The sequence below is a fragment of the Rothia sp. P13129 genome (assembly GCF_048512865.1).
Lineage (GTDB): Bacteria > Actinomycetota > Actinomycetes > Actinomycetales > Micrococcaceae > Rothia.
Genome location: NZ_JBLXYA010000004.1, coordinates 57,672 through 115,342, shown reverse-complemented (window position 1 = coordinate 115,342; position 57,671 = coordinate 57,672). Strand labels below are relative to the sequence as shown.

55 protein-coding genes (2 of these 55 cut by a window edge) are annotated in these 57,671 nt (G+C 48.0%); 45 read left to right on the top strand and 10 right to left on the bottom strand.

Annotated features, from left to right (window positions below; translation table 11 throughout):
- The 28 genes from ACN081_RS04335 to glmM all read left to right on the top strand — a co-directional run.
- Positions 1–731: the final stretch of a (2,3-dihydroxybenzoyl)adenylate synthase gene (locus ACN081_RS04335; protein ID WP_419107059.1), read on the top strand. 970 nt of this gene lie to the left of the window's left edge; only the last 731 of its 1,701 coding nucleotides appear in the window; the start codon falls outside the window, past its left edge; it ends in the stop codon at positions 729–731.
- Between the two features lie 23 nt (positions 732–754).
- A complete protein-coding gene (locus ACN081_RS04330; protein ID WP_419100865.1) occupies positions 755–976 on the top strand; it encodes a phosphopantetheine-binding protein in 222 nt (73 codons plus the stop codon).
- Between the two features lie 84 nt (positions 977–1,060).
- A complete protein-coding gene (locus ACN081_RS04325) occupies positions 1,061–5,155 on the top strand; it encodes an amino acid adenylation domain-containing protein (protein WP_419107058.1) in 4,095 nt (1,364 codons plus the stop codon).
- 351 nt (positions 5,156–5,506) lie between these two features.
- On the top strand, positions 5,507–7,834 hold the full coding sequence (locus ACN081_RS04320; RefSeq protein WP_419107057.1) for an S-layer homology domain-containing protein: 2,328 nt from the start codon (positions 5,507–5,509) through the stop codon (positions 7,832–7,834).
- 439 nt (positions 7,835–8,273) lie between these two features.
- A complete protein-coding gene (gene rplN, locus ACN081_RS04315) occupies positions 8,274–8,645 on the top strand; it encodes a 50S ribosomal protein L14 (protein ID WP_419100862.1) in 372 nt (123 codons plus the stop codon).
- A 3-nt stretch (positions 8,646–8,648) separates the two neighbouring features.
- A complete protein-coding gene (gene rplX, locus ACN081_RS04310; RefSeq protein ID WP_419100861.1) occupies positions 8,649–8,984 on the top strand; it encodes a 50S ribosomal protein L24 in 336 nt (111 codons plus the stop codon).
- Entirely contained in the window at positions 8,984–9,544 is a 561-nt protein-coding gene (gene rplE / locus ACN081_RS04305) for a 50S ribosomal protein L5 (RefSeq protein WP_419102925.1), read from the top strand. Before rplX ends, rplE begins: the two co-directional genes overlap by 1 nt.
- Before the next feature lie 80 nt (positions 9,545–9,624).
- The gene (gene rpsH, locus ACN081_RS04300) at positions 9,625–10,023 is read left to right on the top strand and encodes a 30S ribosomal protein S8 (protein ID WP_419102924.1); all 399 of its coding nucleotides are present in this window, start codon (positions 9,625–9,627) and stop codon (positions 10,021–10,023) included.
- Positions 10,024–10,048: 25 nt separating this feature from the next.
- Positions 10,049–10,585: a 50S ribosomal protein L6 gene (gene rplF / locus ACN081_RS04295; protein WP_419102923.1), complete on the top strand. Its 537-nt coding sequence runs from the start codon at positions 10,049–10,051 to the stop codon at positions 10,583–10,585.
- 2 nt (positions 10,586–10,587) lie between these two features.
- Positions 10,588–10,947 (top strand): 50S ribosomal protein L18, encoded by a 360-nt coding sequence (rplR, locus tag ACN081_RS04290; RefSeq protein ID WP_419100857.1) that lies wholly within the window; start codon positions 10,588–10,590, stop codon positions 10,945–10,947.
- The gene (gene rpsE, locus ACN081_RS04285; RefSeq protein ID WP_419102922.1) at positions 10,947–11,636 is read left to right on the top strand and encodes a 30S ribosomal protein S5; all 690 of its coding nucleotides are present in this window, start codon (positions 10,947–10,949) and stop codon (positions 11,634–11,636) included. Before rplR ends, rpsE begins: the two co-directional genes overlap by 1 nt.
- Positions 11,636–11,845, top strand: coding sequence for a 50S ribosomal protein L30 (gene rpmD, locus ACN081_RS04280; RefSeq protein ID WP_419100855.1), 210 nt, complete (start codon positions 11,636–11,638; stop codon positions 11,843–11,845). Before rpsE ends, rpmD begins: the two co-directional genes overlap by 1 nt.
- Before the next feature lie 2 nt (positions 11,846–11,847).
- Positions 11,848–12,297, top strand: a complete 450-nt coding sequence (gene rplO, locus ACN081_RS04275) for a 50S ribosomal protein L15 (protein WP_419100854.1) — start codon at positions 11,848–11,850, stop codon at positions 12,295–12,297.
- A 260-nt stretch (positions 12,298–12,557) separates the two neighbouring features.
- Entirely contained in the window at positions 12,558–13,868 is a 1,311-nt protein-coding gene (gene secY, locus ACN081_RS04270; RefSeq protein WP_419102921.1) for a preprotein translocase subunit SecY, read from the top strand.
- The gene (locus tag ACN081_RS04265; RefSeq protein WP_419102920.1) at positions 13,865–14,431 is read left to right on the top strand and encodes an adenylate kinase; all 567 of its coding nucleotides are present in this window, start codon (positions 13,865–13,867) and stop codon (positions 14,429–14,431) included. Before secY ends, ACN081_RS04265 begins: the two co-directional genes overlap by 4 nt.
- A gap of 110 nt (positions 14,432–14,541) precedes the next feature.
- Positions 14,542–15,375 carry a type I methionyl aminopeptidase gene (gene map, locus ACN081_RS04260; RefSeq protein WP_419102919.1) on the top strand — a complete coding sequence of 278 codons (834 nt, stop codon included), beginning with the start codon at positions 14,542–14,544 and terminating at the stop codon, positions 15,373–15,375.
- 73 nt (positions 15,376–15,448) lie between these two features.
- Positions 15,449–16,630, top strand: coding sequence for a 23S rRNA (adenine(2503)-C(2))-methyltransferase RlmN (rlmN, locus tag ACN081_RS04255; protein ID WP_419102918.1), 1,182 nt, complete (start codon positions 15,449–15,451; stop codon positions 16,628–16,630).
- Positions 16,631–16,824: 194 nt separating this feature from the next.
- Positions 16,825–17,046 (top strand): translation initiation factor IF-1, encoded by a 222-nt coding sequence (gene infA / locus ACN081_RS04250; RefSeq protein WP_419100849.1) that lies wholly within the window; start codon positions 16,825–16,827, stop codon positions 17,044–17,046.
- A gap of 136 nt (positions 17,047–17,182) precedes the next feature.
- A complete protein-coding gene (rpmJ, locus tag ACN081_RS04245; RefSeq protein WP_419100848.1) occupies positions 17,183–17,296 on the top strand; it encodes a 50S ribosomal protein L36 in 114 nt (37 codons plus the stop codon).
- Positions 17,297–17,477: 181 nt separating this feature from the next.
- Positions 17,478–17,846 (top strand): 30S ribosomal protein S13, encoded by a 369-nt coding sequence (gene rpsM / locus ACN081_RS04240; RefSeq protein ID WP_419100847.1) that lies wholly within the window; start codon positions 17,478–17,480, stop codon positions 17,844–17,846.
- 72 nt (positions 17,847–17,918) lie between these two features.
- Positions 17,919–18,323, top strand: coding sequence for a 30S ribosomal protein S11 (gene rpsK / locus ACN081_RS04235; RefSeq protein ID WP_419100846.1), 405 nt, complete (start codon positions 17,919–17,921; stop codon positions 18,321–18,323).
- A gap of 171 nt (positions 18,324–18,494) precedes the next feature.
- On the top strand, positions 18,495–19,487 hold the full coding sequence (locus ACN081_RS04230; RefSeq protein ID WP_419100845.1) for a DNA-directed RNA polymerase subunit alpha: 993 nt from the start codon (positions 18,495–18,497) through the stop codon (positions 19,485–19,487).
- 108 nt (positions 19,488–19,595) lie between these two features.
- A complete protein-coding gene (rplQ, locus tag ACN081_RS04225; protein ID WP_419102917.1) occupies positions 19,596–20,288 on the top strand; it encodes a 50S ribosomal protein L17 in 693 nt (230 codons plus the stop codon).
- Positions 20,289–20,380: 92 nt separating this feature from the next.
- Positions 20,381–21,298: a tRNA pseudouridine(38-40) synthase TruA gene (gene truA, locus ACN081_RS04220; protein ID WP_419107056.1), complete on the top strand. Its 918-nt coding sequence runs from the start codon at positions 20,381–20,383 to the stop codon at positions 21,296–21,298.
- A gap of 264 nt (positions 21,299–21,562) precedes the next feature.
- Positions 21,563–22,006: a 50S ribosomal protein L13 gene (gene rplM / locus ACN081_RS04215; protein WP_419102915.1), complete on the top strand. Its 444-nt coding sequence runs from the start codon at positions 21,563–21,565 to the stop codon at positions 22,004–22,006.
- 32 nt (positions 22,007–22,038) lie between these two features.
- Complete coding sequence (gene rpsI / locus ACN081_RS04210; protein WP_419102914.1) at positions 22,039–22,536, top strand: 30S ribosomal protein S9; 498 nt, start codon at positions 22,039–22,041, stop codon at positions 22,534–22,536.
- 306 nt (positions 22,537–22,842) lie between these two features.
- Complete coding sequence (ppk2, locus tag ACN081_RS04205) at positions 22,843–23,880, top strand: polyphosphate kinase 2 (protein ID WP_419107055.1); 1,038 nt, start codon at positions 22,843–22,845, stop codon at positions 23,878–23,880.
- Positions 23,881–23,905: 25 nt separating this feature from the next.
- Positions 23,906–25,264, top strand: a complete 1,359-nt coding sequence (glmM, locus tag ACN081_RS04200) for a phosphoglucosamine mutase (RefSeq protein ID WP_419102912.1) — start codon at positions 23,906–23,908, stop codon at positions 25,262–25,264.
- A 173-nt stretch (positions 25,265–25,437) separates the two neighbouring features.
- Here glmM and mscL read toward each other — a convergent pair whose 3' ends face one another.
- From mscL to coaA, 3 genes are all read right to left on the bottom strand, one after another.
- The gene (gene mscL / locus ACN081_RS04195; protein ID WP_419102911.1) at positions 25,438–25,815 is read right to left on the bottom strand and encodes a large conductance mechanosensitive channel protein MscL; all 378 of its coding nucleotides are present in this window, start codon (positions 25,813–25,815) and stop codon (positions 25,438–25,440) included.
- A 142-nt stretch (positions 25,816–25,957) separates the two neighbouring features.
- Positions 25,958–26,731 carry a M15 family metallopeptidase gene (locus ACN081_RS04190; protein ID WP_419107080.1) on the bottom strand — a complete coding sequence of 258 codons (774 nt, stop codon included), beginning with the start codon at positions 26,729–26,731 and terminating at the stop codon, positions 25,958–25,960.
- A gap of 5 nt (positions 26,732–26,736) precedes the next feature.
- The gene (coaA, locus tag ACN081_RS04185) at positions 26,737–27,693 is read right to left on the bottom strand and encodes a type I pantothenate kinase (protein WP_419102909.1); all 957 of its coding nucleotides are present in this window, start codon (positions 27,691–27,693) and stop codon (positions 26,737–26,739) included.
- Between the two features lie 148 nt (positions 27,694–27,841).
- Here coaA and glmS point away from each other — a divergent pair, with 148 nt between their 5' ends.
- The 3 genes from glmS (at position 27,842) to ACN081_RS04170 (ending at position 31,248) form a co-directional block, all read left to right on the top strand.
- On the top strand, positions 27,842–29,725 hold the full coding sequence (gene glmS, locus ACN081_RS04180; RefSeq protein WP_419102908.1) for a glutamine--fructose-6-phosphate transaminase (isomerizing): 1,884 nt from the start codon (positions 27,842–27,844) through the stop codon (positions 29,723–29,725).
- Between the two features lie 125 nt (positions 29,726–29,850).
- Entirely contained in the window at positions 29,851–30,258 is a 408-nt protein-coding gene (locus ACN081_RS04175) for a holo-ACP synthase (RefSeq protein WP_419107054.1), read from the top strand.
- 42 nt (positions 30,259–30,300) lie between these two features.
- Positions 30,301–31,248 (top strand): ADP-dependent NAD(P)H-hydrate dehydratase, encoded by a 948-nt coding sequence (locus ACN081_RS04170; protein ID WP_419107053.1) that lies wholly within the window; start codon positions 30,301–30,303, stop codon positions 31,246–31,248.
- Positions 31,249–31,323: 75 nt separating this feature from the next.
- Here the strand turns inward: ACN081_RS04170 and ACN081_RS04165 are convergent, their stop codons facing one another.
- From ACN081_RS04165 to ACN081_RS04155, 3 genes are all read right to left on the bottom strand, one after another.
- Complete coding sequence (locus ACN081_RS04165) at positions 31,324–32,799, bottom strand: sugar transferase (protein WP_419102905.1); 1,476 nt, start codon at positions 32,797–32,799, stop codon at positions 31,324–31,326.
- Positions 32,800–33,046: 247 nt separating this feature from the next.
- Positions 33,047–33,844, bottom strand: coding sequence for a phosphatase (locus ACN081_RS04160; RefSeq protein WP_419102904.1), 798 nt, complete (start codon positions 33,842–33,844; stop codon positions 33,047–33,049).
- Positions 33,845–33,875: 31 nt separating this feature from the next.
- Positions 33,876–35,072 (bottom strand): glycosyltransferase, encoded by a 1,197-nt coding sequence (locus tag ACN081_RS04155; RefSeq protein WP_419107052.1) that lies wholly within the window; start codon positions 35,070–35,072, stop codon positions 33,876–33,878.
- Positions 35,073–35,279: 207 nt separating this feature from the next.
- Between ACN081_RS04155 and alr the strand changes: the two genes are divergently transcribed.
- The 5 genes from alr to tsaD are packed head-to-tail and all read left to right on the top strand — an operon-like array spanning position 35,280 to position 39,390.
- Positions 35,280–36,476 (top strand): alanine racemase, encoded by a 1,197-nt coding sequence (gene alr / locus ACN081_RS04150; protein ID WP_419102902.1) that lies wholly within the window; start codon positions 35,280–35,282, stop codon positions 36,474–36,476.
- A 25-nt stretch (positions 36,477–36,501) separates the two neighbouring features.
- Positions 36,502–37,083 (top strand): tRNA (adenosine(37)-N6)-threonylcarbamoyltransferase complex ATPase subunit type 1 TsaE, encoded by a 582-nt coding sequence (gene tsaE / locus ACN081_RS04145; RefSeq protein WP_419102901.1) that lies wholly within the window; start codon positions 36,502–36,504, stop codon positions 37,081–37,083.
- Between the two features lie 33 nt (positions 37,084–37,116).
- On the top strand, positions 37,117–37,797 hold the full coding sequence (gene tsaB / locus ACN081_RS04140) for a tRNA (adenosine(37)-N6)-threonylcarbamoyltransferase complex dimerization subunit type 1 TsaB (RefSeq protein ID WP_419107051.1): 681 nt from the start codon (positions 37,117–37,119) through the stop codon (positions 37,795–37,797).
- Positions 37,797–38,309: a ribosomal protein S18-alanine N-acetyltransferase gene (gene rimI / locus ACN081_RS04135; protein ID WP_419107050.1), complete on the top strand. Its 513-nt coding sequence runs from the start codon at positions 37,797–37,799 to the stop codon at positions 38,307–38,309. The genes tsaB and rimI overlap by 1 nt, the downstream gene beginning before the upstream one ends.
- A complete protein-coding gene (tsaD, locus tag ACN081_RS04130) occupies positions 38,299–39,390 on the top strand; it encodes a tRNA (adenosine(37)-N6)-threonylcarbamoyltransferase complex transferase subunit TsaD (RefSeq protein WP_419107049.1) in 1,092 nt (363 codons plus the stop codon). Before rimI ends, tsaD begins: the two co-directional genes overlap by 11 nt.
- 34 nt (positions 39,391–39,424) lie before the next feature.
- On the opposite strand, the gene ACN081_RS04125 is transcribed toward tsaD, so the two are convergent.
- Both ACN081_RS04125 and ACN081_RS04120 read right to left on the bottom strand, forming a co-directional pair.
- Entirely contained in the window at positions 39,425–40,558 is a 1,134-nt protein-coding gene (locus ACN081_RS04125) for a glutamate--cysteine ligase (protein ID WP_419107048.1), read from the bottom strand.
- 67 nt (positions 40,559–40,625) lie between these two features.
- Positions 40,626–41,918: a THUMP-like domain-containing protein gene (locus ACN081_RS04120; RefSeq protein WP_419107047.1), complete on the bottom strand. Its 1,293-nt coding sequence runs from the start codon at positions 41,916–41,918 to the stop codon at positions 40,626–40,628.
- Positions 41,919–42,150: 232 nt separating this feature from the next.
- Between ACN081_RS04120 and groES the strand changes: the two genes are divergently transcribed.
- From groES to guaA, 9 genes are all read left to right on the top strand, one after another.
- Positions 42,151–42,444 carry a co-chaperone GroES gene (gene groES / locus ACN081_RS04115; protein ID WP_419100822.1) on the top strand — a complete coding sequence of 98 codons (294 nt, stop codon included), beginning with the start codon at positions 42,151–42,153 and terminating at the stop codon, positions 42,442–42,444.
- 36 nt (positions 42,445–42,480) lie between these two features.
- A complete protein-coding gene (groL, locus tag ACN081_RS04110) occupies positions 42,481–44,073 on the top strand; it encodes a chaperonin GroEL (protein ID WP_419102895.1) in 1,593 nt (530 codons plus the stop codon).
- A gap of 221 nt (positions 44,074–44,294) precedes the next feature.
- Entirely contained in the window at positions 44,295–46,406 is a 2,112-nt protein-coding gene (locus tag ACN081_RS04105; protein WP_419107046.1) for an acyltransferase family protein, read from the top strand.
- 92 nt (positions 46,407–46,498) lie between these two features.
- Positions 46,499–48,562 (top strand): acyltransferase family protein, encoded by a 2,064-nt coding sequence (locus ACN081_RS04100; protein WP_419107045.1) that lies wholly within the window; start codon positions 46,499–46,501, stop codon positions 48,560–48,562.
- A gap of 170 nt (positions 48,563–48,732) precedes the next feature.
- A complete protein-coding gene (guaB, locus tag ACN081_RS04095) occupies positions 48,733–50,250 on the top strand; it encodes an IMP dehydrogenase (protein ID WP_419107044.1) in 1,518 nt (505 codons plus the stop codon).
- 73 nt (positions 50,251–50,323) lie between these two features.
- Positions 50,324–51,442: a GuaB3 family IMP dehydrogenase-related protein gene (locus tag ACN081_RS04090; RefSeq protein WP_419100817.1), complete on the top strand. Its 1,119-nt coding sequence runs from the start codon at positions 50,324–50,326 to the stop codon at positions 51,440–51,442.
- Between the two features lie 82 nt (positions 51,443–51,524).
- Positions 51,525–52,541, top strand: a complete 1,017-nt coding sequence (locus ACN081_RS04085; protein ID WP_419102891.1) for an SURF1 family protein — start codon at positions 51,525–51,527, stop codon at positions 52,539–52,541.
- Complete coding sequence (locus ACN081_RS04080) at positions 52,528–53,082, top strand: DUF3817 domain-containing protein (RefSeq protein WP_419102890.1); 555 nt, start codon at positions 52,528–52,530, stop codon at positions 53,080–53,082. The genes ACN081_RS04085 and ACN081_RS04080 overlap by 14 nt, the downstream gene beginning before the upstream one ends.
- 155 nt (positions 53,083–53,237) lie before the next feature.
- On the top strand, positions 53,238–54,827 hold the full coding sequence (gene guaA / locus ACN081_RS04075) for a glutamine-hydrolyzing GMP synthase (protein ID WP_419107043.1): 1,590 nt from the start codon (positions 53,238–53,240) through the stop codon (positions 54,825–54,827).
- 231 nt (positions 54,828–55,058) lie between these two features.
- On the opposite strand, the gene ACN081_RS04070 is transcribed toward guaA, so the two are convergent.
- Both ACN081_RS04070 and ACN081_RS04065 read right to left on the bottom strand, forming a co-directional pair.
- Positions 55,059–56,777, bottom strand: coding sequence for an alpha-glucosidase (locus tag ACN081_RS04070; RefSeq protein WP_419107042.1), 1,719 nt, complete (start codon positions 56,775–56,777; stop codon positions 55,059–55,061).
- A 58-nt stretch (positions 56,778–56,835) separates the two neighbouring features.
- A protein-coding gene (locus ACN081_RS04065) for an endonuclease/exonuclease/phosphatase family protein (RefSeq protein WP_419107041.1) crosses the window boundary here: on the bottom strand, positions 56,836–57,671 show its 3' portion. 1 nt of this gene lie beyond the right edge of the window; only the last 836 of its 837 coding nucleotides appear in the window; the start codon is cut by the window's right edge — 2 of its three bases fall inside, at positions 57,670–57,671; its stop codon occupies positions 56,836–56,838.

Below are 57,671 nucleotides of genomic sequence, written 5' to 3'. Positions count from 1 at the left end.
GTTCTTTAGAGCTTCTTCAAGTGGGTGGAGCCAAGCTATCACGGTCTGTTGCTCAAAATATTAAACCTGTGCTGGGGGCAACCTTACAACAAGTTTTCGGTATGGCTGAAGGCCTTGTTAACTACACACGTGCAGAGGATAGCGATGAACTACGATATAACACTCAAGGTAAGCCCATCAGCGCCTTTGATGAAATACTAATCGTGGACGACCACGACAACCCTGTTCCGGTGGGGGTCTCTGGGCATTTACTGACTCGAGGACCTTATACGATTCGTGGTTATTATGATGAGCCTGCCATTAACGAGAAAAGTTTCACTGAAGATGGGTTTTACCGTTCTGGGGATATTGTGAAATTACATCCCGATGGAAGCCTAGAAGTGACAGGACGTGCCAAAGATCAAATTAACCGTAATGGCGAAAAAATTGCGGTTGATGAGATCGAAGATTTGGCGTTATCTCACCCTAAAATCTATGACGCTATTGCGTTAGGAATCCCGGATAAGACTGTTGGCGAACGCGTCTGTTTGGTAGTTGTTCCTTATCCCGGAGAACATTTTGAGGCGAATGCACGTGAAGAGCTTCAACACTTTTTCACAGAGCAGGGACTTGCCTCATATAAGATTCCTGAACGTGTAGAGGTGATGCGCTCTTTACCGACAACAAAAGTTGGAAAAATTTCTCGAAAAGATGTGCGAGTTCAGCTACTCGAAACATTGTCATACTCATAAAAAATCTTTGAAAGGAATGTCTCATGACTTCTGAGAACACGTTACGTTCTATTCTTCAGAAATACCTTCACGATGCTGACTCTCTAGCACGTGCTTTTGATGAACCCCAAACAGATTTATTTACTTTAGGGTTGGACTCGATGGGGGCTTTTGCTCTCTTAGATGATCTTGCTCAAGCTGGTATTCATGTGGAATTTACCGAATTGGTTGCAGACCCCACAACAGCGTTTTTAAGTTCCCGTTAATTTCCATATTTTTCTATAGCTTTCTCAGCAGTCAGCTGAACGCTCACCATAAAAATTAGGATTTAGAGAAAAGACACCTCAACGATGGATTGTGTATCTTCCTCCCCACAAGAACAGTGGTTACCTCTGCTTTCTTCTGCTCGTGGTATTTTCTTCGCCCAAGAATTAGATCCCGAAAACCCCTGCTATAACACTGCCGAGGTTTTGGAGTGCCCAGAAGAGATGGATATACAGTTGCTACGTCAAGGACTGCAACAGGTGTACCAAGAAAATGAAAGTTTTCGTGTGCAGTTAAGAGCCTTTGACGGAAAACCTCAACAACGTTTAATCTCTCTTGAAGACTTCGTTGATATCAACCCATTGTTCCCCATCGTTGAGCTTTCTCAAGAACACGACCAAAACCTCAGCGAAGAGTATATTCAAGGACATTCGTCTTTACCATCTCCTGTTGCTCGGTGGGCGCTTGAGCTGATGCGTCGCCCCCTAGACCTTGGCTCTGGGCAGACGGTTCGTAGCCAAGGAATTCTATGGCAGGGACGTTTATGGCTAGTACATATTTTTCATCATAGCGTTGCCGATGGTTTTGCTGTTTTTAATGCTTTAGGTCGTGTCTTGAGTATCTATCGGGCGTTGAAACAGGGGCAACCGATACCCGAGGTGAAGCGAGGCTCATTGCGTTCTCTCCTCGAGGCTGACGCACAGTCTCACGCTATCGAGCAGGAGCAACAAAATTTCTGGGAATCAAATCCGATGTGGAACTCCCAAGAGTTGCAGGTCGACAGCGCCGAACCGCTATTGGGTGTTCTTAGCCAGCCTGACACAACGATTGCAGGTTACCGTGAACCGGCTTCATCGTATCCGTGGAGGGCATGTACTGAGCTTGACCAAAACACTGAAAAGCTTTTATTAGAGCTCAGCCAAAAATATAAAGTTGCGTGGCCAACTGTTGTTATCGCTGGCATTGGTGCGTATTTGACGCGGGCTAGTTATAACCAGCATGTGTCAGTAGGCATCCCGCAAATGAACCGGATGCTTCCTGCACAACAGCAACCTTTTGCTACTGCCTGTGCACAAATTGGTTGTACTGCAGTCAACGTCTTACCGGTACTTGTGTCAGCTAGGCTCTCTGGGGAAGAACAGATACATCAGGTCCATCAGCAACAACAGCGTAATCAACGATATGCGCTGGTTCGTCAAGAAGAGCTTGAGCGTCTGGCTCACCGTCATCAGGGGCGCCTTTTTGGTGCACAGATTAATGTTGTTCCTTTTGACTCTTCTTATCGGGTTCCAGAAGGACGTGTTATCGTACATAACCTTAATGCTGGTCCTGTTGATGATATGACGTTCTGTCTTCGTGGTGTGCCTGGGCGGGGGCAAGGTATCAGCTGTGAAATTGACGCAAACTCAGCTCTTTATACTTTTGATGAGACACAACGACATCTTACCCGTCTGGTGTCGTGGCTTAACGGTTGGGCTCAGGATCTTCTTACTGAAGATGGTGCAGAAACGCTGAGCATTTGCACCGCAGAAGAGCTACAGGAGCTAGAAAAGTTTAATAGTACGGCTCATCCCGTAACCTATCGCAGCCTTTTAGAGCGTTTTCAACATCAAGTGAAGAAAACACCCGATGCTATTGCTGTGAGAGCAAGCGCGGCAATACATTGTGATGCACCAAATGCTTTGATATGCGATAGAGAACTCACCTACGCGGAATTAGATGCTCAAGCGCGAGTTTTTGCTGGTGCACTCAAACATCATGGAGTATCAGCTCATGATGCGGTGGGCCTTCGCTTCCATCGCGGTATTGAACAATATATTGCGGTGTATGGTTTGCTCTATGCTGGTGCCGTATATGTTCCTCTTCTACCTGAGCTACCTGCAGAACGAGTCAGTTCTATGGTGCAAGATGCTAATATCAGGCTCATTATTCATGGTCCTGAAACACCTCCACAAGATGGTTCTTCTGCACCGACCACCCCCGAAATTCATTGGGACCAGTTGGAGCTAAAATCAGAGCACAACATAGCATCAGAGAAGTATCTAGGCGAACAGATATCTTTAGATGACGCCGCCTATATTCTCTTTACCTCTGGGTCTACCGGACGGCCTAAGGGTGCTGCTATTTCCCACCGTGCTATTGATAATCGACTTCGTTGGCAACAACATCAGATTCCGATATCAGACGGCGATGTCGTTTTACATAAGACCCCTATTTCTTTTGACGTTCATGTGTGGGAGCTGTACTGGCCGTTACAAGAAGGCGCAACAGTGCTAATTGCTGCACCAGAAGGGCATAAAGATCCCGCATACCTTGCACGAGTTATCTGTGAACAGAACGTAACCTGTGTGCATTTTGTGCCAGCAATGCTGACTCTTTTCCTCAGCTCACCTACCGCTTCGCGTATTCTTCAAGAGCGTCCTCCCAAAAACTTACGGTATGTTGTATGCAGCGGTGAAGCCTTATTAACAGAACACGTGACAAGAACCCACCAATTATTAGGGGTTTATCCGCTTAACCTTTATGGTCCAACTGAAGCTGCTGTTGACGTGACCTATTTTGATACGGCAGAAGAACCTCAACGTCACCCTATTCCTATTGGCAAACCTGTATGGAACACTCACTGCTATATTGTTGACCCCACCGGAGCTGTGGTACCTGCTGGTGTGACCGGAGAATTGGTGCTTGCAGGCGTTCAACTTTCTCAAGGATATTGTGGGAACCCTGACGCTAACGAACGTAGCTTCTTTACTATGGCAGTTACCGGTGAACGCTGTTACCGCACGGGAGATATCGCCCAATGGAATGATGACGGAACCATCACCTATCGTGGACGTAACGATGCTCAAGTCAAAATTGCTGGGCAACGTCTTGAACTAGGCGAAGTAGAAAGCGTATTAAACGCTTCTCCTCTGATTCGTTCTGCTATTGCTCGCATCGAATATCGTGGTTCTGAACCCGTTTTAGCTGCAATCTACGAGATGGCAGAACCCTACTCTGAGCACCTAGTCGAGGACTCTATCTCCCAGGTACGTCAGTATTGTGCTGAACATCTTGCCCCCTACATGGTCCCGACCCTGTGGGCGGTACTTCCTGAACTACCCGTTGGTACAAGCGGAAAGATTGATCGAAAGTCTTTGACGAATATCGATTACGGAGCATCTCAGACAACTGTAGATACTCCCGAGACTCTTCAAGAAGAGCAACTCTGCGCTTTATATGCAGAAGTTCTTGGCGTGGAACATTATGGTGCTCAAGAAAACTTCCTTCTATCTGGTGGAAACTCTCTTAAGGCTTTAGAACTAGTTGCTTTATTAGAACGTCGTCTAGGTACTCGCTGTACCTTAGGAACGATATTTGCTGCACCTACGCCACGAGAGCTTTCAGCTGCTATGGGCCATGATGAACGTCGAGAATTCTCTCACGTGTTGATACTCAGGGAAGGTTCTCGCGAGCAAATACCGTGGGTCTTTTTAGCGCCTGCTGGCGGGTTAGGGTGGAGCTATTCTTCGTACATGGCGCATTTACCAGAAGACGCCTCAGTTATTCTTTTGCAGACTCCACATTATGAGGACCCCGAATATCCTGAACCTCAGAGCATCGAAGAATTAGCCCTATACTATGTTGGGTTGCTTGAGAGCTTGCAGCTAGCGACCTTTTATCTGGTGGGCTGGTCTGTTGGCGGAACAGTCTCTGTTGATGTGGCATCTTTGGCGAGCGCTCGCGGGATGAAGGTTAAACAGTGTGTCATTCTTGATGGTTATCCTGCTCAGCAGTGGGCTTCTGTAGCTGAGCCGAGTGAAGAAGACACGTACCGTGCGTTACTGCGTATGGGAGGTATTGACACGGAAGAGTCTCCGTTGTCTTTGGGACGGGCTGTTGAGCTTTTAAAAGGTTCAGGATCTGCACTAGGGCATTTGGGGGAGCGAGACCTTCAGACGTGTATTCGTACGATGGGGTATCACACTCGGTTGATGCGTTCTTCTACTCAGCGTGTTTTTAACGGCGATACCGTTGTGATTGCTGTTGCTCATGATGATCAGCCTTTCTTGGATGCTTCTGCATGGGCGAAGCAGGCTCCTCATGTGCGAGTTCATCATATTAAGGGTGTTCATCCGTCATTGGTTCAGCCGTCTCGGGTTCAAGAAATTCTGACATTATGCAAGAGTGATGTTTCTTAACTATTTAATAGGTTCTTGTTCATAAAACGTCATGTATTTATTGCTGAATATTGAGGATATTCTCAGATTATGTAGTGAGAGCGCTTTTTTGAAAAGTTATCAGTTGTGGTGTTGAGAATGAGAGGTGAAGTCCATGAAGATTGTTGAGTTTACGGACTTTTGAAGTGATGGTCAATTAGGAATAAAAAATATCACCTATTTATTAAATTAGCTTGCACTCAACGGTTAAATAGGACATCCTTAATTACGGTTCTTTCTGACCTTCCTCGAGGGGAAGTTGTATGGGGAAAGAACATGCTAAACATACACTTTCAGGTTGTATTTCAGACCTGTTCCTCCGATGGGAATATTATGACTCTCAATAAGCGCAATCGTTTCACTACTTCTGCCCTGGTGGGCATGAGCGCGCTCTCTTTGCTCGGATCTTCTTTTGTAGTTCCAGCTCAGGCGGATGAGCCGGCACGCTCCATCAGCGTTGATGCACAGCAGACTCAGGGGCTGCCAGGTCAGTTCCAGACCGCATACTCCAAGACCAACAACAAAATGTGGGTTGCTGGCGCATTCTTGCGCGCAAACACTGTTTCAACCATTGCTCGCGTTAATCCTGAGACAATGAAGATTGAAGCAGCTGCTGAACTACCTGTTGGTCGTTTCGGCACTGGTGTTCAAGCTGGCCTCACCTATATGGGCGCATACGGTATTGCTGTTGACGATGTGAACAACACCGTCTGGGTTACCAATACCCGTAGCAACGCTGTTTCTGTCTTTGACCAAGACACGATGGAGCTCATCTGGACAAACTACAATGTTATGGAGAGCATCCCCGTCATTGAGCACCCTCGCTCTGTCATCATCGACAATACCCATAACAAGGCTTACGTCACCGGACGCTACAACGTTTGGTCGGTAGATCTTACCAGCCATGAGATTAAGAACCTTGCTATCAAGCCTGAGAGCGATGCACGTGTTCTTACCATGAACCCCACTATTGATGAGAACGCTGGTCTACTGTATGTACCAGAACGTTCTAGCGACACTGTTCAGATTATCGATTTGAACACCTTTACTGTTGCTAAGGAATTCCCTGTACACGCAGATACTGCAGGTACTCCCATTCTTCCTTCTGCGGTAGCTATCGATCATTCCCTCCGTGAAATCTACATTTCTTCGCAGGGTACCGAGGGTGTTAATTCTGGCGTGACCGTTTACGACTTGGATACTCATGCATATAAGAAGAGCATCCCATTCGGTACTCGTTCACTTTCTATCGTCAACGATGAAGAGCGTGACCTCGTCTACGTAGCTGACTTCGGTAGCGGTTCTGTTGGTGTTATCGACGCTGCTGCTGGCAAACTAGTTGCAGACGTAGACACTGGTGAACGTGGTGCTAACGACTTGGCGTTGGCAAACGACGGTTCTGTCTTTGCTGTCGATAAAGCAACCTATGCAGAAGACGTTTACGTTCCCTTTGCCTTGGACTACGTCACCGGTCAGCGCGTACCTGGTACTAGCACCAACATTTTGGGTAAAGAAACCAGCATTGAAGCTAACTCCTTTATCCGCTTTGCTGTAGAGACAGCACCTGCACAGGCTGCTGATAATTCTTCAGCTGAACAAGACACCGTCACTAATACAGACGGTGCTACCGTTACCGGTGTTAAGGTTGCTGAGAACGGTAAAGATCTCGTCTTCAGCGGTACCGGATGGACCACTAAAGATGGTGAAGGTTCTGTGCTTGCTGCAAAGTTTGACATGGGCGGCGTGAGTGTTCTTGAACCCGTAACCAACCCTGTCAACGGAAAAGCTATTCCAAATAAGACCGTCTACGGTGTTGTTCAGGCTGGTGCTGATGGTTCTTGGACTGCAACCTTGCCATTCCCCACCCCCGAAAACTCCACTGCTACTGCCGAGGACTGGGCTGCTGGAACTGAACACTCTGTAACCTTCTTGAGTGGTTCTCTGACTCAGAATGATAACGGCCGTGCAGTAACTTTTGATTTCAAAGTTGGCGCACCTGCAGTAGCTGCAGATCCCGAAGTTAAGGTTGTTACTCCTGCAAAGGTCGATTTCCAGGGATACCCTGAGCTCACAAAGACTACCGATAAAGATTTCACTGTTGTTTCCTTCAAGGACAACAATGACAGCGTTATCTTCCACAATGAAATTCAGTGGCTCGGTGAACATAGCGTGGCTAAGGGCTGGGGTGACGGAACTTACCGTCCTTTCGAAAACATTGATCGTGGTGCAATGGCTGCGTACATGTATCGTCTAGCTGGTTCACCTCGCTACCGCGCTCCTGAAGAATCTCCTTTCAAGGACGTTCCTACCGATCACGTGTTCTATAAGGAAATTGCATGGTTGCAGCAGGCTGGTATCACTACCGGTTGGGCAGATGGCACTTACCGCCCATCTGAACCTATCAAGCGTGACGCTATGGCGGCCTTCTTCTACCGTGCAGCTGGCTCTCCTGAGTTCACTGAGCCTGCTCACTCCTTCAAAGATGTTTCTAACGCAGACATCTTCCACAAGGAAATCGCATGGATGAAGGAAAACGGCATCAGCAAGGGCTGGGAAGATAATACTTACCGTCCTTATGAAAACAACAAGCGTGACGCTATGGCGGCATTCGTTTACCGTTTTGCACAGAACGTTACTTTTGAAGCTAGCGCAAAGAAGTAAATAGTGTTTCGTTGAGAAACGAGGAGTCTGGCGGTTGCTAAGACTCTAATCCTGAAGGGGTAGGGCACTCAAAATATTTTGAGTGCCCTACTTCTTTTTAACGTTCATCCTAAGTGTCGTTAATTACAGGAATATCTTCTGGTTGGGGGCTGTCTTAGCAGTGAAAAACTATGCTAGAGTATTCGTTTGTATGGGTTTTTGTGCCCAAACGTTTAACCACGGATTTTTTCGTGCCAAAGCATAATGCCGCTCTACTGGCGGGGTTCGCCCGCTTTACTAGCGGGTCCAAATGTTCCTGGCATGGATTAGTCCCAGGCGTATCCGCTAACCCGCATCAAAATGATGAGGGACCGGTGCGTCAAACATCCCGTAAAAATGTTCCGCAAGGCTAGTCCACAACATACCGTGCGGCTGGAACCGGCGAGACGACAGGAGAAATATGATTCAGCAGGAGTCACGACTGAAGGTCGCTGACAACACTGGTGCGAAGGAAATCCTGACCATCCGTGTTCTCGGTGGTTCTTCCCGTCGTTACGCAGGCATTGGCGACATCATCGTCGCAACCGTCAAGGATGCAATTCCTGGCGGTACCGTCAAGAAGGGCGACGTTGTTAAAGCAGTTGTCGTCCGTACCAAGAAGGAAACCCGTCGCCCAGACGGCTCCTACATTAAATTCGATGAGAACTCCGCAGTCATCATCAAAAACACTGATGGCGACCCCCGCGGTACCCGTATCTTCGGGCCAGTTGGGCGTGAGTTGCGCGATAAGAAGTTCATGAAAATTATCTCGCTTGCTCCGGAGGTGCTCTAACTCATGGCTAAGATCAAGTCCGGTGACCTCGTACAGGTCATCTCAGGTGCAGATCGCGGTAAGCAGGGTAAAGTTCTGCGCGTCTTCCCGAAGACCAACCGTGTGCTCGTTGAGGGCGTAAAAATCGTCACCAAGCACAACAAGGCAAACCCGATGACCGGTGCAGCCGGTGGAATCGAAAAGGTTGAGGCACCGATTCACGTATCTAACGTAGCAATCGTTGATCCCGAGACCAAAAAGCCGACTCGCGTTGGTTTCCGCCTCGAGACTGAAGAGCGTAATGGCAAAACTCGTACCGTTCGCGTACGTTACGCCAAGAGCTCAGGTAAGGACATCTAATGACCGAAACCAAGATTACCCCTCGCTTCAAGACTAAGTTCAACGAAGAGGTTACCCCAGCTTTGCAGGAGCAGTTCAACTACTCCAACGTGATGCAGGCTCCCAAGGTTCTTAAGGTTGTTGTAAACATGGGTGTTGGCGAAGCTGCTCGCGACGCAAAACTCATGGATGGCGCTATCCGCGACCTCACCGCAATTACCGGTCAGAAACCTCTCGTAACCCGCGCGAAGAAGTCCATCGCACAGTTCAAACTGCGTGAAGGTCAGCCTATCGGTGCTCACGTCACTCTACGTGGCGACCGCATGTGGGAATTCCTCGATCGTTTGATCACCCTCGCACTGCCTCGTATCCGCGACTTCCGCGGTCTATCCGATCAGCAGTTCGATGGTAACGGTAACTACACGTTCGGTTTGACCGAACAGTCAATGTTCCACGAAATCGATCAGGACAGCATCGATCGCGTTCGCGGTATGGATATCACCATTGTGACCTCCGCAAAGACTGACGACGAAGGCCGCGCATTGCTTAAAGCGCTTGGCTTCCCTTTTAAGACCAAGTAACGACTACGTTGTAGGTCCCTCCTAAAACTACAAACATGTAGGGGAGAGGAAACCATAACGAGGAAGGGCAAGAGCCCACCATGACTATGACAGATCCTGTCGCAGATATGCTGACCCGTTTGCGCAACGCAAACTCGGCATACCACGACACCGTATCTATGCCTTACTCCAAGCTCAAGGGCCGCATTGCGGAAATCCTTAAAGCTGAAGGCTACATCGCTGAATTCCAGGTAGAGGACGCAAAGGTCGGTAAGACCCTCACACTCAGCCTCAAATTCGGCCCCTCGCGTGAACGTTCCATCGTAGGCGTTCGCCGTATTTCCAAGCCGGGCTTGCGTGTATACGCAAAATCCACCAACCTCCCTCAGGTTCACGGTGGACTCGGTATCGCAATCCTGTCCACCTCTTCAGGTCTGCTTACTGACAAGCAGGCAGCGAAGAAGGGTGTTGGCGGCGAAGTCGTCGCTTACATCTGGTAGTCGGTAAGAAGAGAAAGGAAGAAGAATGTCACGTATTGGACGTCTCCCCATCTCGGTTCCTGCCGGCGTTGAGGTAAAGATTGATGGCAACTTGGTTACCGTAAAGGGCTCTAAGGGCGAATTGTCCCGCGAGATCTCTGCACCTATCACTGTTGCTTTGGAAGACGGTGTTATCACTGTTTCCCGTCCGAATGACGAGCGCACTTCTCGCGCTCTCCATGGTCTTTCCCGCACCCTAATCAACAACATGATTATTGGTGTAACTGAAGGCTATGCAAAGAAGCTCGAAATCGTTGGTACCGGTTACCGCGTAATGGCAAAGGGCTCCGACTTAGAGTTCGCTTTGGGATACTCCCACCCAATTTCTGTGAAAGCTCCTGAAGGAATTACTTTCACCGTTGAGGGCGCGAACAAGCTGACCGTTTCTGGTATTAACAAGCAGCAGGTTGGTCAGGTTGCCGCTAACATCCGCGGTCTCCGTAAGCCTGATCCTTACAAAGGCAAAGGTGTTCGCTACGAAGGCGAGCAGATCCGCCGCAAGGTCGGAAAGGCTGGTAAGTAATAATGGCTATCAAGTCAAAGGCAGCTGCGCGCAAGCGTCGTCACGTACGCGTTCGCAAGTACGTATCTGGCACCGCTGTACGTCCTCGTCTGAGCGTAACCCGTTCCACCCGTCACATGTTCGTTCAGATCATTGACGATGTTAAGGGTCACACTCTTGCATCAGCTTCCACCATGGAAACTGAATTGCGTAACGCTGAAATGGATAAAACTGCAAAAGCTAAGCGCGTCGGTGAACTCGTTGCCGAACGTGCAAAAGCAGCTGGCATCGAAGCCGTTGTCTTCGACCGCGGTGGTAACAAATACCACGGTCGTGTAGCAGCAGTGGCTGAAGGCGCACGCGAAGGAGGTCTGGCACTCTAATGAGCGAACAGACAGTAAATGAAAAGGAAACTCAGGTGACTGAAACAACCGCTGAAGCAGTTGAAACCACCGAGAACTCCTCTGCACGTGAAGAGCGCCGCGGAAACCGTGGCGAGCGTCGTGGTAACCGTGGCGAGCGCCGCGGAAACCGTGGTCGTGAAGAGGAGCGCGAGAGATACATCGAGCGCCTCGTAACCCTTAACCGTGTTTCTAAGGTCGTCAAGGGTGGTCGTCGCTTTAGCTTCACCGCTTTGATGGTCGTCGGTGACGGTAACGGCATGGTCGGTATCGGCTACGGTAAGGCTAAAGAAGTTCCTGCAGCGATTATTAAAGCAGTTGAGGAAGCAAAGAAGAATTTCTTCCGCGTTCCTCGTGTTGATGGTCGCACCATCCCTCACCGCGTTCAGGGTGAGGCAGCAGCTGGCGTTGTTATGCTCCGCCCTGCAACCGCAGGTACCGGTCTTATCGCTGGTGGTCCTGTACGCCACGTTCTTGAAGCAGCTGGCGTTCACGACGTACTTTCCAAGTCCTTGGGCTCCTCAAACCAGATCAACATTGTTCACGCAACTGTTGCAGCGCTCAAGCAGCTTGAAGAGCCTGTAGCTGTTGCTGCACGCCGTGGTCTTGCTCAGGATGAAGTTATTCCTAACTTCTTGCTCAAGTCCAAGTCTGATAAGGCAGGTGCGTAATGGCCGGTAAGCGAATTCAGCCCAGCGACGCTAAACTTGAGATTACTCAGATCAAGTCTTACGTCGGACAGAAGCAGAACATGCGCGACACCCTTCGTTCCCTAGGTCTTAAGCGCCCAGGCAACAAAGTTGTTCGCACTGCAGACCCCGTCACCTGCGGCATGGTTAACACCGTTGCTCACTTGGTGAAGGTTCAGGAGGTCAAGTAAAGATGGCACAAGACGCTATCAAAATTCACGATCTGCGCCCCGCACCGGGTGCCCACAAAGCTAAAACCCGCGTAGGTCGCGGTGAAGGCTCAAAGGGTAAAACTGCAGGTCGAGGTACCAAAGGTACCAAGGCACGTTACCAGGTTCGTCCTGGCTTTGAAGGTGGACAGCTTCCATTGCATATGCGCCTTCCAAAGCTTCGTGGCTTCAAGAACCCTTTCCGCACCGAATACCAGGTTGTTAACTTGGATCGCCTTGCGGAGCTCTTCCCTGAGGGCGGCGACGTTACCGTTGACGCACTCGTAGCAAAGGGCGCAGTTCGTAAAAACGAATTGGTTAAGGTTCTCGGCGACGGCGAACTTAACGTTAAAATCAACATCACCGTTGATAAAGCTTCCAAGTCTGCTATCGAAAAGATTGAAGCAGCTGGCGGCACCGTTACCGTTAAGTAATATCGCTTAGCTCAAAACGCGAAGGCCTCGTATGGTATAGCTTGTGCTATCCATACGAGGCCTTTCGCTCTCTAAAGTTATTCTTTGCCACATTTTCGCTTGTTTTCGCTGATATTAGGGGAAGTTAAGTCTTGAGATTATGTCGTTCACCCTCTAAACAAGCTAGACTAAATGAGACTGTGTACAGCATCGTGCCATGATGAGTTAAAACTCAATCTGAAGACGATGCATTGACCCAACTTATATTTACAGGAGGACATGTGCTTAGCGCGTTCGGTCGGGCTTTTAAAACCCGCGATTTGCGGCGTAAGCTGCTGTTCACCCTGGGCATTATCGTAGTGTACCGATTTGGTGTTTTTATTCCAGCACCGGGTATCTCTTACGGCAACGTTCAGCAATGTCTAGCGCTCGGTAACACTACCGGAGGCGTCTACGATGTGGTGAACCTCTTTAGCGGTGGCGCATTGCTACAGCTGTCAATTTTTGCTCTTGGTGTGATGCCTTATATTACTGCTTCTATTATTGTGCAGTTGTTGAGAGTCGTCATCCCACGCTTTGAACAGCTTCATCAAGAAGGCCCGCAGGGACAAACCAAACTCACGCAGTACACCCGCTATCTGACAATTGGTCTTGCCCTCTTGAATGCAACAACAATTGTTACGCTAGCTCGTACCGGAACTTTGCTAGGGGAGTGCCCACTTCCTATTATTCCCGATGAGAGCTTGGCCCATATCCTTCTGATTATTGTTGTTCTTACTGCAGGAACAGGCGTCATCATGTGGTTGGGTGAGCAAATCACCGAAAAAGGCGTCGGTAACGGCATGTCCTTGCTGATTTTCACCTCTATTGCAGCGCAATTTCCGACTTCCTTGGGTAGTATCGCTAGATCTCAAGGGTGGGGGGTCTTTGCCGCCATCTGTGCTATAGGATTTGTCGTCATTATCGCCGTTGTCTTCGTTGAGCAATCACAGCGTCGTATCCCTGTTCAATACGCAAAGCGTATGGTGGGGCGTCGTACCGTACAGACTCGTTCAACGTATATCCCCTTGAAAGTGAATATGGCCGGTGTTATTCCGTTGATTTTCGCTTCATCCATGCTTCTTGTTCCAGGTTTGATTGCAAACTTCAATACTCCTCGTGATGGTACTGCTCCTCCAGAATGGGTCAACTGGATTAACACCTATCTTGTTCGTGGAGACCACCCTCTGTATATGTTGCTTTACTTCTTCATGATTCTAGGATTTGCATATTTCTATGTTTCTATCACCTTTAATACCGAAGAGGTTGCCGGAAACATGAAGAAATACGGTGGCTTCATTCCCGGAGTTCGTGCAGGACGAGACACCCAAGAATATCTCTCGTATGTTCTGAACCGTATTACTTTGCCAGGTTCCTTGTACTTGGCAATTATCGCGATGATTCCGCTTATTGCGTTGGTACTGTTTAACGCAAACCAGAACTTCCCATTTGGCGGTACCTCATTGCTCATTGTTATTGGCGTTGGTTTGGATACTGTGAAACAGATTGACGCTCAGCTACAACAACACAATTACAAAGGATTGCTACGATGAATCGTTTGCTCATCATTGGACCTCCCGGTGCAGGTAAAGGAACCCAAGCTGCTCGTATTGCAGAAAAGCTCAATATTCCTGCTATTTCAACAGGTGACATCTTCCGTAAAAATATTAAGGAAGAAACTCCCCTTGGAAAAGAAGCAAAAAGCTATATCGACGCTGGAAACCTCGTACCAGACTCGGTCACCAACAACATGGTGCGTGCTCGTTTAGCTGAAGAAGATGCTCGAGATGGTTTCCTTCTTGATGGATACCCTCGCAATACTGCTCAGGTGGCTGAACTTGATGAGATTCTCAAAGAACTTGGGCAAGAAATTGACCAGGTACTTTTGCTCATTGCTGATAACGATGAACTCGTAGAACGTCTTCTTGGGCGCGCTGCTGAACAAGGACGCACCGACGATACGGAAGAAGTGATTCGTCACCGTCTGAAGGTCTACGAAGAACAGACTGCACCTTTGCTTTCTGTATACCGTGAACGTGCCTTGATTCAAGAAGTAGATGGTCTTGGAGAAATTGACGATGTAACGACTCGTATCCTTGAGGCCTTGAAGAAATAATATTCTGATAGGTTGTTGTGCCCCCGACAAGTTGCGGGGGCACAACAGCTTAAAAGAATAAAAATCACCTGCATTGTGTTTTCAACATAGTGCTGAGAAAGGACGTTCTGATGGGACGCATCGAATATAAAACAGATCAACAATTACGTTGGATGGCTCAAGCAGGAGTCATTACTTCTCGTGCGCTGGATGCTGCCGTGCACGCTGCAGAAGCTGGGATAAGCACTAACGAACTCGACGTCGTTTTCCGGAATGTGCTGAAAGAACATAACGCTACGTCAAACTTCTTGGGGTATTACGATTATCCTGCAACTATTTGCACTTCGGTCAATGATGAGGTCGTTCACGGTATTCCCGGGGATAGAGTTCTAGCCGTTGGCGATATGATTTCTATTGATGGAGGAGCCATTGTCGTTGATCCGCAAGGTAAAAAATGGAATGGCGATTCTGCACGAACTAAGCTCATCGGAGAGGTGAGCCAAGAACGTCGAGAACTTTCTGAAATAACTCGTGCTGCAATGTGGCATGGTATTGCTGCTATGGCGACAGCACGCAAAGTTGGAGAAATTGGTTTAGCGATTGAGAACTTCGTCCGTTCCGAGACTGGCGATAAATATGGGATTATCGAAGATTTTGTAGGTCACGGTATCGGTACGCAAATGCATATGGCTCCAGAGGTACTGAACTATGCGGCACGAGATCTAGGCCCTCGTTTGAAGAAGGGGATGGCCTTGGCTATTGAACCGATGTTGGTTACCGGCGGCATTGATACCCGAACTCTTGCTGATGAATGGACCATCGTTACTGCTGATGGTGGTGACGCGTGCCAATGGGAGCATAGTGTAGCTCTTCACTCTGAGGGCATTTGGGTATTGACCGCAGAAGATGGTGGCGCGGAGGAACTCTCTAAGCTTGGTGTTACCGTCAAACCTATTCCTGCTTAGTCTGGTTGAAAGAAGAACGCAGCACACACTGAGTCTCATCTCCCACATTTGGTGAGACATGAAGAAAGATATTATGAGCACAACTCACACAAAAACTTCGGTGGAGATTTCTAATGTCCGCCCTGCCCCTGGAACTATTGCGCTACGTGCTCCACGTCGTGAACAGCCTCCTCGTCATATTGCTGATTTTGATATGAAAGGTCGCCGTGCTTTTTTGGAGGAACTTGGTTATCAACCATTCCGTGCAGCACAGTTATCAAAACATTATTTTGAACGTTTGGTGAGCGATCCTGCCCTTATGACGGATTTACCTGCTGCTGACCGCGAAAAAATGGTATCCGAGGCTATGCCACAACTCCTGACTCCGGTACGTACTCTTGAAGCAGATCAAGGTAATACGTTGAAGGTTGTTCACCGTCTTTTCGACGGCGCGATGGTTGAATCCGTCATCATGCGATATGAGAATCGTGTGACGATGTGTATTTCTTCGCAAGCTGGTTGCGGTATGAACTGTCCGTTTTGCGCTACGGGGCAGCAGGGGCTAACACGTAATCTGTCAACTGCCGAAATTGTTGAACAGGTTGTTGCGGGAGCTCGTTATCTCAAAGAGATGAAAGGCCTTGAACAAGCTGGCGATGGCGCTGAGGATACTCGCCCCTTACGAGTGTCGAATATCGTGTTTATGGGTATGGGCGAAGCTCTTGCAAACTATAAACGTACGATGGGTGCGGTGCACCGTTTGATTGACCCATCTCCGGAAGGCCTTGGTATATCTGCTCGCGGTATTACGATGTCTACCGTGGGGCTTGTGCCAGGTATGCGTAAATTCGAGATGGAAAAACTTCCGATTACCCTTGCCCTATCTTTGCACGCCCCTGACGATGAACTACGCGATGAGTTAATTCCTATTAACACTCATTGGAAAGTTGATGAGGCGCTGGACGCCGCGTATAGCTATTATCGGACTACTGGGCGCCGTATTTCCATTGAGTATGCGTTGATTCGAGATATTAATGATCAAGGATGGCGTGCCGATCTTTTAGGGAAGAAGTTGGCACAGCGAGGACGCGGGTGGGTTCATGTGAATCCCATTCCGTTAAACCCGACTCCCGGTTCAAAGTGGACGGCTTCTCGTAAAGGTGTGGAGCAGAACTTTGTGGAGCGTTTACGCGCTCATGGTATTCCAACCACTATTCGTGATACTCGTGGGTCGGATATTGACGGAGCCTGTGGACAGCTAGCTGCTCAGGAATAATTCGTGCCACGCAACATGCTCAATGAGTGCAATATCACGTGATGATTACTCAAATGGGTTAACTTTTGAGCAGATATCCCGTACACTAGATTGTTGGTTGTCTCTACCGTTCCTCGTGTTCTGTGTAGGGATAGCTCACAAGATAAGTTCAATGTCTGATGTGGATTCATTAGGCACCGACGTTAGCGGAGGATATGGCCAAGAAAGACGGCGTCATTGAGATTGAAGGTTCTGTGGTCGAAGCTCTACCCAACGCGATGTTTCGTGTTGAGTTGGACAACGGACACAAAGTACTAGCTCACATCTCAGGCAAGATGCGTCAGCACTACATTCGAATCCTGCCTGAGGATCGAGTTATTGTGGAATTGTCCCCTTACGACCTCTCACGCGGTCGTATTGTCTACCGCTATAAATAAACAGCATAATAAACGTCGCTTAACGCGGCGTTTAACGTGCGTTAAATAGGGGATAACGTTCTCTACGTATGTAGGGAAACCTCTTATCCCGCCCAACTGTAACTGCAAATAATTGCAATCAACGCAAAGGAATGCGATGAAGGTCAAGCCGAGCGTTAAGCCGATCTGCGATAAGTGCAAAGTGATTCGCCGTAATGGCAAAGTCATGGTGATCTGCGAAAATCCGCGCCACAAGCAGCGTCAGGGCTAATAACTTAATAGTTCTGAACAATGCTCATCCGTTTCAAGAACGGGTTCATGAAATAGGCACCGCTTCTAAAAACTACGTATAGGTATTTTAGAATACCTCCGGACACAGAGGCCGGGGACTGGAGATAACCTCCAGGCAGTGATGCCATAGACCTCTGATATCAATAAGGAGAACAGCCAATATGGCACGTCTCGCTGGAGTCGATCTTCCCCGCGAAAAGCGCGTGGAAGTAGCTCTTACATACATCTACGGCGTGGGTAAAACCCGTGCACACGAAACACTCGAGGCTACTGGAATTAGCCCTGACGTGCGCGTTAAGGACCTGAGCGATGCTCAGCTCGTTTCGCTTCGTGACTTCATCGAAGGTAACTACAAGGTTGAAGGTGACCTCCGCCGTGAGGTTGCTGCAGATATTCGCCGCAAGGTTGAGATTGGTAGCTACCAGGGTCTGCGTCACCGCCGCGGTCTGCCCGTACACGGTCAGCGCACCAAAACTAACGCTCGTACCCGTAAGGGTCCAAAGCGTACCGTTGCTGGTAAGAAGAAGTAATAACGCGTTGTTTCAGTCCATCACTTCTTGTTGGACCAACGTATTCACCAAACCTTTGTAGGAGAATCAAAAATGCCTCCCAAGACTCGTGCAGCGGCACGCAAAACTAGCCGCCGCAAGGTAAGCAAGAATATTGTTGCCGGTCAGGCACATATCAAATCCACTTTTAACAACACCATTGTTTCTATTACTGATCCCTCTGGTGCAGTCATTTCATGGTCATCTGCTGGTGAAATGGGATTCAAGGGCTCACGTAAGTCCACCCCATACGCAGCTCAGATGGCTGCTGAGACTGCTGCAAAGCGAGCTCAAGAGCATGGCGTTCGTAAGGTAGACGTTTTCGTTAAGGGTCCAGGATCCGGTCGCGAAACTGCAATTCGTTCACTTCAGGCAACTGGCCTCGAAGTTGGTTCGATTCAGGACGTTACCCCTGTTGCTCACAACGGCTGCCGTCCGCCGAAGCGTCGTCGCGTCTAATTTTTAGAAGATGCGGTTCTCCCGAGTCCTATGACTCGGGCGGTCGGTTCTTAGCTCTTCTATAAGGAGCTATAAACCGATCACCGGACAGACTGCTTCGTCTGCTTCCTTATTCCCTGTTTTCCCCAACCTGTGAGCTCATATAGCGGATGCTCACTGAAAGGAAACATCGTGCTCATTGCACAGCGCCCCACTCTGAGTGAAGAGGTCGTAGCGGAAAATCGCTCACGCTTCACCATCGAACCCCTTGAACCGGGTTTCGGATACACCCTTGGTAACTCCCTTCGCCGGACGTTGCTTTCATCAATCCCCGGTGCAGCTGTAACCAGCATCCGCATCGATGGTGTTTTGCATGAATTCAGCACCGTTCCAGGTGTTACCGAAGATGTCACCGAGATTATCCTCAACATCAAAAAGCTTTCAATCTCTTCTGAGAATGACGAGCCTGTCGTCGCTTACTTGCGTAAGCAAGGTGAAGGCGAACTCACAGCAGGTGATATTGAGGTTCCAGCCGGCGTGGAAATTCATAACCCACAGTTGCACATCGCAACCTTGAACTCCAGCGCAAACTTTGATGCTGAGCTCATTATTGAACGTGGCCGTGGCTACGTTTCTGCGGCTCAGAACAAAACCGGTGATGGCGAGATTGGTCGTATTCCAGTCGACTCCATCTACTCACCTGTGCTGAAGGTTACTTTCCGCGTTAACGCAACTCGTGTTGAGCAGCGTACTGACTTCGACTCCTTGATTTTGGACGTCGAAACCAAGGAAGCTATCGTTCCTCGTGATGCTGTGGCATCGGCAGGTAGCACTTTGGTAGAGCTCTTCGGCCTAGCCCGCGAACTTAATACTGCTGCAGAAGGTATTGAGGTTGGTCCGTCTCCCGCAGACGAATCAATGGCAGCTGATTTGGCTCTTCCCATTGAAGATTTGGAAATGTCTGTTCGTTCATATAACTGCCTCAAGCGTGAGGGCATCCACACTGTGGGTGAACTTGTTGCTCGCAGTGAAGCTGACCTTATGGACATTCGTAACTTCGGTGCAAAGTCTATTGACGAAGTTAAGGCAAAGCTCACCGAGCTTGGTCTTGCGTTGAAAGACTCACCTCCCGGTTTCGAGCTTGCTTCACGTTTGCACGACGACGACGCTTACGGCGATTTCTAATCCCGGTTCGGATACCCTCACTACGGTGAGACGAACCTCAGGTCACAAACTTGGTTCCACACTCTTCGCAAAGGAGCGATGGAACAGTAATTCCATGGAGAAATAATTATGCCTACTCCCACTAAGGGTCCTCGCCTCGGCGGAAGCCCTACACACGAGCGCCTTATGCTCAACAACCTGTCTCAACAGCTTTTTGAGCACAAGCGCATTACCACCACTGTTACTAAAGCAAAGCGTATGCGTCCTGTTGCAGAACGTTTGATTACTTTCGCTAAGAAAGGCGACTTGGCTGCACGCCGTCGCGTTCTACGTTCCCTCAGCGACAAATCCGTAGTTCACGAGCTCTTCACCGTGATTGCTCCTGCAATGGCAGAGCGTCCTGGTGGATACACTCGTATCACCAAAATCGGTAACCGTAAGGGCGACAACGCTCCTATGGCTGTTATCGAATTGGTGATGGAGCCTGTAGCAACTGCTTCTGCTGTTGCTGAAGCAACCACCGTTGCAAAGAACTCTGCTGTAGCTGAAGAAGCTCCTGCACAGGTTGAAACCGAAGCTGCTGCTCCTGCAGCAACCGATAACGGTGCTCTTCCTGCTGGTGCACACGCTCCTTTGGAAAACGGCGAAGCTCCTGAAGGCTTCGAAATCAAAGGCAACGCTGATTCTATGAAGTATCACGTTCCTGGATCTCGCTGGTACACCAGCACCAAGGCTGAAATCTGGTTCGATTCCCCTGAGTCCGCTAAAGCTGCAGGATACGCACCTGCAGGTGGCGAAGCCGCTCAGAAGGTTTCTGAATAATTCACCTCATATGGCTTTTAGCTAAACTCTGCCGTCCGTAGTTAGACTATGGACGGCAGAGTTTTTATATATTCGGGAGAACCATGACTTATGTGGATACTGTAGAACATCACAATCAACGGGTGCGTATCGATTTAGCATACGACGGCACTCCTTTTGCGGGGTGGGCCAAACAGCCTGGGCTTGTAACCGTTGAAGGCTGCCTCGAACAAGCCCTTGAGATGGTTCTTCGTGCTCCTGTTCGTTTAGTAGTCGGTGGTAGAACGGATGCCGGTGTTCATGCGACTCATCAGGTCGTGCACTGCGATATTGAACGCAGCCGTTGGGATGCCCTTCCCGGGCGGAGCGATAGCTTGCCAGCTGATGCCCTCAAACGTCGGTTGAGGGGAGTGCTTGGAAGAGTACTCACTCATGCTGAACGAGAACTGGGGCTGCCATCCAGATTTAATGGTTTCTTAAATGGGAGTATCCGTATTCTTGCAGTTTCTGCAACCTGCCACACGTTTGACGCTCGTTTCTCTGCTACTGGCCGTTCTTATCGTTATTTAATTGATGATGGCAGTAATTATTCTGGAGAATCTGCCCTTTACAGACGCCTAGCGTGGCAGGTAGATCAGCCACTAGATCTTGAGCTGATGAATGATGCCTGTGAGGTGTTATTAGGGCTTCACGATTTTTTGTCGTTCTGCAAGCCTCGTGAAGGGGCGACAACTATTCGCCAATTACGTGAGTTGAGTTTTTATCGTACAGAGCAGGGGCTTATCCGTGCTGATATTCGTGCTGATGCTTTTTGTCATCACATGGTGCGTTCGTTGATTGCTGCAGCAGTTTCGGTGGGATCTGGCACTCATAATAGTGAATGGTTGGGGGATAGGATTAAAAACCCGTTACGAGATTCTCAAATACGTCTTGCGCCGCCATGGGGCCTGGCGTTATCTGAGATTACATACCCCGAAGAATCAGCTTTTGAAATGCAAGCTCGGCAAGCTCGGTCTCGTAGAGAGCTCTGATGTGATGGGGAACTCGAAATTAAAAGAGAATCCTGTGGATTAACTAGTAATCCTCATGTATAGTCTTATATATTGTGCGTGTTCTGTCCTGGTTGAAATACCTTCAGAAATAGCTCAGTTGCAGAGCAAATATTTATGAAGTGTACAGGATATAAGAACAACAGATGCGTTTGGTCCTCACCCAAACCCTGTTTGACGCATATTAGTAATTAGGCGCGATACCCAACTAAGCGCCAACTGTTCAAACGAGACAAAGGCGAAATTTTGCGCACTTACACTCCGAAACCCGGTGAAGTAGAACGCCAGTGGCACGTCATTGACGCTACTGACGTAATCCTGGGTCGTCTTGCCAGCCAGACCGCAACACTGCTGCGCGGAAAGCACAAGCCGACTTTTGCTCCTCACGTTGATACTGGCGATTCCGTCATTATCGTTAACGCAAGCAAAGTTGCACTAACCGGTGCAAAACTAGAACAAAAGCGTGCTTACCGTCACTCCGGTTACCCGGGTGGACTGAAGTCAGTTTCTTACGCAGAACTTTTGGAATCAAACCCAGTTCGTGCCGTAGAGAAAGCTGTTAAAGGCATGCTTCCTAAAAACAAGCTTGCAGCACAGCAGCTGAAAAATCTTAAGGTTTATGCAGGTGCAGAGCACCCGCATGCTGCACAGCAGCCTAAGACCTTCGAAATCACTCAGGTCGCCCAGTAATTCGGGCCAACGAAAGAACATTAGGAGAAATCGTGGCTCAGAATGAAGAGCAGATCGTAGTAGAAGAAGAGCTAACCAGCTACACTTCTGAATCTTCCGCTCCCGTAGCAGAAGACGCAAAAGCACCCCGCCCCGCACTTACTGTTGCAGGTGCAGCAGTTGGTCGTCGTAAGGCAGCAGTTGCTCGTGTTCGCGTTGTACCTGGCACCGGCCAGTGGACCATCAACGGTCGCGCACTCGAGAACTACTTCCCTAACAAATTGCACCAGCAAGAGGTTAACGAACCTTTCAAAATTCTTGAACTTGAAGGTGCATATGACGTTATCGCACGTATTCACGGCGGTGGACCTTCCGGTCAGGCAGGTGCTTTGCGCCTAGGTATCTCACGCGCATTGAACGAAATCGACGTTGAGAACAACCGTCCTACCTTGAAGAAGGCTGGCTTCCTTACCCGTGACGCACGCGTTATCGAACGTAAGAAGGCAGGTCTCAAGAAGGCACGTAAGGCTTCACAGTTCTCCAAGCGTTAATCACGCAACGAGAGCATTTGGCTCTACACTGTTCAAAGGCAGAGTCTCCCAAAGAGGAGGCTCTGCCTTTGGCGTATCTCAGGAATATATTTTTCGAAAAGGGCTCTGGTGTAGCAGCACTCTCATTCTATGAACAAAAAATCTCTACCCTCAACCTGAGAAGAGTAGGATAAGAAGAGTGTGCTGGTTCGTTCGATACACCTGATTATTAGGGTCTATCTGCCAGTAACACTGTGTCTCAGTTCTAAAGCTCTTTAGAATATGAATGGAACCAACCACCAAAAAAACTCAACGGAGAGGGCAGCTATGGTAGCTACCAATGGAAATAACGAGAACACCGAAGCTAAGGTTGAAAAAATCTCTGCTTCTGGAGCCGATACTCACCAGAAAGAAGCTATTAAAGCTGCTTTGAAAAAAGAGGTACGTCGAGTCTCCGTCGTTGAAGATTATTCAGCTGAGTTAGATGAAATTGCTTCATTGACGAAGAAACTTTCAGGTGAAACCAGCGACTCTGACGCTTGGAAAAAGGGTTATCCCTACGATAAAAAACTTTCACGTAAAGAATACGAACGTGAGAAGAGAGCTCTGCAAATTGAGCTTTTGAAATTACAATTGTGGGTTAAAGAAACCGGACAGAAAATCCTTATCATCTTTGAAGGCCGAGATGCCGCTGGTAAAGGTGGTTCTATTAAACGTTTTACTGAGCACCTAAACCCTCGTGGGTCACGTGTGGTTGCGCTTGAGAAACCCACCGAAATAGAACAAACCCAATGGTATTTCCAACGCTATATTGCGCACCTTCCTGCCGGCGGAGAAATCGTCATGATGGACCGCTCTTGGTACAACCGTGCAGGAGTCGAACGAGTCATGGGCTATTGCAGCTCACAGCAATACTACGAATTCATGCGTGAAGTACCAGATTTGGAGCGTATGCTTGTGAACTCTGGTATTAAACTCATCAAGTTCTGGTTCTCCGTGACACGAGCAGAACAGCTAGCTCGTTTCAACTCTCGTAGAACAGACCCCGTACGTCAGTGGAAACTTTCTCCTACAGACCTAGCCTCTTTGGATAAGTGGGATGCTTATACTGAGGCAAAAGAAGCAATGTTCTTCTATACAGACACCGGTGATGCTCCATGGACCGTTATTAAATCTAACGATAAAAAGCGTGCCCGACTTGAGGCAATGCGTCATGTTTTGAGCCAATTCGATTACCCCAATAAAGATAAAGATGTTGTTGGCAATGTTGATTCGCTCATTATCGGTCCAGCTTCTGCAGTCTTTGATGATGAAGACCCTGAAAATCCAGAAGGATTTCCAATTCTCAAAGACGAGGATAATTAGACTAAAAGGCGTAGAATAGCCAGTGATGTCGAAAAGATTATTTGGAACCGACGGTGTACGCGGTCTAGCGAATGAGCTCATTACGCCAAGTATGGCTTTAGAGCTCGCGCAGGCTGCCTCCATCGTATTAGGGTTCAATACGGTAGAAAAAGGTACCCGACCCAAGGCGCTTATCGCCCATGATTCCCGTATTAGCGGTGAGTTCATCGGATCTGCGATGATGGCTGGTTTTGCTGCTTCTGGTGTTGATGTGTGGGATGCTGGTTTAGTTCCCACGCCAGCAGCAGCATATTTGGTTGGGGCTACAGGTTCAGACTTCGGTGTGATGATTTCAGCTTCACATAACCCTGCTGAGGACAACGGAATTAAGTTCCTTGCTCGAGGCGGTAAGAAGCTTGATGACGCCATCGAAGATGAGATTGAAGCGTTGTATCGCTCCAAAGAGTTCAGATATCCCACCGGTGGGGAAGTGGGGCGTATACGTCCTCTCACCGATGGAGAAGACCGGTACGTGACGCACTTGCTTTCGACCATTCCTGGCCATCGACGCCTTAACGGTCTGAAAGTCGTCCTTGACTGCGCAAATGGTGCAGCCTCGGGTGTCTCTCCGGATGCATTCCGCATGCTAGGGGCCGATATCGAAGTTGTTGCTGCTGCTCCTGATGGAATCAACATCAACGATGGAGTGGGCTCCACCCACCCAGAAAAGCTTCAAGAAATGGTCGTTGCCCATGGCGCTGACCTTGGCATTGCCCATGACGGAGACGCCGATCGTTGCATTGCTGTAGACGAACAGGGCAACCTTGTTGACGGCGATAAAATCATGTCGATTATTGCGGTAGCGATGAATGAAGCTGGAAGGCTCAAAGATAACACCCTCGTTGCAACAGTGATGAGTTCTTTGGGACTTGAACTATATCTTCGAGAACAAGGTATCAAATTGGAGCGTACTTCTGTAGGCGACCGATATGTTCTTGAATCGATGAACGCTCAAGGTTATAACTTGGGTGGTGAGCAATCTGGCCACGTCATTATGAGCGATTATGCGACGACTGGTGACGGCGTACTCACTGGACTGCAACTTGCTGCAGAAATTGTTCGTACGGGTCTTCCGCTCTCAGAACTGGCTAGTCGTATGAAGGCAACTCCTCAGTGCCTGATTAATGTTCGGGGAGTCGATCGTGATGGTGTTGCAACCTGTGAGAAGCTTCAACAAGCTATTGCAGAGGTTGAAGAAGAACTCGGTGAAACTGGCCGTGTCTTACTTCGCGCATCAGGAACTGAGCCTTTGGTTCGTGTCATGGTAGAAGCCTCGGACCAGGAGACTGCTGATCGCTATGCAGCCTATCTAGCTGATATCGTCAAACGAGAACTAGGTTTGTAAGTGGTACGGGGATTCTTATCTAACACATCATAGATAAGAATCCCCTATATAGCAGGAGCAGTGTTGATGTTTCTGCTGTGAAAAAGGAAAAAGGGAAAAAGTTACTCCCCATATCTTGTACAAGATATGGGGAGTAACTTTTTAAGTATTTTATTGTGTTAGTTCAATAAAGATTACTTGGAAAGAGCGTCGCGAATCTCTTTGAGAAGAACGATCTGAGGATCAACTTCTTCTTCGTCTTCTTCGCCAGCTGCAATTTTAGCTGCACGACGTTCGTTCATCTTGTTGATGGGGGTAACGATCGCGAAGTAAACAGCTGCTGCGATGAGAAGGAAGTTCACAACTGCGGTGAGGAATACACCAATCTTGATTTCTCCGAATACGAGGAAATCGTCGAAGCTGGGGGAGCCAACAAGCATTGCGATTGCAGGCATGATAACAGCTTCAACCAATGCGGTGATAACTGCGGTGAAGGCGGTGCCGATGATAAGACCTACTGCGAGGTCGACGACGTTGCCACGGGTAATAAAATCTTTAAATCCATTAAGCATGTATATAAGAGTATCTTTGTCCTGAACTAATTTGAATGTTTAGAAAAGATATTTTCTCTCGAAAATAGTGTATTTAGTCACATGGTGTGACATGGGATATTGACCTATCCTACTTTTTGAAAAAAATATCAGATTTGTTCATTTAGAGGTATGCTGGTGCCGGACCAAAACCCCAAAATGTTTCCAAACATTCAGCGTGAGATTGATAGTATCGTTCGGCTTCACTCACCCCGATATATCGAAAATGCCATGACTCATAAAAATAACCCGTAAGCTCATGCTTCCAATATGGAAAACGCAGAATAAAACCAAAACGGTGAGCATAACGAGCAAACCATTGCGCTTCAGGGGTTTGAGAGAAACATACTGCAAGATTACAATTGCCTGCGGCTGAACCAATATCAAGAGCTAAACCCGTTTGATGTTCTGAATACCCCGGACGAGCAGAAGCAGTGTCAGCTTGTTCCTTGCCATATGTGTTCACCCAATGTTCGTAGGTGTTAATCTGATCATCATACGAACGATAACCACTCAACGTTGTAGGAGATAAACCTTCACGCGTAGCTGCCGCAAACAAAGCATGAGCGTTCTGAGCTGCCTCTGCACGAAGTAATACCGACCCAAAAGGTACCAAATCATGTGGATGGTAGTGAATCGGGTCAAGAGGGTGCTGCTTATTGACGAGAACAGATAAAGAATCGGCACGAAAATGATGCGCTGAAGGCTCCGCCTGCGGTGACTCGGTTGAATCCGACGTGATGGGAGACTCCTGTGCTAACTTTCCCCCTCGAGCCTCAGGCAATGATACTTCTGTGCGACTTTGAGGTTGCTCAGCATGAGAGCTACAAGAACACAAAGAAAGAGTCGCCGCAGCAGATAAAAACCAACGACGACCAAAAGAACGAGACTTAGCCATCACTACTAATTCTTCCTCAAAAGCACACGAGAAATACTATGGTCTGACCCCTTAGAAAGAATTAGTTGTGCACGTGCCCTTGTGGGGCGAACATTCTCTAAAAGATTGGGCTCATTAATAGTGCGCCAAATTGAAGTTGCTATCTCTACAGCTTCCTCATCTGAAAGATTCGCATAACGATTAAAGTACGAATCCGGATTCTGAAAAGCATGATCGCGTAAAGACAAGAAACGATCAATATACCAACGCTCGATATCACTCGTTCGGGCATCAACGTAGATAGAGAAATCAAAAAAATCGCTCAAAGACAAGGCTGCTTGGCTCTGCCCCCGCAATTTAGGCGGTGCTAATACGTTAAGTCCTTCAACAATTAAGACATCAGGCGATGTTACTTCAATTTTTTCGTCAGGAATGATGTCGTAGAACAAATGCGAATACTTTGGTGCACTCACCCGTGGCACACCAGACTTTACATCAGCAATAAAACGCAATAGCGCACGACGATCATAAGACTCGGGAAAACCCTTACGAGCCATGATCCCACGGCGTTCAAGCTCCGCATTGGGATATAAGAAACCGTCTGTTGTAATGAGCTGAACATCTGGGGTAGAAGGCCAACGGCTGAGCAACGCTTGAAGCAGACGTGCCGTTGTTGATTTACCTGCTGCTACAGAACCCGCAACTCCAATAATAAAAGGAACACGACGCTGCGATAACCCCAAAAAATCATTAGTCATACGATTAATAGAGGCAGTAGAGTTTGCATATAAATTCAATAAGCGAGACAACGGAAGATACACATTACGCACTTCTTCTACGTCGAGAGTCTCTCCCAACCCGCGCAATTGTTCAATTTCAGACTCGCTAAGAGGAACCTCAATCTCCGAAGATAAACGTGACCACGTGGCACGATCTAGTTCCAGAAAAGGTGAGTGTCGCGATAATAAAGGGGCTGAGCTCATTGAACACATTTTAGTTCTCTTCACCTAGAAAAACCTCAATATGAGCAGTTTGCTCAGAACGTGTCAGAAGATAAAACAACGACGAGTATCCCACACCGCGCGTGGCACACACCTAAAATTTTCACGGTTCTCAGGTAGTATTAGCTGTATGTGTGGAATTGTAGGATATGTTGGTCTGGGTTCTAACCCAGACGGTAAAAAATTTGATCACAACTCATATGATGTTGTCCTTGAAGGGCTCCGTCGCCAAGAATACCGCGGATACGACTCCGCCGGTGTTGCTGTTGTTGGCGATGCAGGCATCGAGTTCCGTAAAAAAGCAGGAAAACTAGTTAACCTCGTTCAAGAGGTAGAAGAGAACCCCATCGCGGATTCTCACATTGGCATTGGACACACCCGCTGGGCAACCCACGGTGGACCCAACGACGCCAACGCCCACCCCCACGTCGTTGATAATAACCGCCTAGCGATCGTACACAACGGCATTATCGAAAACTTTGCAGAACTCCGCAGTGAGCTCAGCGCCAAAGGTGTTCAGTTCCTTTCTGAAACAGACACCGAAATCGCAGCAAACCTCATCGCTGATATCTATAACAACCTCGAAGAAAAAGACCTCACCGAGGCTATCCGTCAAGCGTCTAATAGACTCGAAGGTGCTTTCACCATCTTGGCTATTCACGCAGACTTCCCTGACCGCGTGGTAGCAACACGTCGTAACTCACCACTTGTTATCGGTCTTGGCGAAAACGAAAACTTCCTTGGATCTGACGTCTCCGGCTTCATCGACTACACCAAGAGTGCTGTCGAAATGGGACAAGACCAAATCGTGACCATTACCGGAACCGATTACTCCATCATCGACTTCGAAGGAAACCCCGCAGAAGGTAAACCTTTCGATATCGAATGGGATGCTGCCGCAGCAGAAAAAGGCGGATATGAGTCCTTCATGGAAAAAGAAATCCATGAACAGCCAGCTGCCGTACGTGACACTCTCATGGGACGTTTCGATGAGAACGGAAATCTCACCCTTGACGAGCTAAAAATTGATGACAGTATTCTCCGCTCCATCGATAAAATTATTGTTGTCGCATGCGGTACCGCAGCATACGCTGGACAGGTTGCACGTTACGCAATTGAACACTGGTGCCGTATCCCCACTGAAGTTGAGCTTGCACACGAGTTCCGCTACCGTGACCCCATCGTTAACGAGAAAACCCTCGTGGTTTCACTCTCACAATCAGGTGAAACCATGGACACTCTGATGGCAGTACGACACGCACAAGAACAAGGCGCAAAAGTTGTCTCTATTTGCAACACCACCGGTTCAACCTTGCCACGTGAATCAGACGCAGCACTATACACTCACGCCGGACCAGAAATTGCTGTAGCTTCAACGAAAGCCTTCTTGTCACAAATTGCCGCAGCATATCTACTCGGTCTTTACCTTGCTCAGCTTCGTGGCAACATGTACAAGGACGAAATTCAGCAGGTCTTGAGCGAGCTACAAGCGATGCCGGAGAAGATTCAAGAGCTTCTCACCAAAGAACAACAAATCAAAGATCTTGGTATCTCCATGAAAGATGCTAAGTCCGTGTTGTTCCTTGGCCGCCACGTCGGATTCCCCGTAGCACTCGAAGGCGCATTGAAACTCAAAGAGATTGCATACATCCATGCAGAAGGTTTCGCCGCAGGCGAGCTGAAGCACGGACCTATTGCTCTTGTTGAAGAAGGACAACCCATCTTCGTTGTTGTTCCTTCACCTCGTGGACGAGACTCCTTGCACTCTAAAGTTGTCTCTAACATCCAAGAAGTACGAGCACGCGGCGCAGTAACCTTGGTGATTGCAGAGGAAGGCGATGACGCAGTTCTCCCATACTCTGACCACGTCATCACCTACCCACAGTGCCCAGCTCTTCTTCAGCCTCTGCTAGCAACCGTACCATTGCAAATTTTTGCATGTGCACTCGCTGGAGCTAAAGGCTTGGACGTTGACCAGCCACGTAACTTGGCAAAATCTGTGACAGTGGAATAAAAACCGCAAACTATCAACGGGACAAGAGCTTGTGCTGTTGAGATGACTTCTTCAGGGGGTGGTGAACCATGAATTATGGTTCACCACCCCCTGAATCGTTATGGTTCATATTGGGGGAGTAGTAGATGATTATTGGGACAGGTATTGACGTGGTAAATATCGACCGGTTTGAAAAAATAATCCATAAAACACCAGCATTACGCCAGCGACTCTTCAGCGAAGAAGAACAGCAAAAACCGATACGCTCACTGGCAGCACGTTTTGCTGTTAAAGAAGCTGTTGCAAAAGCTTTAGGGGCACCATCAGGGCTGTCATGGAAAGACTGTTCCATCACCAATAGTGTGAATGGGAAACCTCAACTTCTTCTGTCCGGAACAGTCAAATCATATGCTGAAAAATTACGTATCAACCACTGGCATATAACGCTAAGCCATGACGAACCAATAGCCACTGCTATGGTGATAGCAGAACACCTTAACAGTGAAGAACTAGAACTTCTTAAAAACATCGAGAACACCAAAAAGAATGGATAATTTCTAACACTGCCAACGTACCCCTAAGGATACAACGTAGACATGGATCCGCTAAAAGCTATCGATCAATGCTATACCACTTACACTATTGAAGATCTTAAAAATGACATCCTACTGCCCACGCCTACTGACCATAAATACACTCGTGGTGTATTAGGTGTCGTTGCAGGTAGCCCAGAATACCCTGGTGCCGGACTACTCGCCACAAAAGCCGCGGTCCATAGTGGTGTGGGAATGGTGCGGTTTCTTGGTACTGACGCCCTTAACCTTCTGATACACCTGCATGTTCCAGAAGCGGTATGCACTACTAACCGCGAAAAGATGCCTACACCTGATGCATGGTGCGCAGGCTCTGGCGCAACGGGTGAAGAACGTCAAGAACTTCTAGAACGGATTCTTGATGAACCGGTTCCAGCAGTATTAGATGCCCAAGCGCTACCGTATTTTGCTCAATCTATTGCATTAAACGGCCCAGCTAAAAGTCATCGTATCGTGACTCCTCATGCCGGAGAACTACGCCAGATGCTCACATGGATTGCTTCCTTGAACCCCACTTTATGGAATGAACATCATGCCCATGATGTACCAGAACAACACGATATTCTCAAAAACCCTAGCTATTGGGCTCAACATACAGCTCGACTAACAGGGGCAACAGTACTTCTCAAAGGGCACACGAGCTATATCGCTAGCCCCGAAAACGAGGAAGGGTACAAACTCCAAGCACCTCATAGTTGGCTAGCAACAGCAGGAAGTGGAGATACCCTGAGTGGGATTATGGGATCTTTCCTTGCCACACGCCATGCCCAAGCCAGAACACAGAACCATTCATTATCTACCGTAGATTTTTTGAGAGTAGCCGCAAGCGCTGTAGCTATCCATCATCAGGCAGCGCAGAACGTTCATCGTAACGAATGCGGGGGCCCAACACCACCGAGTGTCGTGACAGAATATATCGCACAAGCTATCTCAGAAATATTCTCAGAATAGTGTTTTACTGTTCATAAAAAATTGGTGGGTGCCCAAAGTTGGGCACCCACCAATTTTTTAAAAAGATGGACTGCGCTAGTATGCGCCTTGCTTAGCGAAGACTGCGCGTACAGTACGGAAGAGAATAACAAAGTCACCAGTAATTGACCAGTTCTCAACATAGTATAGGTCTAAGCGAATAGATTCTTCCCATGAGAGGTCAGAACGTCCAGAAACCTGCCATAGACCAGTAATACCGGGTTTGACCAGTAGACGGCGGTAGGCTTCCTCCTCATACTGATTGACCTCAGTTTCCAACGGTGGGCGAGGCCCCACGAGGGACATATCACCAACAAATACATTCCATAACTGAGGAAGTTCGTCGATGGAATATTTACGGATAAACTTTCCAACCTTGGTAATACGAGGGTCATTTGCCATTTTGAACAGAACGCCATTGCCCTCATTCCGATCTTGCAAATCTTTTTTAAGCTCTTCAGCGTTGGTCACCATCGAACGGAACTTCACCATTTTGAACGTTTCACCACGGTACCCTACTCGCTCTTGGAAGAAGAAGATTGGTCCACCATCTAGCTTGATAATAATACCAACAGCAATAAGTAAAGGAGCTAGCACAATAAGCCCTAACGTAGAACAGACGATATCAATAGTCCGTTTGATTAAGGCAGAGAATCCTTCCATACGAGGGGTCGATACGTGAATGAGAGGAACACCGTTAAGCGGCTGGGTATGGATACGTGGTCCAGCGATATCAGTCATGGCTGGGGCGAGAATAAGCTTGATATGAGAGGCTGCGAGATCCCAACCCAAAGTTCGCAACTGTTTTGGTGTCAGTCGATGCCCTGAAGATACTGCAACGGCTTGGATATTATTCTCGACGCATACTCTCAGAATTTCTTGGGAATCCGTGCTATAACCAAGAATGGGAGCTTCAACCTCGGAGATGACTTTTCCTTCGGAATACCCCGGCAAATAGAAAGCCACCGGATTCAACCCAGAAAGCTTCGCTTCCCTCAAAATATCGTAGAGGTGTTTACCCGACTCGGTATCTGAAATCACCAAAACACGGGTGAGAGCACGTCCGCGTTGACGCCAATGTACGAGGTAACGTCGTAGACTCCATCGAGCAGCTAAGAGTAATATGAGACCTAGAGGATAGGCTATAAAAATATAGGTGCGGGCAAAATCTACCTTCGTCATGTACGAGAAAATAGCTAGTCCACAGAAAAAATAGCTAGTGGCTTTGAAAACTAGACGATACTCATCGCTTCCTTGTCCGAGATACCGGATATTGCGAGAATTAGAGATATCAAGAGTGATAAACCATAAAATGGCAAGGACAAAACCCGTAGCAGCGTAATTCCACGATGCGTCAAAACGACCGAGTACTTCAGCGTTATTGAAACCAAAACTCACAAGATGTGAAAAAATGATGGTGAACGTAATCACCAGAGCATCGCAGAGATACAACGCTGCAACAACTTTAGGTTGCCAGGTTTTAAGACCGCGGTTCTCTGACCAACGTTGTTTAATGATGGTATTGCTAGCCACCTGAAGATTCCCCCGAATATTTCCCTAAGATAAAGAGCTAGGAGACACCCCTAAAAATTTGTATCTCCTAGTAGAACATCAGTACGTGAATGATACGCTATCTAATGTTATTGCGCTTCCCCCATGATAATCCTATGAACTCAGCAAATAGGCATATCACCTCAAGAAAACGGATAAATGTGGACAAAATTTCCTTAAAGAATGAACTTTGCTGAGGTAAATAGACATAAGTGTCAAGGATTGACGCTTAGATGAGTTCCGCTTCTGTGAGAATAAACTCTATAACAGGGGCATATAAATGTGGAGTAACATTGTCATCCATCGGAACAACCTCCAAAATATGACCCTGCTCAGCAGATACAAAAAGCCCTGGATCATTACAATCCGCAATGCCAATAGTATCCACACCAACAGAAGCCGCAAACCCCGCCAAACCATGATCTGCAATCACCAAATCAGGAACAATACCACGCTCAGATAACTGAGATAACGCAATATCCATGGGACCAGGAAAATGAGTATGTTGAAGACCGCCATACTGTTCAAAAACAATGACATCAAAAATTTGGCGAAGATCCCCATCTAAAAATCGTTCACCCTCACGAATACTCAGTACCTGCGCCCCATGAGAACGCGCAATATGTGCCATCTGCGCATAGATAGGAAATAATCCAGCGGGATGCCCTGTCGCAAAAAGAAGTGACTTCTTCTCACGGACCGCAGCACCAAAGATACGAGCATAACGACGTAAAGCATCAACACACAAACGGGCACTAATAGTATCCTGACCCATACGAAACTCTGGGTCAGAAACAATACCAACCCGACGCGTCATCACCTCAAAAACATCCTCATACGTCCATGGTCGAGTCCATTTCACCCCAAACTCTAAATGCTCGTTGCCATCAATGAAACCTTGAATATGGCTTAGATTATTCTCACGAGCAGTCGCAACCTCACCCGTAATTTTAGACGCATCTAAATACGCCATAAACTCATCATCAGACATCGTAAAACGTTTAACGCCAACTCCCTGAGGATACATATTGCGCTCCTTCGACAAAACAGAAACTTTTCTACGCCAAACTCATAAGAGTTCTATATAACCTAAGCATATCTTCCGCACTATGCTCCCATGTTTTCTCACGGGCACGGTGAGCACCATTTTGACCTAATAAACGCCTACGCTGTGGCGAACGAACCATCTGTTCTACAGCAATAGCCCACGCCTCAGGAGTACGCGGAGAAACCAACACCCCACTGACACCGTCAGCAACAGCACTTTTTAGCCCATCAACATCACTCGCTAAAACCGCAGCGCCACAAGCCTGAGCCTCTAATGCAACTAAACCAAAAGTCTCAGAAGACGACGGAACAGCCACAATATCTGCCCTACGGAAAAACTCTGCCAACTCTTCTGGTGGATACGAAGGATAAAAATCAATACACTCATCCACTCCTAACTCCTCAGCACGAGAGACAAGCTGCTGGTGATACTCAGGGCTGCCCTGCCCAATAAAAGCGCACCTTACAGAAATGTCCTGAGGCAGAAGAGCAAGAGTCTCCACCAAAATGTGCAACCCCTTTAACGGTTGAGGTCGTCCAGCAAATACCAGAAAACATTCAGAAGAAGAACCCTCATTCATCCGACGAGAAGGCACTACATCGTGAAAAACCTGAGAATCAACCCCCGGCGGAATAACAACCGTTTTCTCCTCCTGAGCACCATACCAACGCACCATTTGCTGAGCCTCATCAACAGTATTAACCACCAAAGAGGTCACCTGCTGACAAATCTTCTGCTCACCCTCATAACGAATCTGCGGCTCTTTCCCCTCACCGTGAGCAGAACGAGCATCCTTAGCAGCGGCAGTTGTGTGCATGGTGTGTACCCACGGCACAGAATAATCCTTCCATACCCCCTCTAACAAAGAAAGAACACTCATGCCAGAAAGCCAATAATGAGAATGAACGATATCAGGATTCTCTAACGCCGCATCAGCTACTGCCTTTGCAAAATCATCAACCAACGCTGGCAACTGATCCTTTGCCGCACCTGCCGCAGCATCAACTTGAAGACTATGCACGACCGTCCGCGGTAACACCTCCGATACCTGTGCGGACGGTGAAGAAGAACCAGAAGTATCTAACGTAAATACCTCTACTGATAGGTTCGGATACAGCTTCAACAACGCCTGAAGAGAACGAAGAATATACACATTCATTCCACCAGCATCCGCAGTACCTGGCTGATCTAAAGGCGACGTATGCATCGACAGAATATGAAGATGCATCTTAGGCGAATCAGAAGAACTGAACTGAGAAAAAAACTTTGTAGTATCGTGCTGCACCTCTTTACTGTATTGCACAACGAACAAGGACGCACCTATTTATCCTCGATAACGTCACGAACACGATGCACTACACAGAAAAGAGCAGAACATGAGATACTAAAAACCACGAACAGTAGGAGTCTAGCTATGCACAAAACACCCCGCAAAAAACAGCTACACGAAGACGGCCTAGAACGTCTAGCTATCATTGACACACAAGCTATCACCCACAACGTTCAAACCATCCGAAAAAATATCGGCAACCGAACACTTATCGCCATTATCAAAGCAGACGCCTACGGGCACGGTGCAATACCCGTAGCGAAAACCGTACTAGAAGCTGGCGCAGACATCCTTGGCGTCGTACACGTGAGTGAAGCTATAACACTTCGAGAAGCAGGAATCGAAGCTCCACTCATCGCATGGCTACACACCCCCCGCACCCCATTCGCTACAGCCATAGAACATAACATCCAGCTAGGCAGCTCCGGTTGGGATCTCGAACATATTGCGCGTGCAGCACAACAACTTAACAAAACCGCCCACGTCCACCTCAAAATAGATACCGGTCTAGGGCGTAACGGATGTGTACCAGAACAATGGGAGACTTTCTTCGCCCAAGCCAAAAAATATCAAGACCAAGGCCTTATCAACGTTTGTGGTATTTTCTCTCATCTAGCTGTCGCAGACGAACCTCAACGCCTTGAAACACAACAACAGCTAACGCATTTTTCTCAGGCCGTACAACAAGCCCAAACAATAGGCCTGAACCCAAAATATATTCACCTAGCAAATACTCCCGCCACCCTAGGAACGGGAGAAGGGCTTTACGGACAAGAGTTACTTTGCAATACAGTACGCGTCGGCATCGGACTTTACGGGTTAAGCCCCATCGAGGGTAAAACCTCACAAGAACTAGGTTTAGAACCAGCTATGACAGTGCAAACATACATTAGCGCAGTCAAAGAAGTACCCGCTGGACAAGGAGTCTCATACGGGCTCAACTACCGCACCACAAAACCCACAACATTAGCGCTCATCCCCATGGGGTACGCGGACGGGATACCTCGCATCGCCCAGAACGCACCAGTACGTATCTACAGAGAAGGATACCCCGCACAAAACCATACAGTCGTCGGCAGAATAGCCATGGACCAAATGGTGATAGACCTCGGCGAAGCTGGACTATCAGAGAGCAAACACGGATACTTAGGCGCTCGCGTTGTACTCTTTGGGGCAGGGGAGAATCCTCCAGTAGAAGCTTGGGCAGAGGCCGCTCAAACCATCAACTATGAGATTGTCACCCGCATTTCTGCTCGAGTCCCACGCGTCTACCACCCCTAAACGACGAAGAACGATAATACCCGTGATGAATAAGACCGTAACCTTTGAACTTTCCTCAAAAGAAGACACCCAACACCTTGCACAAGCATTAGCGCCACTGCTACGTCCTGCAGACCTCATCATGCTCAACGGCGAATTAGGAGCAGGAAAGACGACTTTCACGCGTTGCCTTGGACATGCGCTAGGGGTACGTGAAGGAATTATCTCTCCAACCTTTGTACTTTCTCGAGTGCACCCTAACCTTGCAGATGGTATCCGCCCTGGTGGACCTGACCTTGTGCACGTAGATGCTTACCGTCTAAGCAGCGCTGAAGAAATTGATGACCTTGACCTCGAATATTCTTTAGAACGCTCTGTGACCATCGTTGAATGGGGAGAAAACAAAGTTGAACACCTTAGCGATTCACGCCTAGAAATCGACATCATTCGAGCAACCGGAGGAAACGGAAACATACCATTTCAAGGGATAAACGATGAAGACGAAACGGATGAATACAGCTCAGAACCACGCACGATGATGATTCGCGGATGCGGACCTCGGTGGAATACTGAAACATGGAATGAATTAGTGGACAGGCTCTCGGCTGTATTGAACGCTGAACAATAATCTTTTGACAAGGAAACCGCTAGACTAGAGAGCGTGCTTGTACTTGCTTTAGACTCATCCGCCACTGCATCTGTCGCCCTCGGTCAATGGACTGCCGATGGAGTCAGACTATTAGGCCAATGCAAAACCTCAGATACCCGTTCACATGCTGAAGTCATGGCTCCTTATGTGCAACAAACCTTAGAACAGGCTCAGCTCACCGCTAAAGACCTAGATGCTGTGCTTGTCGGTAGAGGACCTGGACCTTTCACAGGGCTACGTGCCGGCATTATGACGGCACGAGTGCTCAGCTTCGCTCATCACATTCCGTGTTACGGGCTTATGAGCTTATATACCATCGCAGAATCTGCATATGAACATGCTCAAGAACACCAAAACCAGCGTTTTCTCGTGGCTACTGACGCCCGCCGTAGAGAAGTATATTCAGCAGAATTTGAACTCACAGAGCACGGATATCAACTCTGTACTGAACCGGCGGTAGGCTCTGCCTCCAATCTTAAAGACTTACCAGTGTACGGTGCAGGTGCCGGACTATACTCTAACGTTCTGAACGCTGTGGCTGATTTTACTCACGTTCAACCAGAGGCCTATGGCCTTCTCCACGCCGCATGGCGGTTAGGACAGAAAAACCTAAAGACCGAAACAAGTGCACTATATTTACGGGAATCTGACGCAAAAGTTCCTCAGTCTATGGTGACAGCAGGAACTGCCTAATGGAAAAAACTAGGACAACCGCAGACGGCTCAACGGTAGTGTTGAGAACATTAGAACTGGTCGATCTTGAACAAATTCATCGTCTAGAATGCGAACTCTTTCCGGTTGATGCTTGGCCGATAGAGATGTTTTTAGCAGAGGTACAGCACCCAACTCGTCATTACATTGTGCTAGAACAAGAACATCAAATTATTGGGTACGCCGGTGTTATGACAGTCGCAGACACCGCAGATGTCCAGACTCTAGCCGTCTGCTCCTCTGCGAGGGGGCGAGGCTACGGAAGATGGCTCCTCGAAACCTTGCATAAACAAGCCCTTGCCCGTGGCGCGGAACGTATCATGCTAGAAGTAAGAGCGGATAATCCTATTGCTCAGAATCTATATTTAGCTCAAGGCTATACGCCGGTGCACCGTCGTGAACGATACTATAACGATGGCGTAGACGCTCTGATAATGATGAAAAACCTCGAAAACGTTGAATCTCTCCAAGAAGAAAAACACCATGACCAATAGAGAACCCCTTGTACTAGGAATTGAATCATCCTGTGACGAAACAGGAATCGGCATCGTACGAGGAACCACACTCCTGAGCAATACGGTTTCTTCATCCATGGAAGAACACGTACGTTTTGGCGGAGTCATACCAGAAATTGCTTCTCGGGCACACCTTGAAGCGATGATTCCCGCGATAGAGCAGGCACTTGAAGAAGCTCAAGTGGATTTAGACGAAATAGACGCTATTGCTGTTACTGCAGGACCGGGCCTTGCCGGCGCGCTCATCGTGGGTGTCTCCGCAGCTAAGGCGTTAGCCGTTGCTACCGGAAAACCTCTCTACGGTATTAACCATCTTGTTGCTCATGTTGGTGTCGGTCTACTTGATCAACCGACTCGCACTCTCCACCTCGAACAACTCTGCGAACGAGGGCTCGGCGCACTATTAGTTTCTGGCGGGCACACCGAGATTCTTGCCGTTCATAACATCACATCAGATGTTCGTCTTCTTGGCGCTACCCTCGATGACGCGGCGGGGGAAGCCTACGATAAAGTAGCTCGACTTCTCGGGCTCAACTACCCTGGGGGACCTGCCATCGACCAAGCTAGTCGTTCTGGAGATTCTCAGGCTTTCCGATTCCCCCGCGGACTTTCTGCCCGAAAATTTATGGGAACAGCTGAAGCCCCCGGACCTCATCGCTATGATTTTTCTTTCTCCGGTCTCAAAACAGCTGTCGCCCGAGTCATCGAAGGATATCAAGCACGAGAAGAAACTGTACCTGTTGCAGATATTGCTGCTTCTTTCCAAGAATCGGTAGTAGACATCATCACCCATAAAGCGTTATTAGCATGTACTGAACAAGGGCTAGAAACATTGCTCTTAGGAGGTGGCGTCGCTGCAAACTCACGGCTCAGAGAGCTGCTTGCTCAACGTTGTGCTGAACATTCGGTAGAACTGATCGTTCCTGAGCTGTCTTTGTGCACTGATAACGGTGCGATGGTTGCAGCATTAGGGGCACGCCTGGTTGCTGAAGGGACAAAACCTTCTCCTTTAGAGTTCGAGACGGACTCATCGTTACCTGTGCATCTCATCTCAATATAAGAACTGGATATCCACAATTGTCAAAGATGTGGGTTTAGAGGCATTGAGCTACTAAGTCTTTAACGACCGCACGTAAATTGCCTCCGGCCGATTGGGCAACCAGACGTTGTCTGGTGCTATTTCCTCCAGAGCCCATCATCGTCTTAATGTGCTTTAGTTCTTCAACGCACCCTAGATCTTGTGCAATGGGGGAAAGCTCGCTGACGAGTTCTTGTAAGTCTTCTTGTACAGGGCGTTCATCGTTACGATTATTTTGAATAATGATGGCGTCCAAACCATAACGTGCTGCCCGCCATTTGTTCTCTTGAACATGCCATGGTTTGAGGGCCTCTAGCTTTTCTCCTCTATCGAGTTTTCGTGAGAAAGATTCGACCAGACATTGGGTTAAAGCTGCGATAGCTGCAATATCTTTGAGCGATGACAGCCCATCACAAATACGCATTTCTACGGTGCCATAATGGGGTACTGGACGAATATCCCAACGGTTTTCACTAGGGTCGTCGATAACTCCTGTATGAAGCATATCTTGTAGATATGCTTCATATTCTTCCCAACTATCAAAGTGAAAGGGAAGTCCGGCTGTTGGAAGCTGCTGGAACATTAACGCTCTTTGGCTAACGTAACCGGTGTCTACACCTTCCCAAAAAGGGGAGGATGCCGAGAGAGCAAGTAGGTGGGGGTAGTAGGTGGTGAGTCCATCGATAATGGGTAATGCCTTGTCTCGAGAATCGACACCGACATGTACGTGAACACCGTAAATGACCATCTGTCGCCCCCAATACTGGGTACGCTCAAGCATCTTGAGATAACGTTCTTTAGAAGCTACCGGCTGGTCAAGACTCCGCGAGAAGGGGTGAGTTCCGGCGGAGAAGAACTCTATTCCTAGTGCATCGGTGGACTGTTTGAGAGTTAATGCACTGTGACGTAACTGTTCTATGGCTTCTGCGACAGTTGTGCAGACCCCGGTGACAAGTTCTAGGGTATTATCGAGAAACTCTCCGGTGAGATGAGCACCCTCAGTAGCATCCGATAATTCGGGGTTCTTCTGCTGTACTCGTGCTAGTACTTCTTGAGCCCGAGAGCATAGCTCCTGTGTTTTGGCGTCGACAAGGGCAAGCTCCCACTCTATACCCAATGTGGATGGTGCAGACGGTGCGAAGGGAATCATTGTTCTCCTACCTGTGATGGTGTTTTTCCATGGTAGGACAGAAAAGAAGAATTACGAACTTATGACGTCATAAAGGTGAGACAGCCAACGCTAACCGTCGAGAGGTTTTACCCTCTCCAATCCGCGTTAAAATGAGTGTTCCGCTACGTCCTGTCACTGATTTTTTAGTATTTTTGTGATGTCCTAGGAGCTTGATACGTAGTTGTTCGGGAGAAATATCTACCCCTCGTTTTTTGATAGTGAGAGTGGTGATGTTATTCTCGCGTACCCACCGTTTGAGGTGTTTATCGTTAATAGGAAGCACTTGCTCTACACGATACCCTTTGAGTCCGAGAACCTGCAGGGGAGAAGAACTGGTGAGATACGCAATATGTTCGTCAATAAGTTCTGCATCGGTGGTACGAATAATTTCGCCGAGAAGATGCGCACGAATTAAAGCACCATCTGGCTCATAAATATATTCTTTGACCTCATACAGAGGTTCAGATGCTTGTTGCTGGCTGTGAGATTCATGGTAAGGGCTAGAAACCTCAGTGATAACCGATGGTTCAAAAGGGTCACTATCAAGAACGAGCGCGCTTCTTTTAACGTGAGGTCGTGCTAACGCGTTAAACCATAACACCACTTCAACGACAGATCCCTGATGGCTAATCCACTGAGCTTCACATTCTTCAGGTATCTGATCGTGGGGGATAGCTGGCCCCATTTTGACGCCCATGGCAATTCCTGTTTGTGCTAATTTTCGAATGAACGATAAAGGCGGAGAAAAATCTTCTGCATCGAAAGTGCGTGACTGCGTTTTACCATGCTGGACAGTTCGCCGTGCAGGATCAAGCCATAACCCGTCAATTTGGCGCCCAAAAGTTTGGTGAATCGCTGCTAAATCAAGCTGTTCTATATCAGCACAAAAAACCTGTGCCGACGGAAAATCCATAAGATTATATTGGGCATAGCTAGCTGTTCTCTGATCAATCTCTACAGCAGTAACGGCTAACCCCGCCTGCGCAAAACTGAGTGCGTCAGCACCAATACCACACCCTAAATCTGCGACAGAATCAATCTGTGCTTGTGTAAAGCGCTGTGCATGTACCATCGCAACAGCTTGACGAGTGGACTGTTCATACCCAGCTTCGGTTAAAAGCATTTGGTGAGCTTGTTGCCCAAATTTTTCAAGAGCTTTTGTTCTGTTCTTTGCTTGAGTCAAAATCTTATGGACACTATCTGCGCTAAAGCCTTGTGCTCGTAATTGCGTCGCATGATTAAGCGCATGACTATCGTTATAGGGGACGAACAAAGCAATTGCGTCTAACTCTTCTTGAGTTTCTTCAACTGCTGGTGCCGGATGTACAGAGGTGCTCATAGTCGTCAGTGTCCTTATGTTTGGTTAGAGCTCATATTATAGATGCGCTGTGTGCGAAACTGGCGGGTTTTCTTGACCTTCTCTAGGGTACGGCTCTAAAGTTTGTGTTAGCACTTAAGAGCTGACAGTGCTAATAATTCTTGAAGAAGTATCGGCACCGCGACGACGAAACTCCCTCAAAGCACTACTTAGCTCAAACATCAGAAATGTTAAAGAACATCAAGGAGCAAAAATGTCCTCCATCAAACCACTCGAAGACCGCGTAGTTGTCCAGATTCTCGAAGCAGAACAGACCACCGCATCCGGACTTGTTATCCCTGATACCGCTAAAGAGAAGCCACAGGAAGCAAAAGTTATCGCAGTTGGCCCCGGACGCACCGACGAAAAAGGCAACCGCATCCCCGTTGACGTAGCAGAAGGCGACATCGTCATCTTCTCCAAATACGGCGGAACCGAAGTATCCTTCGGCGGAGCAGACTACCTCATCCTCTCCGCACGCGACGTATTGGCTATCGTCAACAAATAATCTTTTCCGCACACAATACAAAGGAGCTAAGAATTCATGGCAAAACAGCTTGAATTCAATGACGCAGCTCGCAAGAGCCTGCAAGCTGGTGTGGATAAACTCGCAAATGCTGTCAAAGTGACGTTGGGCCCTCGCGGGCGCAATGTAGTTCTTGATAAGCAGTGGGGCGCACCTATCATTACTAATGACGGTGTATCTATCGCTCGTGAAATTGAACTAGAAGACCCATACGAAAACCTTGGCGCTCAGCTCGCCAAAGAAGTCGCCACCAAAACAAACGATGTAGCAGGTGACGGTACAACTACTGCAACCGTACTCGCTCAAGCGCTTGTTTCTGAAGGTCTGCGTAACGTCACCTCTGGTGCCGCACCAGGAGAAGTCAAACGAGGCATCGAAACAGCTGTTCGCGCTGTCTCCCAACGACTCCTTGAAAACGCCAGAGACGTTCAAGGCGAAGAAGTTGCACACGTAGCGGCTATCTCAGCACAGTCCCCAGAAATTGGTGAACTGCTTGCCCAAGCTTTCGACAAAGTCGGACAAGACGGCGTCATCACCATCGAAGACGGTTCAACCACAGAAATTGAACTGGAAATTACCGAAGGTATGCAATTCGACAAAGGCTACCTCTCACCATCATTCGTTACCGACTCTGATCGTGCAGAAGCAGTCCTCGAAGATAGCCTCATCCTGCTCTACCAAGGCAAAATCTCAACTGTTGCTGAGATTATGCCACTGCTAGAAAAAATCGTTCAGGCGAAAAAACCGCTGACCATCATCGCAGAAGACGTAGACGGAGAAGCTCTTAGCACCCTCGTCGTCAATAAGCTTCGAGGAAACCTCAACGTCGTTGCCGTTAAGGCTCCTGGCTTCGGCGACCGCCGCAAAGCAATTATGCAAGACCTTGCAATTCTTACCGGCGGAACCGTTATCACCGGAGAACTTGGAATCTCCCTTGACTCAGTCACTATCGACCAGCTCGGCTCAGCACGCCGTGTTACCGTCACCAAAAACAACACCACCATCGTTGAAGGTGCCGGTAGCTCTGCAGACGTCGCTGAACGAGTCAACCAACTCCGCGCAGAAATTGAGCGAGTCGACTCCGAATGGGACCGCGAAAAGCTCAAAGAACGTCTGGCAAAACTTGCCGGTGGTGTTGGAGTTATCAAAGTTGGTGCAGCAACCGAGGTCGAAGCGAAAGAACGTAAACACCGCATTGAAGATGCAGTATCCTCTACCCGTGCAGCACTTGAAGAAGGCATCGTTGCAGGTGGCGGAACCGCACTCGTGCATGCGTTAGCAGCACTTGAAGGTATGACACTTGAGTCAAAAGACGCTCAAACCGGTGTTGAAATCGTCAAGAAAGCACTCGTCCAACCTCTGCGCTGGATTGCTCAAAATGCTGGCGAAGACGGATACGTCGTCACCAGCAAAGTAGCTCAACTACCCGTTGGCTCTGGATTCAACGCACGTACCGGCGACTACGAAGACCTCATCGCTGCTGGCGTTATTGACCCCGTCAAAGTAACACGCTCAGCGCTAGAGAACGCTTCATCCATTGCCGCATTGGTACTGACAACCGAAACCCTCGTGGTTGAGAAACCCGAAACAGAGGACGAAGAAGATAAATAAAACATCTTCTTCTAGAACCCTCTAGAACAGAGAAAAGCCTGTTTTAGCCGCTCCCACAGCGACTAAAACAGGCTTTTCTCACCTCAAAAAGAACTTGTGTTTGCTCACAGTAGACTCAGAAAAAATACTATTTAGGCAGACAATCGACTCCAGTTCCGGTAACGTTCAAAGGTCAGCACTCTCGTCAATCAGATATATACACACAGAAAGAGAACTCTTTCATGGTTGCGCAAACACACACCAAATACCCGTTGAATAGGCGGTGGCTTAAAACCCAAGGTTTTCGCCCCGAAATTCAAGGCCTACGCGCATTAGCTCTCTTTCTCGTCGTCACCTACCACATCTGGTTCGGCAAAGTCTCTGGAGGCGTTGACGTATTCCTCTTCATCTCCGCCTTCCTCCTCTCACTATCAACCTTACGTAAAATCAATGAGGGAAAACCGCTTGCCCTCATCAAATACTGGCTACACGTCTTTCAACGCCTACTACCAGCTGCTGCCACCGTCATTGCCGGAACCGTCATCGCCTCATGGTATTTTCTCTCCCCATCACGCATCATGGGAATCATCCACGACGGCATAGCAGCACTCTTATACTTCCTCAACTGGCGTTTAGCATATAACTCAGTAGACTATTACGCCCAAGACGCAGCCACAAAAACACCCCTACAACACTTCTGGTCACTGTCCATGCAAGGACAGATTTTCATCCTCTGGCCCATCCTCTTCCTCTGCGTCGCATTACTCGTCCGCCGCTTCCGCCTTAACCTCATCGGAACAGCCTTACTCGTATTCGGTACCGTCTGGGGAATCTCACTCGCCTTTTCCATCTACGAAACCGCTACCAACCAAGGCTTCGCATATTTTGATACACGCACTAGAGCATGGGAATTCGCTACCGGAACACTCCTTGCCATAGTGACCTTTTACTGGAAACCTCCACGATGGCTTCGCATCCCCATGGGATGGGTTGGCGTTGCCGGACTCATCCTCTGCGGGCTCATACTGCCAGTACAAGAAGCCTTCCCCGGATACCTTGCACTGTGGCCAGTAACCTGCGGCGCTCTCGTTATTCTTGCAGGACAAACAAACTCCCCATGGGGCGTTGACCGAATCCTCAGCTCCACCCCACTACTAAAGCTCGGCGAAATCTCCTACGCCCTCTACCTCGTACACTGGCCGGTTTACATCATCTACTCAACGCGCGCTCGCGTGGACCACCCTGATTTTTTGGTCGGTTCGTTGCTCATCATTAGCTCGATAGTCATTGCCACCATCATTCACTATGGAATTGAAGAACCTCTACGACGTACTCCCACCGTTAAAAAACATGCGGTACCGAAACCTCATCGTGGAATGAAAAAACTTCTCTCCGGTGCTACTGCTCGCCCAATAGCTATTATTCTGAGCTGCCTGATGCTTGTTGGTGTTCCTCTCGTGGGCGCTAAAGCGTGGGTCCACCATCGTAACAATCAGCTCGAAGCTCTTGCCGAAGCTGCCGGAAGCCCTGACTTTCCTGGGGCGTACGCCTACAACGAGGTTTCTACTCATTACAAGTATCCGCCTATTCCTACTACCGACCCCGAAAAACAATACGATGGTATCGACCCGAACGGCTGTGGCGGTCTTATCGGAGTAGACGGGGGAGTCATCAATTCACTCTGCGGACTTGAACAGAACTCATCTAAGGCAGATAGTCCTTTAATGATGGTTATTGGCTCTTCGCATGCTGGGCAATCTATTGCCTTCTATAGACCGTGGGCTCAAGAGCACCAAACAAACCTTATGGATTTACATCTTGGCGCGTGTCGTTACCCGTTGGAGGCAGAACCGAACCCTAACGAAGAATGCGAAGAATACAACGCTAATATTCGTCAGCTCGTACTTGATGTTCACCCTGAGGCAGTCGCCTTGCTCGTAACACAGACAGACGCGCATCATTCGGAGATTCTTGTGCCCGGTATCGAAGAAGAAATTGAAGCGTACACTCGAGCAGGGATACCTGTTCTTGCGTTACGTGATAATCCTCGATGGGCTGATAATATTTATGACTGTGCTCAGACTCATCCAGAAGATCCTACGTTTTGTGGAGAAAAGCGGGAACAAAAACTTGCAGATATTAATCCTGCTCAAGATTTGATAGACCGCAATCCCTTGGTTTATGGTCTTGATTTTTCGGAACAATATTGTCCCGATGGTTTTTGTTCTCCTATTTTTGGCAACGTCTATGTGTACATGGACGATAACCATATCTCTCGTGCGTACGGTTCTACTTTGGATCAAGAACTCAACCGACAGCTACAAGAACAAGGGTTTAGCCTCGGACGTACCTAAACTACTCCTTTTACCACATTAAATATTCATAATGGGGGCGTCTTATACCCCTACCATGTTGTCTGTTATCACGAAGAGAAAAATACCTACCTGTGGCATCAAAAGAACGTCGATTTAGACCAGAGATTCAAGGGTTACGCGCTTTTGCTGTGACCTTGGTCGTTGCCTACCATTTTTGGCTCGGGCGAGTTTCGGGAGGGGTGGACGTTTTCCTCCTCATCTCCGCTTTTTTGATGACGCTTTCATTCACTCGGAAACTAGAAACAGGTCAGCCAATCGGTTTTAAAGCCCTGAAAGACTACTGGGCACGTACTTTTAAACGTATTATGCCTTTGGCTACGGCAACTGTTCTACTAGTGCTGATGGGGACATGGTTTTTTCTGCCTGCGCCACGGTGGCAAGGGATTATGGATGAAGCCGTTTCAGTCGTTTTCTATTATGAAAACTGGTGGTCCATCAACAACTTGGTGGATTATTATGCTGCTGATTCTTCACAGGCCTCACCGTTACGCCACTTCTGGTCGCTATCGGTTCAAGGGCAAATATTTCTTCTATGGCCCTTACTCTTTGCTCTGAGCTGGGTCATTTACCGTATGATAGGGCGACGGTTCGCTCGCGGTATTCTAGCAACTCTTTTTGGTGCTGTTTTTCTTGCTTCATTGACGTACTCGGTCTATTACACACATCTTGACCAACAGCTTGCATATTTTTCTACGTACACTCGCCTTTGGGAATTTGCCTTAGGTTCTTTGATTGCTATCGGGCTGCCGTATCTTCGCTTCCCTTCAACCATCAAAATAATGGTGGGCTGGCTGGGCCTTATCGCAATAGTATTATGTGGCCTTATCCTAGATGTTGAAGGTAATTTCCCTGGGTATTATGCCTTGTGGCCTACTTTAGCAGCCGCTGCTGTACTGGTTAGCGGAGATAGTGCAAGCCGATGGGGTGTGGAGCGTTTACTCTCCCTCAAACCTTTATTATGGCTTGCGACATATTCTTATGGGCTTTATCTTATACACTGGCCTCTTCTTGTGTTTTACCTCTACACCGTCGACCAAGAAAAGGCCAGTACCAGCGCTGGAATCATACTCTTTGCAGTATCGTTGGGATGCGCTTGGATTCTTACTCAGGCGAATAAAAAACTCTTAACATGCACTCAGCATTTTGACGGCAATGCACGTTTTTCTGTCCTGATTGTTGGATGCTGTATGACCGCTGTCCTCGTAAGTACAACATTATGGAATGTCGTTTTAGAGCGTGCAGAACAACGCCTGAACGCTCAACCTATCGTCGATAACCCTGGTGCCCTTGCCCTTGAAGCAGGTTTCATTTACGAAGGTGAAGAAAATGCTGGTATTCGCCCTAGCTCTGCTGACCGTTTCGACGACCGTCCCCTCTATAGCACCTCTTGTGCGCCGAGCCTTCTAGAAACATACCATTTTGAAGAATGGAACTGTCATCAACTGACAACTTCTGAAGAGCCTACACGCCGAGTCATCGCTGTTGGAAACTCTCATATGGATCAGTGGGGCGATCCGCTTATCTCACTAGCAACACAAGAAAATTGGGATCTTCAATTCCTACAATTTAACGACTGCTACCTACTCGACCCTGCCCGTAATACCACAAATCAAGGATGCCAACGCTGGATTGAGAACTCACAACGCTATATCGATGAGCAAAAACCTGACCTCGTCATCACCATTGGAACAATCTCCGTGTACGAAGGCTCGGGGGAGTACGTCCCTGACGGGCTAGAAGAGTTTATTGAACATCTTGAGCACGAAGGTATTGAGATTATTGCTCTTCGGGATAACCCTCGTTTTGAATCAACTCATGCAGATTGTGAGACAAGAACCCATCAGCTCTGCACCTTTGACTCAGAACTTGCTCAACAACCTAGCCCCTTAGAAGAATACGCAGCACAATACCCTAACTTCGGCACTGTCGATATGACAGACCTGATTTGCCCCAATTCAGAGTGCCCTTCTGCTGTCGGTAACGTGTACGTATATCGTGATGATTCACATCTAACACAAACATTCGTCGTCTCTGCGGAAAATTTCTTCATTCAACGGATGCTTGAAACACTTGAAGGTACTGAACATGCCGATACGGTTGATGAATCTTCGGTACCGGAATATTCAGATACATAAACTCGGTAAGCTCATCAGGTACAGAAAATATTGAATCGGTGAGACGTATACCCTTTTTATCGTGGAACTATTAGGGTTCACACCCTCTGGGGTTTACTATTAACAATTGGATAACCTTTTTCTCTTTCCTCCAGAGAATAACTCTCACAACCGAAAGGTCCGATTCGTTCATGGCTACGCCCACCGCATTGTCTGAAGATCCTTTTGGCTTCACCGGCCTCACCTACGACGACGTTCTTCTGCTACCAGGTAATACCGACGTCAACCCTGCAGATGCTGATACCTCCACAAAATTGTCAAAGCGTATCACCCTGAACACCCCTATTATTTCTGCTGCGATGGACACCGTCACTGAATCTGACATGGCTATTGCAATGGCTCGTCTGGGTGGACTGGGCGTACTACACCGCAACCTTTCCATTGAAGATCAAGCCACTCACGTAGACCGTGTAAAGCGTAGCGAATCTGGAATGATTACTAATCCCGCAACTATCGGTCCAGACGCAACAATTGAAGAATTTGATGCCGTGTGCGGACACTTCCGAGTTTCGGGACTTCCCGTCGTTGACGAAAACGGTATTTTGGTCGGTATCATCACCAACCGTGACATCCGTTATTTACCCGAATCTGAATACTCACAGCGTACCGTTCGTGAGATTATGTCCCCTATGCCACTAATCACCGGCTATGAGGGGATGTCCAAAGAAGAAGCCTACAACCTATTAGCTTCTAACAAGATTGAAAAGCTGCCTCTTGTTGATCAAAACGGCAAATTGACCGGTTTGATCACAGTCAAAGACTTTATCAAAACAGAACAATACCCTCGCGCCACCAAAGACGACGAAGGCCGTCTTCGCGTTGGTGCGGCTGTTGGATTCTTTGGTGACGGCTACGAACGAGCTATGACCTTAGTAGAAGCTGGTGTTGATGCACTCTTTATCGATACCGCTAACGGACATTCACAAGGCGTACTCGATATGATTGCCCGTCTTAAAAAAGATTCTGCTGTCGATCACGTCGATATCATCGGCGGACAGGCAGCAACCCGTGCTGGTGCACAAGCCATTATTGACGCTGGAGCAGACGGCGTTAAAGTTGGTGTTGGCCCTGGTTCTATTTGCACTACTCGCATTATTGCTGGTGTAGGTGTCCCGCAGGTAACAGCCATTAACGAAGCTGCTAAGGCTGCTATTCCTGCAGGCGTTCCTTTGATTGCTGACGGCGGTATGCAACATTCCGGTGAAATCGGTAAAGCCCTTGTTGCTGGTGCTGACTCTGTGATGATGGGCTCCATGCTTGCCGGTACCGCAGAATCTCCTGGCGACCTAATTTTTGTTGATGGCAAACAGTTCAAAGCATATCGAGGTATGGGTTCCTTAGGCGCAATGGTTTCTCGTGGACGCCACAAGTCTTACTCGAAAGACCGTTATTTCCAAGCGGATGTTTCTTCTGAAGAGAAACTTATTCCTGAAGGTATTGAAGGACGTGTTCCTTTCCGTGGTCGTGTCGGCTCTGTGTTGCATCAGCTTGAAGGCGGTCTACGTCAGACAATGTTCTATGTTGGTGCTCGCACCATTGAAGAATTGAAATATGAGGGTAAGTTTGTGCGTATCACCCCCGCAGGACTCAAAGAGTCTCACCCTCATGACATTATGATGACGGTTGAAGCACCAAACTACCGTCGCTAAATCATTCGGCGTGGTATACCCCATAAGCGTTATGCGCTTGCTGGGGTATTGCCTCTAACGAAAGGAACGAACCATGTCCGATATCGAAATTGGTTTATCAAAACGGGCTCGTCGCACCTATAAGCTCGACGATGTTGCTCTAGTACCTTCTCGTCGTACTCGCGACCCTGAAGACGTGAGTACCTCATGGCGTATTGACGCTTTTACCTTCGAAACACCCCTAATCGGTGCACCGATGGACTCGGTGATGTCTCCGCAAACTGCTATCGCGTTGGGACGTTTGGGTGGATTAGGCGTTTTAAACCTTGAGGGATTGTGGACACGCTATGAGAACCCTCAACCTTATTTGGATGAGATTACTTCTTTAGAGCTTAACGATCCTGTTGCTGCTACTCGCCGCATGCAAGAAATCTATGCTGAGCCTATTAAAGCTGAGCTGATTACTAAACGCCTTTCAGAAATTCGTGATTCTGGTGTTATTGTTGCAGGCTCTTTGACTCCTCAACATACTCAAGAGTTCTACGAAACTGTTGTTAACGCTGGTGTCGATATTTTTGTGATTCGCGGGACTACTGTTTCTGCTGAGCATGTTTCAGAAAACCGTGAACCGCTCGACCTTAAAAAGTTTATTTACGAACTTGACGTTCCGGTGATTGTTGGTGGTGTAGCTGGGTATACTCCAGCGTTGCACCTGATGAGAACGGGTGCGGCAGGTGTTCTTGTTGGGTTTGGTGGAGGCTCATCGATGACCACTCGACGTGGTCTAGGCATTCAGGCATCTATGGCCACAGCTATTGCTGATGTGGCAGCTGCACGTTCTCGTTACCTTGATGAATCTGGCGGACGCTATGTACATGTCATTGCTGATGGAGAACTTGGACGTTCAGGGGACCTCGTTAAAGCTCTTGCTCTCGGGGCTGACGCTGCGATGATTGGTGCTCCACTAGCACGCGCAAGTGAAGCACCTGGCCGCGGACTCTATTGGGGCAATGAGGCTCATTCAGTGAACTTCCCTCGAGGTATTCGCACAAACCTCGGTACGGTTGGTACTCTCGAAGAAGTCTTGTATGGTCCTTCCCATCACGTTGATGGCACATCCAACATTGTTGGTGCTTTGCGACGGGCTATGGCAACATGCGGTTTTACCGATGTGAAATCTTTCCAACGAAGCGAATTAGTACTAGCCGACTAAGGATAGACACCTAACATAAAGGAACGTGTTTTCACGTCAATAAGCCTTAAAGAAAGCTCTGATATCACCGATAGTGGCAGTGGTGTCAGAGCTTTTTGATATCAAACGTTATAGGGTAGATATCGTGTTGAAATTAGCTTTTACTCCTCGATGGATTGCCAGTTTACTTCTGGTGATTGCCTTGAGTACGGGTTTTGTGTTGCTCAGCCACTGGCAGCTTTCCTCTGCAACTTGGGGCCAACGCACCGCTGATCCCGCCAAAGAAATTGTGCAGCCTTGGGAAAAATTTCTTTCAGCACATGAACCGTTAACTATTGAGAACTCTGACCATATGGTTAAGGTGACTGGTCACTATATTGCAGGTTCTTCCTATCTGGTCACCGATAAACTTAATGAGGGACGCCAAGGATATTGGGTAGTGAGTGCTTTCCTTCCCGAAACAACACCTGCAACAGATTCTGAACCTCGAGCTCTTGCTATTGCACGAGCATGGACTGCCAAGGACTCACTTCCTGCAGAGCCTCAAGGCACTCTTACCGTGATTGGTCGTATCGTCTCTAATGATGCTCCTTATTATTCTCGAGATATCGAGCAGAAATACTCTGCTGAACAGATCACTTCACAGCGTATGATTGGAACTGCAGCTAGCGCTCAACTGACAAACCTGTGGGATATACCCCTCTACGGTGCGATTATTACTGCCGATGCTGAAACACCTCAAGGCACTCCGCTTCCTTTGGACGCTGAAGGAAAGCTACTATCCTCAGCTACTATTGTGGGGCAGACTGGAGATTTACACGGGGTGAGAGCTTCTCAAGTGACCCATGAAGATGTGAACTGGTTAAATATTTTTTATGCGCTGGAGTGGCTTGTTTTTGCTGGTTTTGCGTTCTTCCTCTGGTGGCGGATGCTTAAAGACTCTTATGAAAAAGCTCAAGACCCTGCTGAATATTTTGAATATGAGGGACAGTATTGGTTAGATGAAGACTCCGGAAGATACTATTACTGGGATCCAGCCGAAGAACAATACTACTTTTTTGACGATATTTCACAGCAACAGATACTAGAAGAAAGAACGAATAAACATGCATCATCATGACTCGTCACCTCAGAAACCTCAAGAACGTCAAGACGGCAAAAAAGTGGTGCTTACCGGACAAGGCACAGCTGACGGTAAAGGTGGATTTACTATCCGCAAAAAATTCGGTGGAACAGAATCTCAGATTCGATCTTCCCTGACCTTTTATAAATGGTGTGCGTGGATTTCTGGTACGTTCCTTCTCCTGCTCGTTCTCGAGATGATTACTCGTTATGTTTTCCGTTTTGACCTTGTGATGGGCGCTCAAGACGCACACACTGGTCAGAGTGTCCCTCTGGGCTTATTGAACCTTGAAACAGATAACTTGGTGGGAGGAATTAACATCTCAACATGGATTCTGATTATCCACGGATGGTTCTATGTTGTGTATCTTTTCTCCTGTTTCCGTCTATGGCTTTTGATGCGTTGGGCACTACCACAACTTATTGTGATGGCATTAGGCGGTGTCGTTCCTTTCCTCTCATTTATTGTTGAGAGCCGTATTCACCGTGAGACTTTAGCGTTACTGCGGGCAAATCCGCAAGCCACAAAACGTTACTAACATTTCAATACCGGTAGTGATAAATATTCCCTTTGCTCTTGTCCGGATAGATTATTGCCGGTATCTGAGCATTGTGTTTTAGAATGAAGATATATTCTTCGCTTTTTCTGCCTTCTCGGTGAAAAAGTTCCTCATATCAACTGTTAAGGTGACTCGTGACCAACACATCTCATACGGAGCTAGAACAGCGTCCAGTTTTGGTGGTTGACTACGGTGCTCAGTACGCGCAGCTTATTGCTCGTCGCGTTCGTGAAGCCGGTGTTTATTCCGAAATTGTTCCGCATACTATGCCAACCGAGCAGATTCTAGCTAAGAACCCAGCTGCTCTTGTTCTCTCTGGTGGTCCTTCTTCGGTATATGCAGAAGGCGCTCCTAAGGGCGATATCGCACTCTTCGAGTCGGGTATTCCCATCTTTGGTATTTGCTATGGCTTCCAGGTGATGGCACAGACCCTTGGCGGAACTGTCGCCCAAACAGGGCTTCGCGAATATGGCGCAACTGATGCGTCAGTGTGCGCTGAAAACTCTTCCTTCCTTACCGGAACCCCAACAACTCAGAACGTCTGGATGTCCCACGGCGACTCTGTATCACAAGCACCTGAAGGCTTCACTGTACTTGCGCAGACACCTGGCGCTTCTGTTGCCGCAATGGTGGATGAAGACCGTAAACTTGGTGGCGTCCAGTGGCACCCCGAAGTCAAACATTCTGATTATGGTCAGGTTGCGCTTGAGAACTTCCTCTTCAACATTGCAGGACTAAAGAAGACTTGGTCTACCGGTAACATCATTGAAGAACAAGTAGCGAAGATTCGTGAGCAGGTCGGTAAAGACCGCGTTATCTGCGCCCTATCCGGTGGTGTTGATTCTTCTGTAGCAGCGGCACTAGTACATAAAGCAGTAGGCGACCAACTGACTTGTTTCTTTATTGATCATGGACTCTTACGACAGGGCGAACGCGAACAAGTCGAAAATGACTACGCTAGCACTATGGGTATCAAGGTCATTACCATTGATGAGTCCGAACGCTTCCTCAACGCTCTTGCTGGTGTCAGCGACCCTGAAACGAAGCGTAAAGCTATCGGTCGTGAGTTTATTCGTTCTTTTGAAGCTGCACAGCGTCAACTGATTGAACAGGCACACGATGATGGCAGCGATATTAAATTCTTAGTACAAGGAACTCTCTACCCTGACGTTGTTGAATCAGGTGGGGGAGAAGGCACCGCAAATATTAAGTCTCACCATAACGTAGGCGGCTTACCTGAAGACATGACCTTTGAACTGGTCGAACCTTTACGTACCCTCTTCAAAGATGAGGTTCGTGCTATCGGCCGTGAGCTGGGTGTTCCCGAAAAGATTGTGGCTCGTCAACCCTTCCCCGGCCCCGGCCTGGGTATCCGCGTTGTTGGTGAAATAACATACGAGAATTTAGAGATTCTACGAGCTGCAGACGCTATTGCTCGTGAAGAGCTCACAAATGCTGGTCTTGACGACGAAATCTGGCAGTGCCCCGTTGTGCTTCTTGCTGATGTTCGTTCTGTCGGTGTGCAAGGTGACGGCCGTACCTATGGTCACCCCATCGTGCTACGCCCCGTATCCTCCGAAGATGCTATGACCGCCGACTGGTCTCGTCTACCGTATGACGTATTAGCGAAAATCTCGAACCGTATCACTAATGAAGTCTCTGAAGTGAACCGTGTCGTTCTGGACGTTACTTCAAAGCCTCCAGGAACTATTGAGTGGGAATAAACCCCTCAACGTCTTCTTGAACTTGTTAACGCATGGTTCAAGAAGACGTTTCTTCTTTAAGCAAAGTATTCTTTAAACCGAAATGTCTGAGTGAATAGAAAAATATCGTGGTATGCGCAGAAGCTACGCATACCACGATATTTTTGTAAGCCGATGAGCCAAACGTATATAAGAGTTCGCCTCATTGTGAGGATATCGGGCAAACCCCAGATATCCATGTATGTTCTTTTCTTAGGATGCGTTTATGCGGTACATCTTCGATTCATAAGGACGTAATGTTTGACGCATATCGTCCTCATAGTTTGAAAGTACTAATTCGCCTTGATCCAGTAGATCATACTCACGAGTGAGCTGTTGATCGGTAAAATTCGAGATAACAAGTAGCTTAGAACCATCTTGTGCATGACGCTCATAGGCATAAACCTGAGCATCCTCAACATCAAGAGGAATAAAATCTGCATACACAAGAAGGTCTTTGAGCTCACCACGACGTAGCTGAATGAGCTTTTGATAGTGATAGAACAGAGAATCACTATCAGCAAGAGCTTCTGCTGCGTTAATGTTCTGGTAATTAGGGTTAAGTTTAATCCACGGTTCTACGGCGCTAAAGCCTGCGTTATCGCTTGCATCCCATTGCACGGGGGTTCTCGCGTTATCTCGTCCTTTAGCGTAGATGAGTTCCATACACGCGTCGTGACTAAGGTTGCCACGCTCTACGACCATATCTTTGTAGAGATTCAACGAATCGAGATCTCGATAGTCGTTAATCTCTTCAAATTGGACGTTTGTCATACCGAACTCTTCCCCCTGATAGATATAGGGGGTGCCCTGCATACCGTGAAGAGTTGTCGCTAACATTTTGCCTGAGAGCACACGCCACTGTGGTGAATCATCACCGAAGCGAGAAATCAGTCGAGGCTGGTCATGGTTATTCCAGTACAATGATCCCCAAGCTCGTCCTTGTAATGTGGTCTGCCACGCATTAAGAACTTCTTTAAGGTCAACGAGATCGTAGGGTTTGATAGACCACTTGCCCATACCGGTGGCGGGGTCTGTATCTACACCCATATGCTCAAAATGGAAAATCATGTTGAGCTCTTCAGTATCAAATCCCGCAAATTGTACGGCGTCTTCTGCTGAGGTTTGAGACATCTCTCCGACGGTCATTACATCATAATTCGCTGCGGTTTTGAGATTAAGTTCGTGCATCCACTGGTGCACTTTGGTACCGTTTTTGACCACGAACGGGATAGATGAACCATGCTTATCGAAGTCAATATTGGGGTCATCTGGTAGCCCCTCTGGTTTAGAGATGATGTTGATAGCGTCGAGGCGGAAACCGTCGAGTCCTTTATCGAGCCACCAGTTAATCATGGTGTAGATTTCTTCACGAACCTTTTCATTCTCCCAGTTCAAGTCGGGCTGTTTCTTGGAGAAAATGTGTAGATACCATTGATCGGTGTGTTCATCGTATTCCCAAGCGCGCCCCCCAAATTCTGAGCCCCAGTTGTTTGGAGGTAGTGGGTTGCCGTCTTCGTCAACACCTGAAGAGTCACGCCAATAGTAGTAATCACGGTAGGGGTTCTCTCGGCTAGAGCGAGATTGCTTAAACCACTCGTGTTCATCGGAGGTGTGGTTGACGACAATATCTAAGAGAATCTTAATACCGAGGCTATGGGCGGTCTCAACGAGAGTATCAAAATCTTCCATCGTGCCAAACTCATCCATAATGCCCTGATAATTGGAGATGTCATACCCCATGTCATCGTTGGGGGAAGAAAACATCGGGCAAAGCCAGATGACGTTAATTCCTAGTTGTGCAAGGTATGGAAGGCGTTGTGTGATACCGGGAAGATCGCCGATACCGTCATGATTAGAGTCTTGGAAAGAACGTGGCCAAATCTGGTATACGACAGCTTCTTTCCACCAAGTACGTGCTGCTGAACTCATGGAGAACTCCTTAAGAATAAGTGGGTGATGGTTGGGGGACTGTGGAACATGTTGAATGTTAGAGAGCTATCTCTACGAGAACTCCAGAATGATCAGAGATAGCTTCTGGAGTGTTATCGGCAAAGACTATTCGGTGGCGTAATACTGGAGCGTTCAATCCCTTGGTCAGGATGAAATCAATACGTTTAGCCTCCGTCGAATTTTCCCATCCTGCAATATTTTTATGAACGGTGTATTCTCCGTCAACGTGTTTTGCCTGAGTGTAAGTATCGGCCCACCCTGCCTCGAGCATTTGTGCGTATCCTTCTGAGGGGATACCTGCATCATTATTAAAATCTCCGGCGAGGATGATGGGGCTATGATGGGCTAAGGCTTGAAGTTGTTGGTTAAGTGCATCAAAATCGTGGCGGAAGAGCTGTTTTCCTTCTCTTTCCCACCAATTCATGTGTGTACTAGCGAACCAGAAGTCTTGTTGATTGATATTGATACATGCTGCTAGAGCGCAACGACGGTACACATTTTTATAGTCGTATTGCGGGTCACTCATGTGCACGGTGTGCAGTGTATTGAAGGGGTGTTTGCTCAGGAGCGCTACACCTTCGTCGTAGATTCCCCATCCTTCGTGGGACTCTGCCCAGCTCCAGTAATAGGTTCTTCCGTCTTCTTGGAGGAATTGTGCCAGCAAGAGTGCAAAATTATCAAAGGTGATAGGGCGTTCTGTGAGTGGGCGATATAAATGGTCTGTCTCAACAAAAGGTGCTTTGATGAGCTGGTTGACCTCTTGTAACGCGATAATGTCGATATCTTCTGACAAGATGAAGTCTGCGAGGACTCGTATCTTGTGGAGTTGATGAAGTTCTAGCCAGCTATGTGTATTAAGCGTCAAAATCTTCA

Bases quoted from the DNA above. Each gene is read 5' to 3' on its own strand.
- ACN081_RS04330 (WP_419100865.1), top strand. From the start codon at position 755: ATGACTTCTGAGAACACGTTACGTTCTATTCTTCAGAAATACCTTCAC.
- ACN081_RS04325 (WP_419107058.1), top strand. From the start codon at position 1,061: ATGGATTGTGTATCTTCCTCCCCACAAGAACAGTGGTTACCTCTGCTT.
- ACN081_RS04320 (WP_419107057.1), top strand. From the start codon at position 5,507: ATGACTCTCAATAAGCGCAATCGTTTCACTACTTCTGCCCTGGTGGGC.
- rplN (WP_419100862.1), top strand. From the start codon at position 8,274: ATGATTCAGCAGGAGTCACGACTGAAGGTCGCTGACAACACTGGTGCG.
- rplX (WP_419100861.1), top strand. From the start codon at position 8,649: ATGGCTAAGATCAAGTCCGGTGACCTCGTACAGGTCATCTCAGGTGCA.
- rplE (WP_419102925.1), top strand. From the start codon at position 8,984: ATGACCGAAACCAAGATTACCCCTCGCTTCAAGACTAAGTTCAACGAA.
- rpsH (WP_419102924.1), top strand. From the start codon at position 9,625: ATGACTATGACAGATCCTGTCGCAGATATGCTGACCCGTTTGCGCAAC.
- rplF (WP_419102923.1), top strand. From the start codon at position 10,049: ATGTCACGTATTGGACGTCTCCCCATCTCGGTTCCTGCCGGCGTTGAG.
- rplR (WP_419100857.1), top strand. From the start codon at position 10,588: ATGGCTATCAAGTCAAAGGCAGCTGCGCGCAAGCGTCGTCACGTACGC.
- rpsE (WP_419102922.1), top strand. From the start codon at position 10,947: ATGAGCGAACAGACAGTAAATGAAAAGGAAACTCAGGTGACTGAAACA.
- rpmD (WP_419100855.1), top strand. From the start codon at position 11,636: ATGGCCGGTAAGCGAATTCAGCCCAGCGACGCTAAACTTGAGATTACT.
- rplO (WP_419100854.1), top strand. From the start codon at position 11,848: ATGGCACAAGACGCTATCAAAATTCACGATCTGCGCCCCGCACCGGGT.
- ACN081_RS04265 (WP_419102920.1), top strand. From the start codon at position 13,865: ATGAATCGTTTGCTCATCATTGGACCTCCCGGTGCAGGTAAAGGAACC.
- map (WP_419102919.1), top strand. From the start codon at position 14,542: ATGGGACGCATCGAATATAAAACAGATCAACAATTACGTTGGATGGCT.
- rlmN (WP_419102918.1), top strand. From the start codon at position 15,449: ATGAGCACAACTCACACAAAAACTTCGGTGGAGATTTCTAATGTCCGC.
- infA (WP_419100849.1), top strand. From the start codon at position 16,825: ATGGCCAAGAAAGACGGCGTCATTGAGATTGAAGGTTCTGTGGTCGAA.
- rpmJ (WP_419100848.1), top strand. From the start codon at position 17,183: ATGAAGGTCAAGCCGAGCGTTAAGCCGATCTGCGATAAGTGCAAAGTG.
- rpsM (WP_419100847.1), top strand. From the start codon at position 17,478: ATGGCACGTCTCGCTGGAGTCGATCTTCCCCGCGAAAAGCGCGTGGAA.
- rpsK (WP_419100846.1), top strand. From the start codon at position 17,919: ATGCCTCCCAAGACTCGTGCAGCGGCACGCAAAACTAGCCGCCGCAAG.
- rplQ (WP_419102917.1), top strand. From the start codon at position 19,596: ATGCCTACTCCCACTAAGGGTCCTCGCCTCGGCGGAAGCCCTACACAC.
- ppk2 (WP_419107055.1), top strand. From the start codon at position 22,843: ATGGTAGCTACCAATGGAAATAACGAGAACACCGAAGCTAAGGTTGAA.
- glmM (WP_419102912.1), top strand. From the start codon at position 23,906: ATGTCGAAAAGATTATTTGGAACCGACGGTGTACGCGGTCTAGCGAAT.
- mscL (WP_419102911.1), bottom strand. From the start codon at position 25,815: ATGCTTAATGGATTTAAAGATTTTATTACCCGTGGCAACGTCGTCGAC.
- ACN081_RS04190 (WP_419107080.1), bottom strand. From the start codon at position 26,731: ATGGCTAAGTCTCGTTCTTTTGGTCGTCGTTGGTTTTTATCTGCTGCG.
- coaA (WP_419102909.1), bottom strand. From the start codon at position 27,693: ATGAGCTCAGCCCCTTTATTATCGCGACACTCACCTTTTCTGGAACTA.
- glmS (WP_419102908.1), top strand. From the start codon at position 27,842: ATGTGTGGAATTGTAGGATATGTTGGTCTGGGTTCTAACCCAGACGGT.
- ACN081_RS04175 (WP_419107054.1), top strand. From the start codon at position 29,851: ATGATTATTGGGACAGGTATTGACGTGGTAAATATCGACCGGTTTGAA.
- ACN081_RS04170 (WP_419107053.1), top strand. From the start codon at position 30,301: ATGGATCCGCTAAAAGCTATCGATCAATGCTATACCACTTACACTATT.
- ACN081_RS04160 (WP_419102904.1), bottom strand. From the start codon at position 33,844: ATGTATCCTCAGGGAGTTGGCGTTAAACGTTTTACGATGTCTGATGAT.
- ACN081_RS04155 (WP_419107052.1), bottom strand. From the start codon at position 35,072: ATGCATACGTCGCCTTTAGATCAGCCAGGTACTGCGGATGCTGGTGGA.
- alr (WP_419102902.1), top strand. From the start codon at position 35,280: ATGCACAAAACACCCCGCAAAAAACAGCTACACGAAGACGGCCTAGAA.
- tsaE (WP_419102901.1), top strand. From the start codon at position 36,502: ATGAATAAGACCGTAACCTTTGAACTTTCCTCAAAAGAAGACACCCAA.
- rimI (WP_419107050.1), top strand. From the start codon at position 37,797: ATGGAAAAAACTAGGACAACCGCAGACGGCTCAACGGTAGTGTTGAGA.
- tsaD (WP_419107049.1), top strand. From the start codon at position 38,299: ATGACCAATAGAGAACCCCTTGTACTAGGAATTGAATCATCCTGTGAC.
- ACN081_RS04125 (WP_419107048.1), bottom strand. From the start codon at position 40,558: ATGATTCCCTTCGCACCGTCTGCACCATCCACATTGGGTATAGAGTGG.
- ACN081_RS04120 (WP_419107047.1), bottom strand. From the start codon at position 41,918: ATGAGCACCTCTGTACATCCGGCACCAGCAGTTGAAGAAACTCAAGAA.
- groES (WP_419100822.1), top strand. From the start codon at position 42,151: ATGTCCTCCATCAAACCACTCGAAGACCGCGTAGTTGTCCAGATTCTC.
- groL (WP_419102895.1), top strand. From the start codon at position 42,481: ATGGCAAAACAGCTTGAATTCAATGACGCAGCTCGCAAGAGCCTGCAA.
- ACN081_RS04105 (WP_419107046.1), top strand. From the start codon at position 44,295: ATGGTTGCGCAAACACACACCAAATACCCGTTGAATAGGCGGTGGCTT.
- guaB (WP_419107044.1), top strand. From the start codon at position 48,733: ATGGCTACGCCCACCGCATTGTCTGAAGATCCTTTTGGCTTCACCGGC.
- ACN081_RS04090 (WP_419100817.1), top strand. From the start codon at position 50,324: ATGTCCGATATCGAAATTGGTTTATCAAAACGGGCTCGTCGCACCTAT.
- ACN081_RS04080 (WP_419102890.1), top strand. From the start codon at position 52,528: ATGCATCATCATGACTCGTCACCTCAGAAACCTCAAGAACGTCAAGAC.
- ACN081_RS04070 (WP_419107042.1), bottom strand. From the start codon at position 56,777: ATGAGTTCAGCAGCACGTACTTGGTGGAAAGAAGCTGTCGTATACCAG.